The organism is Sulfuricurvum sp., from assembly GCF_028681615.1.
In the GTDB taxonomy this organism is placed as follows: domain Bacteria; phylum Campylobacterota; class Campylobacteria; order Campylobacterales; family Sulfurimonadaceae; genus Sulfuricurvum.
Map to the genome: position 1 here is coordinate 455,815 of NZ_JAQUHV010000001.1, position 57,291 is coordinate 513,105.

Here is a 57,291-nt window from a genome sequence, read left to right on the forward strand (position 1 = left end):
TTTAACACTTTGATTTGAGTATGCACCGATTTGGAACTCTTTATTGGTAAATTGACCGGAAAGAAGTTGTTGACCATTGAATGAAGTGGTACCCGCAATGTTGTCAAGCTCTTCCATCAAACGGGTAATGTCCGCTTGAAGCGCTTTACGAGAATCGGTTGTTTGACCGTCTTGTGCCGCTTGAGTCGCTTTCGTTTTAATCGTATCAAGAATTTTTGTTTGTTCATCCATCGCTTTATCAGCCGTTTGGATAATACTGATACCGTCATTTGCATTGGAAATTGCTTGCCCCAATGAGCTCGCTTGTGAACGAAGTGAATCCGCAATCGCCATACCGGATGCATCATCCGCCGCACTGTTAATACGAAGACCTGAAGAAAGTTTTGACAATGAACTGTCCAAATTACGGTTGTTCATTGAAGAAGCAGTATGCGCATTAAGCGCCGCAATATTCGTGTTAATTCTGAAACCCATGATAAATCCTTTTATCGCAAGAGCTTTTTGCTCTTAAGTTAGTTCAGCGTCCTTGCTGTTACAGACTATATCGGGACATAAACAAAAAACTTTAACGATTTTGTAAAAAATTTTGTTACACTTTCGCAACTCATCCATATATATAGGATTCACTTTTTGAAACTCATCATCGTAGAGTCTCCGGCTAAAGCCAAGACTATCAAAAACTTTCTCACTAAAGATTACGAGGTTATTGCCTCCAAAGGGCATATCCGTGACCTCCCGAAAAATCGTTTCGGCATTAAAATCGATGACGAGAAAATCGTTGCCGAATATCGGATCAGCGAAGACAGTACCGCAACGGTCAAACAGATACAGGAATTGGCCAAAAAAAGCGATACCATTTATATCGCGACCGACGAAGACCGCGAAGGAGAAGCAATCGGATGGCATATCGCCCATGCAATCGATAAAGATCCCGAATCACTGCCCCGGATCGTATTCCATGAGATTACCAAAAATGCGATCATTCATGCACTCGAAACACCGCGTACCATCGATATGGATCGTGTCAATGCCCAACAGGCACGCCGATTGCTCGATCGTATCGTAGGGTATAAACTCTCACCTCTCCTTGCTTCTAAAATCCAAAAAGGGTTGTCGGCTGGACGGGTACAATCCTCTACCCTCAAAATCGTCGTCGACCGTGAACGTGAAATCCGTGCGTTTATTCCCGAAGAATATTGGACAATCGATACACTGTTCAAAAAAGATATTGAAGCGACTCTCGTCAGTTTTGAAAATGAAAAAATCGACAAACTCACGATCAAAACCGGTGATGAAGCTGCACGTATCGTAGATTCTCTCAAAAAAGAGGCGTTTAAAGTCGGTGAAATTGAGACCAAAGAGCGTAAATCCTCTACCCCTCCTCCGTTTATGACGTCAACGCTTCAACAAACCGCCTCATCTCAACTCGGTTTTTCTCCGAAAAAGACCATGATGGTTGCCCAAGCACTTTATGAGGGGGTCAAAACTCCCGAAGGCACCAGCGGGGTCATCACCTATATGCGTACCGATTCACTCAATCTTGCGGCGGAAGCGGTGGAAGCGGCGCGTGAAGTCATCTTGAACCGTTACGGCAAAGAGTATCTGCCTGCACAAGCAAAAGTGTATACGAAAAAGTCCAAAGGGGCGCAAGAGGCGCATGAAGCGATCCGCCCTACCATGCTCGGCTTTACTCCGGAAGTTGCTGCGACTTATCTAAAACCCGATGAGATCAAACTCTATCGTCTCATTTACAACCGCTTTTTAGCATGTCAAATGAACGATGCGCGATTTGAGCAACAAAGCATTACTTTTGAAAGCCCGAAAGCGCAGTTCCGCGCAACGGGGCGTAAACTCTTGTTTGACGGTTTTTACCGTGTGACCGGAAGCGATGACAAAGACAAATTGCTCCCTTCGCTTACCACAGGAGATGCGATCGATATCCAAAGCATCACCCCAGAACAGCACTTTACCGAACCGCCGGCACGTTATTCCGAAGCAAGTCTGATTAAAAAACTCGAATCGGAGGGGATCGGCCGACCGTCGACCTACGCACCGACGATCAGTACCCTCCAGGCTCGTAACTACATCGAGATCGAAAAACGGGCCATCATCCCGACCGAGATTGCCTTTACCGTAACCGAGATGTTGGAAAACCATTTTAATGAAATCGTCGATGCATCCTTTACCGCGACAATGGAAGAGACGCTGGATGAAATCGGTGAAGACGGCAAATCGTGGCATAAAATTTTGCTCGATTTTTATTATCCGTTTATCGAAAAAATCGAAGCGGGAAAAACCAATATCGTCAGTCTTAAAATGGCTAAACCGCTTGGCCGAAACTGTCCTCAATGCGGAAGTGAACTGCTCCTGCGCTCGGGACGTTTCGGAGAGTTTATCGCCTGCAGCGGTTTTCCGAAGTGTAAATACACCGAACAAACGGAAGAGAACCAAAAAGAAAACCCTGCGACTCCTGATGAAGTGAGCGAAGAGGTGTGTGACAAATGCGGCAGTGCTATGGTCGTGAAAAACGGTCGTAACGGGAAATTCTTGGCATGCAGCGGCTATCCGAAATGCAAAAATACCAAAACGCTGAATCAAGAGACAAAATTCTCAGAAGTACCGTGTCCTGAATGCAGCGGAAAACTTCTTTGGAGACAATCCCGCCGCGGTGCATTTTGGGGGTGTGAACATTATCCGAAATGTAAATTCATCTCCAAATTCGAGCCAAGTGATAAAAAATGCCAAGTCGAAGGGTGCGGAGGTGCATTGGCGCCGCGGACGTATCGCAATAAAGAAGTGTATGAGTGTGTCAAATGTAAGGACCGTACACCAAGAGAGGAAAATGCGTGAAAATCGGGCTTTTGTCAGACACCCATACTAAAAAAGGGCGTTCGCAAAAAGCAATCGATCATCTTAAATCTCAAGGAGCTGAGTTTTTGATTCATGCCGGGGACATCGTCAAACCTGAAATCCTCGAGCAACTCAAAAATAGCGGATTACGTTATGTTGCCGTGTATGGCAACAATGACGCCGGTTTGATCGAACATCACACCAGATACAACCTTGTTCAAGAACCGCACTATTTTAAACTCGGCGGTGTCAGTTTCAAGTTAATGCATCTGCCGTTTTATATGAATGCCGATGCCGAAGTAATCATTTTCGGACATACGCACGTATTTGAATGCGATTTTAAAAATCGTACCCTCTTTCTCAATCCGGGAGAAGTATGTGCACGGGACAAGCCGTTTTCGAGCTGTGCCATGCTTGAAACAACGGACACAAACCTAACCGTTACCCATTATTCCCGTGCAGTCGGAAACGATGTATTCGAAGAACGTCACTATATTTTTGAGAGATCGTAAATCTGCTTCGTATGAGGCAATCTTCAGTGCCATAGCGGCAAGCGTACCTGAAAGGATTTTATTCCTTCAGCATTCCAAAGGAAAAATATGAAAAAAATCTTTTTATGCTCTATCTGCAATATCAACAGCGGAACCTGTAACGAAGATTGTAAGTTTTGTTCTCAAAGTGTCAAATACAAAGCGGACATCGAGCGATACAAACAAAAGCCGATAGATCAGATTTTAGAAGAGGCTCGCCGACTCGAAGGACTCGGAGCACTTGGATTTTGTCTCGTTACGGCACAAAAAGGGTTAGATGATAAAACTCTCGAATTTGTCTGCAATGTCGCATCCACACTTAAACGCGAAGTTCCCCGCCTCCGTCTTATCGCCTGCAACGGCACAGCGTCACTGGAACAGCTTCAAGAACTAAAACGATCCGGGGTGAGCGCTTATAATCATAATCTCGAGACCAGCCGTGCCTTTTACAGCCAAGTCTGCACAACCCATCCGTGGGATGAGCGATACGAAACCTGTGAAAACGTAAACCGATCCGGGCTTAAACTCATCAGCGGCGGAATCTTCGGGATGGGTGAGACACAAGAGGATCGTATCAGTATGCTAGAATCCTTAAAAGAGCTCAATCCGATCTCCGTTCCTCTCAATTTTTATCATCATAATCCGGCATTGCCGCTCAATCCCAATCCGCTCACCATCGATGAATCGTTGAATCTCATCACTCTTGCACGGAAGATCTTAGATAAAGCCGATCGGATTATGATTGCCGGAGGGCGCGAAATCACCTTCAAAGAACGCCAGCATGAAATTTTTGAAGCGGGTGCAAACAGCATCGTTATCGGGAACTATCTCACAACTGCCGGACGCGAAGCCCATACGGATCTAAAAATGCTCCAAGAGCTCGGATTTGAAATTGCGTTGTCACCTGAGGATAAGTAAGTTATAATAACACAAAAGGGAGAGGAGGTAATCCGTGTCACAGTCGGTATTATTAACCATCGCCCGTCAGTCTATTGAAGAGGTACTGCAAGCAGAGCGCTCTATAGACAGGGAAAAGCTGCTTGAAGAATATCCTGTTCTAAATCAGCCGATGGCTACTGAGATTACTCTGTATTTAAACGATAAAATACGGGGAAATTCAAAAAGTGAGTCACCGGAGCGATCCCTTCTCGATGATATTATTCACAATGCTAAAATAGCTGCTTTTCAAGATGAAAATTTCGATCCGCTTGTCACTTCCGAATACCTTCATACTGCAATAGAATTAACCTTATTTAGTGCGGAAGGGCCGCTCAGTCACAAAAGCAGCCCTATTTTGAAAGACCAATAATATAATTAGCAATCGCGAAACCGTGATTTAATCCCAAAGCAATCGAACCGCCTGATTCTTGGGTAATGTCTCCGGCGACAAAAAGTCCCGGAATATTGGTTTGATAGTTCTCATCATGGACCGGCTTACCGTCCTCTTCCTGAATTCCGCTGCCTGACAAAAATCCGCTCGGTGTTGTCCCTCCGATCGCATAAACAATCCGGTCAAACAGCTCCGACTCACCATCGCTGAAAACGACTTTCACTTTCCCGCTCTCACTCTCAAGCTCGACAATTTCGGTATTCAACATTGCCTGTAACAAGCCCTCGCTCATCGCTTTGTAAATGTCGGCTTGATTGGTCGGATTTGCACGACGAAATGTCCCCCGACGATAGCAGATTGTAACCGCATTGCGATCACACAATTCAACCGCATATTCGATTGCAGAATCACCGCCGCCGACGACCATAACCCTTTCGCCTTGCGAACATCCGTCAAGGGTATAATGCACTTGGTTTTTGATCGATGGAGGAATTTTGTAATCGGGTTTATTAGGTTTCCCCATGCGACCGATAGTAACGACTACATATTTAGCCTTTATACTTCCACCCGCGATAAATACTTCAAAACCACCTTCTGTTTTCACTATTTTTTGTACTTCGGTGTGTGTTTTAAGTTCAACCGCTTCATTGTCCAGCAACTGGTCAAAAAAGTCCAATGTAGATTCTTTCGTTCCGTCCATAAAATAGATGCTTCCGTCCAATTCTACTTTTTGTCCTTTCCAGTCTTTATCTACCCGTTTATTATCTTTGTAAAATTTACGAATCGTAGCATTATGGTTTTCATCTTTTTCCAACAACACGATATCCCGCATACCCAAAGCATAACTCTCTATCGCTGTCGCTATCCCGGCAGGACCTGCACCGATTATTGCCAACTCATAAATATGTTCCATTCGTGCTCCTAGATTTTCTATTATAAATACTCTATCACAAAGAGGGATAAAATTCGATTTATGTTATCATTGTTGTATGTACTATGTCATTCAACGTCACCAAGGTGGCCCTAAAAAACATTATCTTGCTTATACTGTTCCTAAATACATCAGTTCAGAGAACAGTCAAAATATCATTTTTGAGTTCACTCAAAACGGTGTCACGAAACGTAAATGGGCACCTAAAGAGGAAATCATACTCCTTACGGATGATAAAGAACTGTTCCAAAGTACTTTGGAGAAACTGGAAGCCTTAAAAGCTTCCCATCTTGAAAAAATTGATGCGGCGGAGGCACAATTAAATCAGGAGATTCTATCCCTTTTAAACACGATGCAGACAGCATTTCAAGCCATTAAGAAAAACAATTAAACCCTATTTAGCAACAATTCACATACATTCTTGTGCTATAATTCTCTATTCACAAATGTCTGAAGGAGACTTGTATCATGAAAAAATTAGTATTTTCCTCTTTGCTCGCTGCGACATTACTTAGTGCCAGCGACTATAACTATGAAGTTTCGCCAATGGCGGGTTATGCATTCCCTAGTGCACAGGATCTTAAAGATCATGGTGTTTATGGTGCTGAAATGCAATTTAATAATCTAGACAGTGTTATTAAACCTGAATTATCCGTTTTGTTCAGCGATGCCGATTATCAAAATGGAGCCGGTAAAACTGATATTTTCCGTTCAGCTATTAACGGCGTTTATGATTTTGATAAAAGTAACAATATTACTCCGTTTGTTAAAGCAGGTCTTGGCTATGAAACAATGAGTAATCATCAATACGATAACCACAACAGCGCGTTTGCGGATGCAGGTGCCGGTGTAAAAGTAGGCATTACCGATCAAATCGCCCTTAAACTCGAAGCGATCGAAATGTTGAAATTCAACCATTTCAACTGGGATAACAATCTTTTGTTAATGGCGGGGCTTAACTTTGCATTCGGTGAAAAAGTACAACCTGCTGCTCCTGTTCCCACTCCGGTACCGGTCCCAACTCCAAAACCTGTCGTAGCTGCTCCGGCACCGAAACCGGTTGTTGTAGCTGCTCCGATCGATAGTGATGGAGACGGTGTATTTGATCCTCAAGATAAATGTCCTGACACTCCTAAAGGATTCAAAGTAGATTCTGACGGTTGTCCGTTAAAAGCGACACTTCACTTGAACTTTGCAACCGATTCAAATAAAGTCGATGCAGAAGGAACAGCTAAAGTGGATGCATTCGCATCATTCCTAAAAGAGAGCCCTGCTTATAAAGCAAATATCGTAGGTCATACTGACAGTACCGGTTCGGATAAATACAACCAAAAACTTTCAGAAAAACGTGCAGAAGCCGTTAAAAACATGCTTATTAAAGACGGTGTAGCGTCTGAACGTTTGACATCTGAAGGTATGGGTGAAAAAATGCCGGTTGCTTCTAATAAAACCAAAGAAGGACGTGCTGAAAACCGTCGTATCGAAGTGGAACTTTGCAAATAAGCTAAGTGTTCTTTTCTCTTTCCCGCATCCGCGGGAAATACTCTTCTACTTTTTAACTTTATCCTCGAATTTTTTCATGAATTTTTCTATCTTAGGTGCGATTACCGCATAGCAGTACCCTTGTGTCGGGTGTTCCGCATAATAGTTTTGGTGGTATTCTTCAGCAGGAAAAAATACAGGAGCTGGAGAAAGTTCGGTTACAATCTGCTCACTCCACCCCTTTTGTGCTTCTGCCATCGAACCGAGTGCTTTCTCTTTTTGATCGTCATTTATGTAAAAAATGACAGAACGGTATTGTGTCCCGCGATCTGCTCCCTGAGCATTTAACGTTGTGGGATTATGTACTTCCCAAAAAATTTCTAAAATCTGTTCATAATTGATAATCTCAGGATCATACGTAATTTCAACCACTTCAGCATGTCCAGTTGCACCGCTGCATACTTGTTCATAATTAGGATTTGGACGTGCTCCACCTGCATAACCGCTGATAGCACTGCACACTCCATTTACTCGATTATAAACCGCTTCAATACACCAAAAACACCCGCCGCCCAAAAGGGCTTTTTCACTGCATCCCATACTCGCTCCTAATTTTTAGGTGATTATCCGCTTTTTCAACTGCTAAACGGCTCAGATACGAAAAGCACTTTTAAAATTTAAGAACAGCAAGAGCCCCCGCTGCAACTTTTATTTTTTTTGTTCAAACGAGCTTGAATCAAGTTATAGGCAATCAATACAAGTAAAATACCGGCTCCGATATTCTCTATCCACCCATGGGCTTCTTGATGGGAAAGCATCCCGCGTATTGCAGTCGCATCAAAAAAGAGATCGAATACTATCCCGAATCCGACACTCCCGATGATAATACTGCCTAAATATATGATTAATGCCTTAGTCCCAAGCATCGATTTCACAACCCCCATAGTCACCGTATTGGTTGCCGGTCCCGCACTCAAAAATACAAACGCGGCTCCGGGAGAAACCCCAGCTAAAATCAACGATGCGGCAATCGGTAACGAAGCGGTTGCACAGACATACATTGGAGCCGCAATCGCTACGGCAATAAGATACCCTAACCATCTGCTGTCCGTAAAATAATGACTCAAATTCCCAGGAATCATCATCGAGATAAAGGCACCGATAATTAATCCCCATAACAACGGGGATGCGATCCCTCCCAACAATGAGACAAACCCGTAATGTAGCGCACGTTTAAGAGAAAAAGAGCGTACACGATTGACTTCAGGTGCGGGATTATTGATACGAATCGTTTGCTGGGCTTTCGGATTGAGTGAAAATTTTGCGACGGGAGATACGTGTTGTTTAATCAGCACATTAGCCAAACTGCCCGCAATAATGGCAATAATACTGGAAGTAATGACCCTATAGAACGTAAACGCCCAGCCGAACATTCCATAGGTTGCCAAAATCGAATCAACCCCCGTAATCGGCGTTGAAATCAAAAAGGATAATACCGCACCCTCGGATGCACCTTTTCGCTTTAGCTCGGCAGCAAAGGGAATAACACTGCACGAGCACAATGGAAGCGGTATTCCAAAGAGTGTCCCTTTAAACACAGATTTCCAACCTCGCGTTCCCAGCTGCTTGGTTATTAAATCCTCAGGAACCAGCTCGTGCAATATTCCGGCAATCAATACACCGACAACAATAAAGATTCCCATCGATGCACACAAATTCCAAAACGACGATGCTAATGCCTCCACCCTCTTATCCTTTTTAAAATTAATAATTATTATCGAATTATGACTCTTAATCCTTTCTATCTCATAAAAAGCTTGAATTACCCTCTTTTGCTCTTTTACTATTAATTTTTGCGTTACCGTTGAGTAACTTTAGAACTGTACGATTCTAAATATATTTACAAAAGGAGACCCAAATGGAAAAAATGACCCCATTAGAAAAAATGTTAGTCAAAAAACTTCGTCAATCCAAACGCGCCAGCTGGATGGTAGACTAAATCACATTTTGCCGCTCGAGGCAATCACTCTTCAAAATCTTTCACTCTTCTTATTAACTCTTTTTAACGTTATAATTGGCTTTACATTCGTTTATAGTTCTTTTGCCCTTCGTTAACATCGCTGCGTCATACTGCCGGATGTACCCTCGTGATGAGGCAGTATCTGTAACCAAGGAGTATCCTATGATTCGATTCGTCATCCTCCCAATATTGAGTTGTGCCTTTCTTGCGGCATCCACACCGACACCTATTGATATGGCATCTGATTTGAATCTGTCCGCCAATCAGATCAAACAACTGCAGCAAATCGATACGACTGTTGAACAGGTAAAACGTCATTCTTATGCAAAAAAGATCGAAGTTCTTAATCCGGAACAGCGCAAGCTTTTTTTTGCACGATACAAAACAATCTGTACCAATGACTAAAAAAGGGGAATAATGCTTCAAGCATTAATGGTCGAAGACGACCCGGACATTACGACACTGCTCGTTAACTATTTGAAAAACTACGGTATCGCCGTAAATGCCGTCTCTACGCCTATGGCAGGGCTTAATCTGTTAGATACGGATCATTTTGATCTCATTATTTTGGATTTAACTCTGCCGCAAATGGATGGATTGGAATTGTGCAAAGCGATCCGTCTCAAAACGGACATTCCCATTCTGATTTCAAGTGCCAGAAGTGATATCAACGATAAAATTATCGGGCTCGAATACGGTGCAGACGACTACCTTCCAAAACCGTATGAACCGCGTGAACTTATTGCACGGATTAAAAGCGTATTACGCCGTTATCGACCGACTCTGGAGAAAAAAAACAAGCTTTTTATTTTGAATGAGCATGAACAAACCATTACCTTTAACGGTGTTCCGCTGTCCCTTACTCGAGCTGAATACGAACTGTTATCCCTCTTTATTCTCCATCCCAATCAAACGCTTAGCCGTGATTTCCTCTCAAACAATTCTGAAGCGATTTCATGGGAAAGCTCTGCTCGCACTATTGATGTGATCATCAGTCGTTTACGACAAAAAATAGAAAAAGACCCAAAAAATCCCCGCTTCATCCACTCCGTACGAGGCAGCGGGTATCGTTTTTCCGGATAATCAATGATACACAGTATTTTTCTCCGCATTACCCTTTTTTTTCTTGTTACCTTTATCGGGATGGGAGTGGGATTTTATACTATTCACCAACGGCTTACCCAAGAATACAATCACGCTATCGAACTGGAAGCAAAAAACCTTTTGCTGGTTTTACGTAAAAGTATTTTTCTAGATCCTCCCATGCGAAAAGATTTTTTAGAAGCACAAGGGTATCATGTCGCTCAGCCGCATCCGGATCTTACCAAAACACTTCAAAACGCCCTTACAACCATTCCTGAAGACTACCCTGAACCCATAAAAGACTCACTCAAAGAAGGTCGAATACAAATTTTAAAAGATACCAATAATCTCTATATCTATCTAACCAAAGCAACGCCGCCATTACTGATCATTAAAACCGATGCAGCCAAACAACCGCTTTGGCCGGAGGCACTGTTTATTTCACTCATCCTTGCTTTATTGTTATTGTATTGGCTCATTATCAAGACTCTGTTCCCGCTTAAGATGTTGATTCATTCCATTACCACGTATGGGAAAGAGGGAATTTATACACCGATTAAAAGTACCAATAAAGATGAGATTTCTCTTGTGGCCAATGCACTGGATGGGGCAATGCATAAAAATCAGATACTGCTTGAGGCACGCAGACTCTTTTTACGCAACATTATGCATGAGCTTAAAACACCGATTACCGTCGGAAAATTATCGCTCCCTTTTCTCAAAAAAGGGGAAGAAAAATCGATTTTAGAACGGGCATTCAATCGTATGGAACATCTGATCGCGGAATTGGTAAGAGTCGAACAAATCACTTCAGGAGCCCTTTCACCCCATTTAAAAGAGTGTGATCCAAAAGAGTTGGTCCATAAAGCCAAAGAGCTATTGTTCCTCAATGATGAAACCATAGAAGCCACCTATGACGGAAATTCTATTTATGCCGATTGCGATGTTTTTGTAACCGTATTTAAAAATTTGATCGATAATGCGGTTAAATACAGCAATGAGGGAAAAGTTCGCATTCTCCAGAACAACACCCGTATTTTCTTTTATAATAAAGGTGAACCTTGGCCTTCGGAATGTACCTTAAAATCGATCAGTGAACCGTTCTTTCATCACAATGAAAATCCAAATAGTTTTGGACTTGGTCTCTATATTGTCAAATCCATTCTTGATGCCCATAATTTTACTCTCGATTACCGGTACGAATCAGGATATCACTGCTTTATCCTAGAGTGCCGGAACCCGCTTTTAATGAACGATTGAGTCGGATCTCAAAACACGCCCCCAGGTTCGAATTATAAACGCTGAGTTTTCCTAAAAAGTGTTTTTCAATAATTGTTTTAGCCATATAAAGCCCGATTCCTGTCCCTTGCGACTCAAATTTCGTTGTAAAATAGGGATCGAAAATTTTATCTATAATCTTATTCGGTATGCCCCCGCCTGTATCCTCTACACTAATCGTGCAATATTTCTCATCATTCTGGCAGCGAATATAAATAACCCTTTTATCTCCCCGATGCTGTTCAATCGCTTCACGGGCATTATTGATGAGATTGATAAGTACCTGTTTTAACTCGTTCGGATACACGAGAACTTCTGTATCAGGGTCAATGTCTCTCTCAATAGTAATTTTTTTACGGACTAATAATGGCCCAAGCAATGCTTCAACATCACTAATCAACGTGTTGATATTGACCGAGATTTGGTCTCTGTCATGTTTGAAAAAATTACGGAAATCATCGATAGTCTGAGACATATATTCGATTTGTGCCTCGGCGATCTCAATCACTTTTGCTGCCTCTTGGGATCCTCCTATAGAACAGCTAAGATTCAATCGCGTCATGGAGAGACCCAAAATATTCAGAGGCTGCCGCCACTGGTGTGCAATGGATTCAAGCATCGAACCGATTTCAGCCATTTTAGCTTGCTGCATTAACAGTTTTTCCTGCTTACGATTTTTTTCAACCGCCTTTTCAATCTCCTCTTGAAGCCGCTGATTGAAGGTTTCCAACTCATCGGTCCGTTGACGTACCAGTACATCAAGGCGACGGTTTTTATACGCGATCACAATAAACAAGACCCCCATAAAACCGGCAATCCCCCAAACCAGACTGTAATTGATCGGTTCATTTTTCTCCATTACGAGCCAGCTGCCATGAATCGCCTGATATTCTGACTGGGTAATAGAAGCCAATACTTTGTCTGAAATAGAAGCCAACATCCCCCAGTCATTGCGAAAAGCAAAAGCAAGTTCATATCGGTACGGTGTTTCTCCGACTACCTTTAGACGCTTAAGATTATAATGTTCTATCAAATAACTGACAGTACCAAGCCCTTCAACACATGCGTAGGCTTCACCTGAAGCCACTTTTTTGAGTGCCTCCAATGAACTATCCGCCAACACCGGTATGATTTTCGGATAGTACTTTCGTAAAATTTCTTCACTCGCATACGATCGTACTACCGCTACTTTTTTTCCGTTTAGATCATTTAAATCATTCACATATCCGACACCTGAATCCGCTACGATAACCATCGACTGTTTTAAATACGAACGGCTAAATACGAGATTTTCCTGTCGCTTTTCGGTAATAGCGGCACAGGAGAGCATATCAAGGTCTTTATTTTGGACGGCACGTAATGAGTCGCTCCAGAGTCTACGGCTGTAATCAACCTCAAAATGAATTCCCAATCGCTTTTCAAGTAAACTCAAATAAGAGGCGCTGATCCCTATATGCCTCCCTTTTTCATCGATTGATTCTACCGGAGGCCAATTTTGATCAACCCCGACACGCACTACCGGATGGGCTTTCAGCCACGCTTTCTCTTTTGCGGTTAAATTCAGCGTACTGTGTTTGTAGATTAACGGATCAAAAGAAGGGATGGACGGAACCACACCCATCAGACGATATCCCTGTGCAATCATTTCCAGACGTATCGGTTCGATCGAACCGAACGCGGTATTCGGACGAAATGCGAGCTCTTTAAGGACTCTTCCTTCGTAGATCAATGCATCAAGCGATTTATGTTGAGGATTATAGTTACGGTAAATCAGCTCAGCAGTCTCTTCGATATGATCAAATGCCCAAAGCCATCCTCGCATTGAAGCATCATAAAAAGCTTCTGCCCTTTGCGGATGTTCGAGTGTTTCTTTTTTAGTGGTGAATAAAATATCGCTGTAAAAATCAAATCCGTAATCTTTAGGGTGGATGGCATGGGTCTCTATCCCGGCTTTTTGGAGGATATAAGGCTCATTTGAGAGATATGCGACCATGGCATCGGTATCACGGCGTGCCAACGACATTGGGTCATACGAATGTTTTTGCACATACAGATCTGTCGTACGCAAACCGACACTGCGGAGCATTGCCTGCATTTCCGCACCCTCCACCGTATCGCCCGTCAACATGACACGCTTATTTTTCAGATCTTGCGCTTTGGTTATATTGGAATCTTTTCGGGTGAGCAACATCATAGGAGAAGATTGAAATACTGCCGCCATCAATACCAGCGGGGCACCGTTGATGTAATCCACAATCAACGATGAACGCCCCACCCCGTATTGCGCTTTCCCTTTCATCACTGCATCAAAAGGATCTTGTCGATTTTGCGCATCCAAAATGGTAACGTCCAACCCGGCGTCCGAGTAATACCCATTTTCTTTGGCCACATAATATCCCGCAAACTGAAATTGGTTCAGCCAGGACAGTTGTAATGTCACCGATTCTCTCGACCATGCGACACTCATAAAAAAGAGTAATAAAAGTAGCAGCTTTTTCATGGCTAAGAGTGTATCCAAAGAATTATATTTTCATACTTAGAAGCAATTATGCTCCATTTAGATAAAATCGCGACACTATTTATTACGCAAGGTCTCTGTTATGTCGGTCAAACAAACGCTTCTAGAAACACTCACCCACCGTCCTCTCATCATCGACGGTGCGATGGGAACCCAGCTTCAAGAGCGTACCGACAAAATTCCCGAGAGTGCATGGGAAGGGCTGGAGGGGTGTAACGAACTTCTCAACGTTACCTGCCCCGAAGTTATGAGCGATATTTTTCATGCTTACCTCACCGCCGGAGCCGACCTCATCACGACCAATACCTTCGGCGCTTTTAGCTGGGTACTTGATGAATACGGGATCGGCCATCGCGCCTACGAGCTCTCTCGCGCCGGTGCCGCTGTATGTAAAGCCGAATGCGATAAGTTTTCGACCCCGCAACATCCCCGTTTTGTCCTCGGTTCCATCGGACCGGGAACGAAGCTCCCCTCTCTCGGGCATATCCATTATGACGAGATGTACGCGGGGTATTTAGAGTGCTGTCTGGGTCTTATCGACGGCGGATGCGATATTTTCCTCCTCGAAACCTGTCAAGACCCGCTTCAAATCAAAGCGGCACTCCATGCCTGCGAAGCCGCGAATAAAGAGCGCGGTACTTCATTGCCTATCATGGTCTCCGTGACTATCGAACTAGCCGGAAGTATGCTTATCGGAACCGATGCGCAAACGATTGCAACGATTTTGGAGCCGTTTGACATTATCAGTCTGGGATTCAACTGCGGTACTGGACCGGAACAGTACGGCAAACATGTCAGAACCCTCTCAGAGGTATGGGGAAAACCGATATCGGTTCATGCCAATGCGGGACTCCCTCAAAACAGAGGCGGCTATTCATACTATCCGATGGGACCCGATGAGTTTGCCCAGCTGCAATGTGACTTTTTAAATTACGACGGTGTCAGCTTCCTCGGCGGATGCTGCGGAACCACTCCTCAGCATATTCGCGCACTCGTCAATAAAGTCTCTACGATTGCCCCTAAAAAACCCAGCGGAACAACACCTCCTTCTATCGCATCGCTGTTCAATACGGTTGAGCTTATCCAAACCCCTGCCCCGCTGCTCATCGGAGAGCGTTCCAACTCGACAGGCTCCAAAGCGTTTCGCGAACTGATCATTGCAAGCGACTACGAGGGGACACTCAGTGTCGGTCAGGCACAAGTACGCGACGGTGCCCATTGTCTGGACGTCAACGTCGAGTTTGCCGGACGTGACGGTGCGGTGGATATGGCACACGTCATGAGACTCTACAACCAAAAAATCCCTATCCCTCTCATGCCCGATGCGACACGGGTCAACACGATGGAAGAAGCGCTCAAATGCATCGGCGGCAAGCCGATCATCAACTCGGTCAATCTCGAAGACGGGGAAGATCGTCTGGATGCGATCTGTTCCCTCGCCAAAAAATTCGGAACCGCACTCGTGTGTCTCGTCATCGATGAAAAAGGGATGGCAAAAACGACGGAAGATAAAATGCGCATTGCGGACCGTATCTACGATCTGTGTGTCAACCGCCACGGTATTGATCCACGCAATCTGATGTTTGATATGCTCACGTTTACAGTAGGAAGCGGAGACGTGGAATACCGTGATGCTGCCATCCAAACGCTCGAAGCGATCCGTCAGCTCCATACCAAATATCCCAACGTCGGCTCAACGCTTGGATTATCCAATATCTCTTTCGGACTCAGTATGAATGCCCGAGTCTATCTGAACAGTGTCTTTTTACACCACTGTATCGAAGCGGGTATGACGTCTGTCATCATCAATGTCAAACACATCGTACCGCTCTCTAAAATGTCTGAAGAAGATCGCTCCATTTGTGAAGAACTGCTCTTCTCTCCTGATGATCAGTCGCTCTTTAAATTTATCGAACATTTCAGTGACAAGACCATTGATAACTCTAAAAACGATGAAGAATACGAGGCTATGAGCGATGAAGAAAAAATCGCCAAACTCCTCATCGACGGTGATAAAGAGAGAATGATCCCTCTGGTAGAAAAAGCGCGTCACGTGATCAATCCCGATAGAATCGTCAATGAAATCCTCATTGATGCGATGAAAATCGTCGGTGAGCTTTTCGGATCGGGGAAAATGCAGCTGCCGTTCGTGTTGCAGAGCGCCGAGACGATGAAGACAACTGTCGATTATCTCAACCCTTATCTCTCCAAACAGGAAAAAGATACCGACACCACCCTTGTGATCGGAACCGTTAAGGGAGATGTCCATGACGTCGGCAAAAATCTCGTCGATATCATCCTCTCCAATAACGGTTTCAAAGTAATCAATGTCGGGATTAAAACGGAGCTTGAAGAGTATCTCGACGTTATGAGAACCAAAGAAATCCACGCTATCGGGATGTCAGGATTGCTGGTTAAATCGACCCAAGTCATGAAAGACAATTTGGAAACGATGGCCAGCATGGGGATCACGACTCCGGTACTGCTTGGTGGAGCTGCACTTACCCGCAGCTTTGTGGATGATTTTTGCCGACCGATCTACAAAGGGGCGATCTTTTACTGCCGAGACGCCTTCGACGGGGTTATCGCGATGAGCCGCATCGAAAAATACAATGCCGATCCGAGTGTCGGACTCGATACACGACTCGGCGGAGACATGGTGGAACGTGCGACCAAAGAAGTAATCGACATAGTGATTCCTCCGTTTGAAGAGATAAAAATGCCAAGCGAGGTCAGAATCCCGACCCCTCCGTTTTGGGGACGTCGCGTATTACGCAAAGAACAGCTCGATTTTGACATGGTATGCGAATGGGTCAATAAACGCAGTCTTTTCAAAATGCATTGGGGATACAAACGTGCAGGAATGCCGGTAGATGAGTACAAAAAACTGCTTGAAACCAAAGTCTATCCAGCGTATGAGCGGATCAAAAATGAAATCGTAAAACGCGGATTGTTTGACCCTACCGTGATTTACGGATACTATCCCGTCCGAAGCAGCGATCAGGAACTCCTCATTTTTGACGAGAGCTACGGATGGAATATCGATGAAAATGCCAATCGCCAACCGCTTGATGAAGTGATCGGGAATGCCAAATATGTCTTTGAATTTCCGCGCCAGCGTAAAGCCCCGCATCGCGCTCTGAGCGATTTTTTTGCCCATACACGTGATGATGTGCTTCCGCTAAGCTGCGTCAGTGTCGGAGATAAATTCAGTGAGTATGAAAAAGAGCTCTACGCCAATAATGAGTATTTGGAATATAACATGGTGCACGGTTTCGGGGTAGAACTTGCCGAAGCCTTAGCCGAAGTGGCGCACAAGCAAATCCGGCTCGATCTGAATATTGCAAGCGATGATGAAGGATTTAGTTTGCGTGATGTTCGCCTAAACCGCTACGCAGGAGCACGGTACAGCTTCGGGTATCCGGCATGTCCGGATCTCGAACCGAGCCGTATCATCTTTGATCTGTTGAGTCCGGAAGAGTTCGGTATTACCCTCTCCGAGACCTATCAAATTCACCCGGAACAAAGTACGACGGCTCTGGTCGTCCATCACAAAGAGGCAACGTACTACAATATTTGATTGTAGTATTTTAATGATACGTGCTGTACCATATCGTATTAACCGCAATTCATTAAATGGGATTAAAAATCAACGGATGTTACAGACTCAAACCATTTACGAAGAGACTAAGCGGCTTTCCGTCTTATTTGTAGAAGACGATGACCCCATTCGTCAGCGAACGGCAGAAATCTTAGAAGATTATTTTTACCGTGTCGATACGGGAATTGATGGAATCGATGCCCTCGAAAAATTCAACCATTATTTCGTTTCGAAACAAAAATACTACGATTTAGTCATTTCTGATATCCAAATGCCGAGAATGAATGGAGTTGAACTAACGGCTGAACTCTACGCCATACGCCCCGATCAACCGATCATCATTCTCTCGGCGCATACGGAAGCCGAATATCTCATTACCCTGCTCAATTATGGAGTTGCCCAGTTTATCACCAAACCGATTCAATACCAAGAGATGCTCGATACCCTCCATAAAGTATGCAAAAAAATCAATACGGCCATAACCGTCATACCGGAAAATAGACATATCATCGCTTTAGATGAAGATACCTGCTGGGACAACGAGAAAAAAAAGTTAATCTGCCGCGGAAGCGATGCTTCCCTAACCAAATATGAAATTCATTTAATGACATTACTGACTTCAAAGTTTGAGCAGGTGTGCAGCAGCGATGATATTCTCCATCATTTCTATCTCAATAATATCGATGTCAGTTCAGATAATCTTCGCGGAATGATGATGCGTCTTCGAAAAAAACTCCCGGAAAACACCCTCTCCAGCATCTATGGCTTGGGATATCGTCTCTCTTACTCACATGCTAAACCTCTCTAAGCAAAGACGCGATAAAATCTATTTCGTATTCATCCCATAAAGGACAAGTGTGAAATCACTCATTATCATTCTGGCATTTGTGCTGAGCGCATGGAGTTCAGAATCGGTAGCTTTTATTAAAAATATACACAATGATGCACGTGTAAAAAGAGACGATGCGGTTCACACGGCAAAAATCGGGGAATATCTTTTTAGCGGGGATACGATTCATACCGGAAAAAACAGCTCTATAGGACTCTCTTTCAACGACGGAACACGAATCGCTATCGGTCCTGAGAGTGAATTCATTATTAACGATTATCTCTTTCAACCCACCAAAAAAGATTTTAAATTCAATGTGACCCTACCCAAGGGGACAATGGTATTTGAATCAGGGAAAATCGGGAAATTAGCTCCTGAAAAAGTAAATATCAAAGTTCCGCAGGGAATTATCGGTATTCGCGGTACGAAATTTATTGTGGATGCCGAATAATTATGGAACCGTTCTTCTTATGGAGTGCTATTCTATTATCGCTCCCTTTTATAACCTCGACACCCAAAACGACAGTGATTTTACTCGATAACGAATCTGCACACAATGCCGTTGCCGTTTCTAGCGATGCAGGAAATGTGATTGTGGATCAACCCTATTTTTATACGGTACTGACCGCCTCGGACAAACAGCCCTCTCCAGTTACAAAAGGTGATCCGGATGCAATACGTCAGAAATACGCAGAGCAACTGAATTGTCTTCCAAGCAAACCGGTTTCACTCCTGTTTTATTTCGAGTCCGGAACCTCTGAACTGACCGAATCATCAAAAAATCAGATCAATGAGCTCATCGACCTGATCGCGTCACGAGAACCTGCAGCGGTAGACATTATCGGACATTCCGATCGTGCAGGCGAAGCCGAACAAAATCATCAATTGGCATTGGAACGTGCCAAAACAGTCGAAAAATATCTGCAAGAACACAATGTAACTTTGGTACGAAGTTCTGTCACATCGTACGGAGAAAATGATCCGCTAATCCCAACCGAAGACGGTGTAGCGGAACCTCAGAATCGCCGTGTAGAAGTCATAGTACGCTAATATATGAGACGCCGACTTTTCATTTCCGGCTTGTTTATCCTTACGACTCTCTTTTATCTTCTATGGTGGCTTTCTCCTCTGCTCACCTATATGGATTACAAATTTTATGACCGTCTAAGCCATACTTTTCCTTCCGCTCACTCTCCTGAGCATACCGTTATCGTCGAAATTGACGACAAGAGTTTGAAAGCATTGGGTCAATGGCCGTGGCCTCGTATTATTACGGCTAAACTTATTGAGAAGATAGCCGATGCCAACCCTTCCGCTATCGTACTGGATATGGTTTTTTCAGAACCGGATCGCACCTCTCCCTCGACTCTGCGGTCCTTTTATAAAACGGTTTTAGATCTCAATATGTCGATCAGCGGGTTACCCGAATCTTTGCAAGACAATGATGCTGTTTTGTCCGATGTAATCGCCCGTTCCCCGATCATTTTACCGGTTTTTTCGAATACCGACACCCAAAGCAGTGTCTGTATATTGCCCAATAGCGTAACCTACACACCCACTCTTCAGAAGATCGATCTGTACGATTTGGATCCCTTGGTCTGTAATTTACCCTATTTCCAACAACGTTCCCGCGGCATCGGACATATTCATGCGGCGGCCGATGAAGACGGCATCCTAAGACGGTTGTCTCTTGTTATGCGCCATCAGGATCTATGGATTCCGACATTGGGAATAGCGGCAATCGCATCCGTTAAACCCGGAGTTCATTTCACTCCGACTTCATCGCTTTTTGGAACGATGCAGCTGAGCATCAATAGTCAAAACTTTTTGGTTGATCGCCATGCGGAAGCACTCCTCGCTTTTTACCCGCACGATTCTTATGAAAAGATTTCAGCCTATGATATCCTCAACGCTACAGTAAAACCTGATCGACTCAAAGGAAAATATGTTTTGATCGGCTCTACCGCAAACGGGCTGGACAGTACCTATACAATGAGTGACGGATCAATCCGTTCCGGGGTGTTTATCCATGCAACCGCCATCGAAAACATTCTAAACGGCGATTTGGCCGTTCAACCCTCCCTCTATCGAGTGATTCATATCTTAGTTTCTTTTATTGTCGCTCTGGCGTTGCTGATACAAATGATTCGAAAACGCTATATGAGTGTTGTATGGATCTTTTTGGCCACATTGTCGATTGCCGCAGCATTTACCGCTCTGTCATGGCACTATCACCTTTACCCGTCCATCGGATATTTTATCGTCCCATTGAGTGCATACTTGTTTATCTTGGCTATGTTCATGTTTTTCATCGATTATCGCGATAAAAAAATATTCATTGAAGAGATACAGCGTGCCGAGCGTCAAAAGAAACAACTCGAAAGCGCCTTAAATCAGAGTGAACTGGAAATCGAATACCAAAAAGCAATGGTATTGCAACAGTCCAAACTGGCTGCCATGGGGGAGATGATTGACAATATCGCCCATCAATGGCGTCAACCGCTCAATTTGCTCGGCACCATTGTTCAGCATGCAGAGTTTGCTTTTGCAAAAGGGAAAGTGGATGGAGCCTATATGCATCAAATGAGTACGGAATCCATGGAGCAAATTCTCTTTATGTCGCAAACCATAGAAGATTTTCGCAACTTTGTCAAACCGGATCGCAAAAGTATCCCGTTTGATCTCAATCTTCCTATCCAAGAAGCTCTTCAACTTTTAAATGGGATGCTAAAATCCAACGGGATAACGGTCAATGCAGAGTACTCCGACACGGAGTTGATGGTAATGGGTTCACCAAGCGAATTCAAACAAGTGATCATTAATCTCTTGCAAAATGCCAAAGACGCTCTAATGGAAAACAATCGAATGAACCCTCAGCTTCACATCAATGTATCGGCAAAAGGCGAAAATGCGATTGTGACAATTCTGGATAACGGAGGCGGGATTCCGTCCGCTGTCATCGAACGTATTTTTGAACCGTATTTTACGACTAAACAAGAAAACGGTGGAAGCGGCATCGGTTTATATATATCCAACGCGATTATTCGGACGAAGATGGGAGGGGAAATCAGTGTGATTAACGTAGAAGATGGTGCACTCTTTGCTATTCTTCTTCCACTGATCTCCTAACAAAACCGCATTGCACTACTTTTTTTCCCACACTTTGTCTATCCATTCCCCCATTTTCGCTTCATACCCACTGTTTTTAAATTCGACGAATTTGAGTGGTTTCGAGAGATATTTTTGATCCACCCATCCGCCGAAGTCGTGCGGATATAGATACCCTTTGTGCTGTTGGCGCAAATGTTCGGGGATATTAAGAATAACACCGTTTTTGACGGCTTGCTGCGCCGCATTTATGGCGTTATATGCCGTATTGGATTTAGGTGAGGCACACAGGAAAATGACCGCTTGCGCAAGGATAATCCGGGATTCCGGATAACCGATCATTTTAACGCTCGTCATCGCCGAAGTGCAGAGGGTAAGTGCCTGAGGGTTCGCATTCCCGACATCTTCGCTTGCCAAAATCACAAGACGGCGCGCGATAAATTCCGGCGGTTCTCCCCCTTCGATCAAACGGGCGAGATAATAGATCGCCGCATCGGGATCGCTTCCCCGGATACTCTTGATGAGCGCAGAAGCGAGATCGTAATGCACCCCCGCTTCCGAGCTACCCAATGACTGCGCAGCAGGACGGAGCGATTTGAGCAGTTCCAACGTTATCGGTTTGTTCAGCGCGGTTGATACTTCGAGAAGTTTGAGCATTGCACGCGCATCTCCCCCCGAACCGGCTATCAGATATTCACGTGCATCCTCTTGCATTTCCACCTTGGTGCGCACTAACAAATCGGCTAACGCTTCATGCGTAATCGTGTGAAGTTCAAACAACAGCGAGCGCGATCGCATAGCGGCTGTAAGGGAGAAATAGGGGTTTTCCGTTGATGCACCGATCACTAACACACTGTTTTTTTCCATAACCGGCAGTAACACCTCCTGCTGATTTTTTGCAAGGCGGTGAACCTCATCGATAAAAATCAGAGGCTTTGTCAGTGAATTTTCGTATTGGTCAAAAATCTTGCGGAGCTGTTCAATTTTGAGAGAAGTTGCATTAAACTCATAAAAGGGAAGACCCATTACATCGGCGATAATCCGTGCCAGTGTCGTTTTACCGCAACCGGGAGGACCGTAAAAAAAAGAGTGGGTGAGAGTTCCCCCTTCGCACAATGAACGCAAAGGGGCATCGGGCGAACAGAGGTGAGGCTGCCCTACCACATCGTCAAATTTTTTTGGACGAAGCAGATAGGTAAAGTCCGCCACTTTTAGCCTGCAATTACTTTGATAATGACTTCGCGCGCTTGACGGGGACCGTCAAATTCGCCGAAGAAAACACCTTGCCATTTCCCGAACATCGGACGACCCTCAAATACCGGGATAGTGACCGACGCACCCATGCGGGAAGATTTGAGATGTGCCGCAGCATTGTCCCCGACGTGAGAATATTTCGCATCACTCGGAATGACAGTAGAGAGTGCCGTTAACAAATCCCGGCGAAGGTTTTGATCGGCATTTTCAAATAAAAAAACGCTTCCCGTCGTATGAGGGGTGAAAACGATACAGATCCCCTCTTTGATCCCTGATTTGATTACGGCTTCTTTTACTTCCGCACTGATGTCCATGAGCTGTGTTTTATGACTGGTCGGGAATTTAAGTGTTTTCATTTTTTGTTACCTCTTTCAAAATTTTTCTCAGGTTTGTATTTATTCGTACCGAAAGGTTCATTGGACGGCTTCGGCTTGACCTTTGCCTTGTCTTTTACGAATGTCTTTTTCGCCGGTTTGGCATCTGATTTTTCGAACACTTTCGGAGCTTTTTTTTCATTTTTTTGTTTAATTTTTTCCGCTTTTTCTACGGCATCCAAAAATTCTCTCAACGATGTGTATTCGCTTCTCTCCAAAAAGCGTACTTTTCCGGTCGGAAGATTATTGAGTTCGATTCCTCCGAAACTGAGCCGTTTCAAGTCCACGACTTCCGCACCGAAATGGGCGAAAAAACGGCGCAGTTCACGATTCTGTCCTTCGCCGATAGCGACTTTGAGAATGGAGTAGTCGCCTTGGTCTTTTTGTACCTGATAGGCATAGAACGGCGCGAAACTCATAGGACCCGCATCCGCATGCTCGTGCGCTCCGGCACTCGCATCTTCAAGTTCCAGCCCTTCACCCATGGCGATCTTCATCCCCTCGGTAACGGGACCTTTGATCTTGATTTTATAGACCCGTTCCATTTTGGAGGTCATCAGTGCCGTCGCCACCCGTGATGCGTCGGTCAGCAGAAGCAGCCCCTCGGACGCAAAGTCGAGACGACCGACAGGGATGTAATGACGATATTGTTTCGCGAGTGAATCGTAAATCGTTTTACGCCCCTGCGGATCTTTTTTTGTCACCAGTTCGCCGCGCGGTTTGTTATAAACGATAACCGTAAACTGATCGTTCGGAACAATCTTGTTCCCGCTGATCATGACATTGGCGGTACGTTCATCGACCTGCGTAGCCGGATTGGTTTCGATTTCACCGTCAATCCGCACGTATCCGTCTAAAATCGCCTGGTCGGCTTCGCGGCGTGAATAGGTCGAATAGTGGGCGATAAATTTGTTAAGTCGCATCATGAGATACCTGCTTCCACGAGTGTATGAAGATGCAATGCACCTTGGATTACGCCGTTAGTGTCGGTCACTACCAGCAACTGGATTTTTTTGTTTTCGATCAGTACCAATGCATCACTGGCAAGCATAGTCGAGTCATCGATGACGAGAGGGTTTTTCGTCGCATATTCTTTCGCGGATGCATCTAATGAGAATGTCTCACTCATCAGCGCCCTGCGAATATCACCGTCACTGAGCAGCCCGGAGAGTTTCCCTTCGCCGTTTGTGAGCATTACCGTCCCCAAACGCCCTTCGCTGAGTTTTAAAATCGCCTCTTTGAGCGGGGTATTTTCATTGACGATCGGAAGATCCGACGTACGCATCAAATCGGACACTTTGACAAACAGACGTTTCCCCAGCGCACCGCCGGGATGAAACGAGGCAAAATCTTCTTTTTGGAAATTACGCGCCTTCATCAAACACACCGCCAACGCATCCCCCATAGCGAGAGTCAACGTGGTTGAGCTGGTAGGTGCGATATCGAGCGGACACGCTTCATGCTCAACATTAATATTGATCACTTCATCGCTGTATCGTCCAAGCGTCGAAGCGGCATTTCGGGTCATCCCGATCAAAGGGATGTCAAAACGCTTGATATGCGGCAGGATGGAGCTCAACTCCGGACTCTCACCGCTGTAGCTAATCGCCAAAACCGCATCTTCTTTACCGATCATCCCAAGATCGCCGTGCAATGCTTCGGTAGGATGAAGAAAAAAGCTCGGTGTTCCGGTCGAGGCAAACGTCGCAGCGATTTTAGCCCCGATAAGTCCTGATTTTCCGACTCCGGTGATGACAAGTTTCCCCTTACACTCTAAGATTATTTTGACGGCACGCTCAATTTCAGCTCCGAGCTTTTCAGCGCCTTCACGGAGAGCTTGTGCTTCAATTTCAAGTGTGTTTTTGGCTATTGCGATATAATCGTTGTTCATAAAGATAATTATAGCCGAAATAGGCTTTATTTTCCCGTCATTGCGGGAATAACTATCCAAAAAGGTACTTTTAGAATGCAAAATATTTTTGTTGAAGTAACCTCGCTAGACAAACGGTGCATAGAAACATTTGCCCTTAGCGAAGAGGTGATGATGGAACATGCCGCAAATACCATTGCACAATTGATTCGCTCTCGCTTTACCCCTCATTCCTCTCTCCTCATCGTCTGCGGCAGCGGCAATAACGGTGCGGACGGATTGGCTTTGGCACGGCTGCTTGAGGGAGAATACCGTGTTACGGTACATCTTCCCCTCGGTGCAAGTTCACCGCTCGCACACCTTCAGCGTGAGCGTATCGAATCGCTAGGGATGAAACACTCTTCCGTAGAAGGTGATTATGACATTATCGTCGATGCACTTTTCGGCAGCGGGCTCAATCGCCCGCTCGGTCCGAGTGCGGTTGAGATTATTGAACAGATGAATAGTATGAGCGGAGCAAAAATCGCCTGCGATGTCCCCAGCGGACTCTATCCCGACGGTACATTCGGAAATAGTGTTTTTGATGCCGATATCACCGTCACGATGGGAGGGCTCAAACGTTCATTATTTAGCGATTCCGCCAAAGAGATCACGGGAGAAATACTCGTTGCCAACTTGGGAGTTCCTCGCCATTTCTATGAGACTGAATCCTCATGGAAACTGCTCGAAACTACAGATTTAAACCTGCCCCATCGAACCCATGCTTCAACCCACAAGGGGAGTTACGGCCATTTAAGTGTTGTCTGCGGAGAAAAAATAGGCGCTTCGGTCATTGCCGCTTCTGCAGCTTTGCGTTTCGGCACAGGACTCGTCAGTATCATCAGCAATGAAAATGTCACTATTCCGCATGAATTGATGCAAAGCCATTCGCTCCCTTCTGGGACTACCGCTATTGCTTTGGGAATGGGTCTTGGAGAAGAATTTTGCGACGATGAGTTGTCTCAGCTCTTGGACAATACCCATCCGATGATTTTGGATGCCGATATTTTTTACCATCCGATATTTCCAGACCTTTTAAAACGCCCGAATATCGTCCTCACTCCGCATCCAAAAGAGTTCACCCAAATTTTACGTCTTACCGGCATAGCCGACATCGATGTGAATACACTTCAAAACGACCGGTTCGGCTATGTTGAGCAATTTTGTGCGGTTTATCCTAACACCGTGTTAGTTCTAAAAGGTTCTAACGTTATCATCGGCGCAGGCGAAGTGTTTTACATCAACCCGCACGGTACGGTCGCATTAGCCAAGGGAGGAAGCGGCGATGTGCTCAGCGGACTGATCGGCGCATTGCTGGCCCAGGGCTATTCACCGCTCGATGCCGCAATACAGGGGTCTTTGGCACACACGATTGCAGCAAAGCATTTTGAAAAAAACAATTATGCCCTCACCCCATTTGATTTAATAGAAAGAATTTGTATTTTATGAAAAGAATTGTAGCCCTCTTTAGCGGCGAGGGGACCAACCTCGCCAATCTGATCGAAAAGATCCATCATAAACACGCACTCATAACGTGCGCCATTACCAATAACCCAAACGCAGGGGGAATTGCCAAAGCCAGAGCGGCTGGAATCCCGGTCGAAATTTGTGACCATACAGAATACGAAAATCGTGAGGAGTATGATGCCGCATTAGTTGAAATGATTCGTGAGTATGACCCTGATTTAGTCGTTTTATGCGGTTTTATGCGGATTCTTACCCCGGTATTTACCTCACAAATTCGTTCTATCAATCTTCACCCCTCCCTCCTCCCCGCCTTCAAAGGCGCCCGTGCGATCGAGCGGAGTTTTGAAAGCGATGAAAAAATATGCGGCGTCAGTGTTCACTGGGTCACCGATGAGTTAGACGGCGGTGAAATCATTGTTCAACGCTCGTTTACCAAAAGCGCGGATGAGACGCTGGAGAGTTTCACAGCAAAAATTCGTTCCATCGAACACGAAATTTTACCTCTGGGGATTATGAGTCTTCTCAAAGATTCCTAACAGAATCCTTATGTTATAAACCCCACATTAATCTCCAAAGGAGCCAATTTTATGCACACTTTACAAATCGGAAAATATACTCTCGGAAGCCGTCTTATCGTCGGAAGCGGCAAATACGACTCCTTTGAAACAACCAAAGCGGCAACCTTGGCTTCGGGCTCGGAGCTGATTACCGTTGCGGTACGTCGTCTCAATATCACCAATCCGAACGAACCTAACTTGCGTGATACGTTTGCCGGAACCAAAGTGAAGTTTCTACCCAATTCTGCCGGATGTACCACTGCCGAAGAGGCAATTACCCTGTTTCGCCTCACCCGCGAAGCGACAGGGATCGACTTAATCAAACTCGAAGTAATCGGGGATACCCAAAAAACGCTCTATCCCGATGTATTGGAAACTATCAAAGCATGTGAAGTATTAGCAAAAGACGGCTTTACGATCATGGCGTACACCAGCGATGATCCGATTATGGCGCGCCGTCTCGAAGATGCGGGTGCTCATGCGATCATGCCGCTTGCCGCACCGATCGGTTCTGGGCTCGGAGTCCAAAACCGTTATAACATCGTGTTTGTACGCGAAGCGGTTAAAGTGCCGATTATCGTCGATGCAGGAATCGGATGTGCCAGTGATGCGGCAGTTGCAATGGAGCTCGGAGCAGACGGCGTTTTGACCAATACGGCGATTGCCCAAGCGCAAAATCCGATGATGATGGCGGAAGCAATGAAGAATGCGGTAATTGCAGGGCGTTTGAGCTATTTAGCGGGACGTATTCCGAAACGCCCGTATGCCACTGCGAGTTCTCCCGTAGACGGAATGATCCAGTTTTAATACTCTAATACTTTTCTTTTTCATAAGAAAAGTATCAAAAGAAAATCGCCCTCACCCCAGAACGCTGGCGGTACGCTTTGCCCTTCGGCACGCGACCTTGCTCTTGGTGTGGTGTGAGGGCAAAATTATTTCTATAAAAAAATCCCCGTGATCCATTACATAGAGCCGTTCCGAAGGCAGTAGTGCCGAGAGGAACGAGCGTTCTTGGATCACAGTATGATCTTTTGGTACTTTTCTGACTAAACAGAAAAGTACATATATATCAAACTTCTATATAATCCAAATCTTTATGAAACGTATCGTGCGTTAACACCAATGCGATAATCGCCAGAGTAAACGAAACCGCTCCAACAATCGCCCCCGCATATAACACCCCGACACTCCCTTTCAATAGTATAAATGAAGAGGTGATCGGGACTACCGCACCACGAACAAAATTAGGGACGGTCGTTGCAACTGTAGCGCGTATGTTTGTTCCGAACTGCTCCGCCGCCATCGTGATGAAGAGGGCCCAATAGCCGCAGAAAATACCCAGGGCAAATACCACAATATAAAATTGTTCGGCACTTGCACCTTGAAGCGTATAGTAATAGAGGACGCTTGCGAGAGAGAAAGCCATAAAAAGTGAAAACGCTTTTTTACGGCTTTTCATGATTTGAGAGAGATAACCGCTCCCTAAATCACCGATTGCCAAACCGATATAACAGTACATTAACGCTTTCCCTGCAGTGACATCTCCTGTGATTGCCAACGCTTTGGCAAACTCCGGTGAAAACATCACCAAAATACCGACTACGTACCACAGTGGTATACCGATGGCTATGGCCTTGATGTATTTGGTAAATAATCTTTTGTGGGTAAAGAGGGCAAAAAAATCGCCCCGCTTGACATCATCACTGACATGATGTTTAAACATTCCCGATTCTGTGACTTTGAAACGCAGCACGAGAAGCATAAAGCCTAAAACTGCCCCGAAGATATAGGCATTGCGCCATGCGAAATGTTCCGCGACCAAATCTGCCGCAACAACACCTAAAACACCGAAACTGGCAATTGTCATGATCCCGTAGCCACGGAGATGTTTCGGAAGAATTTCCGCCACGAGAGTAACACCTGCCCCCAACTCGCCCGCCAAACCGATACCGGCGATAAAACGCAGAGCCGCATACTGTTCGACATTGGTGACAAATGCATTGAGCAAATTGGCCAGAGAATAGAGGATAATCGAGGCAAACAATACCGATAGCCGCCCCCTTTTATCTCCCAATATTCCCCACAAAATACCTCCGATGAGCATCCCACCCATTTGCATGTTGAGGATAATCGAACCCCAAGAGGTGACGGCGTCTCCGCTAAGACCGAGTTCTTGGAGGCTTGCAACACGTACAACTCCAAACAAAATCAGATCGTAAATATCGACGAAATACCCCATCGCGATAACGATGACGGGGAGAATTAAAACTTGCCGTACAATAGAAAGTCGAGAGTCAGTCATTAAATCCCTTTAAATCGTAATAACGCCCATAAGATTGAGCATAACAAAAATTAGTGCGACAGGCGCAACATAGCGGATATTAAATCTCCATACGGGATAAAACCATCCCATATGTGTTTTGAGCACCGAGGCAACACGTTCTTTTTCCATAACATGACCTACGAAAATCGCCATAATCAATCCCGCAAACGGCAGCAATACCGCTGAAGTGATGTAATCCGCCCAATCAAAGAAGTTTTTACCATCCCATGTCAGAAGCGTAGAAGTCGAATCGATTTCCGACATAATCGCAACGATCCCGAAAACATAAAAGAAAAGTCCCATCGATACTGCCGCTTTAAATCGGCTCATATCCCAACGGTCGATTAGATACTGCACCATCGGTTCAACAAGCGAAACTGCCGAAGTCAATCCTGCAAAAGCAAGCGCAAGGAAAAATAGGATCGAAAGGATATTTCCTACCCCACCCATCGCATGAAAAACGGTAGGAAGCGAAATAAAGACGAGGCCGGGACCTTTTGCAGGCTCAGCACCATACTGAAATAAAAAGGTAAAGAGAAACAGACCTGCCGCAAGCGCAATCAACGTATCAGCAGCAATAACGAACAACGCTGAACGGACGATATTGCTCTCCTTGGGAAGTGACGCTGAATAAATCATAATTGCACCCATACCGAGAGAAAGGGTAAAAAATGCATGCCCAACCGCTACTGCAAACGCTTCCGAAGTAAGCTTGCTCCAATCGGGGACAAACATATAGGAAACCGCTTTGCTAAAACTCTCCATATTCATCGCATAAATAAGCATCCCTCCGATAATAAGCATCAATGCCGGCATTAAAATCAGGTTGAATTTTTCAATCCCCCCCTTAATCCCACGGATCAAAACACCTGTCGTAATCAAAAATGCAATCGTATGAAAGAAAACCTGTCCGATCATATCTTGCTTTAAAAACTGGTTGTAAAGGCTCTCCGCTTCCGGAACAGTAGCCGGCAAAGTTCCAAAACTCAAAATAATATAGTGAAAAATCCATCCGATAACGACAGAGTAATAAAACATCACCAATGTTCCGGAAAGTCCCATGAAACCGGCATATTTCCATTTCTCTTTATGTCGCGGAGCCAACTCTTCAAACGCGCCGACACCGTCACGACGGCCTAGATATCCGATCATCATCTCCGCAATCATGACCGAAAATCCGACAAACATCACTGTAAGAAGGTAAACGAGAACAAATGCCCCACCCCCATATACGCCGGTAATATAAGGAAATTTCCAAATATTTCCCAACCCTACAGCTGAACCTGCCGCCGCCATTAAAAATCCCCATCGGCTAAAATGTGCTATTTTCATTCTCTTCCTTCAACTGTTTATCTGCGAATCTATTAGCAAAATCGGTTCCTTTTAGACAAAGAACTATGAGGATTATAGCAAAATTGCAAAAGCTATTGACATCCGAGCAATTTTAAATTATAATTTCGCCTCACTAATTTAGCTCACTCGAGTAAAGTTAGATGAAGGTCGGGGCGTAGCTCAGTCTGGTTAGAGTACTTGGTTTGGGACCAAGGGGCCGGAGGTTCGAGTCCTCTCGCCCCGACCATGTTTTTTTTCTTTTTTGTATCATTTCAAACAGATTCTTTATTACAGATGGTGGGTGTAGCTCAGTCGGTTAGAGCATCAGGTTGTGGTTCTGAGGGTCGTGGGTTCGATCCCCATCACCCACCCCATTTGTTTCTGGTTTGAAACACCTTTGATACACGATGTTTTAGAAGGCGATTGTGCGTTCGTAGCTCAACTGGATAGAGTAACGGACTTCGGATCCGTAGGTTATAGGTTCGAACCCTATCGGGCGCACCATATATACTCATGCGTCCTTAGCTCAGCTGGATAGAGCAATGCCCTTCTAAGGCATCGGTCAGAGGTTCGAATCCTCTAGGGCGTACCACCTTAGACTTTTTATGTGCGGATGTGGTGAAATTGGTAGACACGCCAGACTTAGGATCTGGTGCCTAACGGTGTGAAGGTTCAAGTCCTTTCATCCGCACCATCAATCGATAAACCCCTATTTTTATGGGCATCGGTAGACTTTCTTTAACAATAAATCAACTAACTTTTCTACTTAATATTTACTCGGGTTACGGTTTGGGTTACGGTTTTCCCTAATAATTCATAATAAATCAGCGTAAAATCTCTTTTTATCTCGTTACCTTTTGAAACGCGTCTCATCTATTTCCATATTTATTTCGATGTATTATTAAGTTATACTAGACGCATGGAAATTTTCATTTTATTTTTTTTATTGTCTCTTGGGGCTTGGATTTTATTCAAGAATAAAAAAGCACCTATTGAAGTTACGAATATACAAAGAAGTACGTCCACTAATAAGCTCAATAGTCAAAACTATGCTGCTTATAAAGAGTTCCAAGATGTAATCATTGGCTACATGGCTTCACCAACACTAAATGATTCATATTTTTCTCTTGAGTCCTTAAACAACTATACAAAAATTTATCATACGCCCGATGAAGTGCCCCTGCAACCTACTGAATGCGTTGTCCCAGTCACAAAACTTTATGATCCTTTAAAAAAGTCATTTTTGCCATATTCCCTTTTAGGTGTCAAGGGTAATAGCAATGGGAAATTTTCTAGTGAAGTTTTTTATCAATTTTTAATTTCACTGTACACCTATGTTTGGATTGATAAGGAATATGGAGATACTAAGTGGAAAATGGAAATGCTAGATTCTTTCTACAAATCATCACCTGAATATTCATCAATAAAACAGCATATTTTTGGCAACAAACCAATATCAAAAGTTTGGGCGAAATGGGAGCTTTCTAAAATTAGCGGAATTGGAGATAAAACAGCCGATCTTCTTATTGAAAACAAAGTTTATTGTCTTGGTGATCTTATCGAATGTTCTGACCAAAAGCTCAAAGATTTTGGATGTAACAAGTGCATCAAAATCAAGAAAGAAATGCTTGAAAATGGAGTTAGAGGCTGAAATATACCCTTTTATAAGGCTTCTATGTTACATTTTACTTTAATGACTTTATCCCCATTGATCGCATCATCTCTTTATAATCCTTCTTGGATACAAAAACGTGATTATCGATCATTTTAAAAATAGAGTTCACCATATTCATGTCAGTAACAAATCTCATCTTATCATTAATACTCATTGGATAGACAACATCATCAAGCCAAAATCTAAGATTATAAAGTATTTCAGCTTGAAGCCGTAAAAGTGAAACATCACTCACCCCTATCTCTATTTTGGTTTTGGATAGGTTGAGAGGCTTAAACGGCTTGATTTTGGGTAACTCTTGGATAAATTCCAGTTTATTCAATCTCATTGAGTTTGACCGTTATCGCTTCTTTTTTACCCGTGTATTCGCACGTAGCGACCAAGCCCGTATCAATGAAAGAGGTTTGTTTCTCTATCCGTTCTAGTTGACTTATAATATCATTCCGCACCGTTGCAAGGTCTTTTAATGTTGCCCCAGTGAAGTCAAAATTCTCTATTGCATCATCGATCTTTTTTAAATGCTTCAAGAGCTGCTCATATTTTGCCTTGACTGTAAATTGATATGTTTCTTTGAGAGTTGCCAGTGATTGGAATTTCATATCATTCAACTCATCTTGGAACAATCGCCCCCACTGTATTAGGGTAGGCTTCGAGGTCTTTAACTCTATAACTATTTTGTCAAAGCTCAAACCACTCGCACGTAACTGTAAAAACTTCTTTTGTTTTTCGTTCATTTTCTCCTCTTTTTGCCGTTTTTTCTTGTACAAACTCACACCCCCTATAAATCCCGATGGAGACGGAGTTTCAAGGATGTTTTACTGAGCCGTTTTTCTTATACACTTAACGCGCGTGAGACTTACGGATATAAGCGTCTGCTTTGAGCATAGCCGATTCGATCATCTCCGACGGTTTGAGAGCTTCGCCATTGCGCCAGTATTGCCCTTTAAATGAATACTCAACACGGGTTAATGGATAACCCAACTTATTTGCTTCTTGCTTATCGTATGCCCTTACTTGGACGTACTGAGGCTTTGGAGGCTGATAGTAAACGGTTGTTTTTTTAAATACTGCTGTACCTTGCCTTTTGCATAGTGACCTATGATCTCTCGTATTGGAATAATCGCACCACTTTAACCCGACTAAATCGATACAACGATCAAAGCGGGATAACTTGATAGGCTCATCCCATACGCTCACAAATTCATCCAGTATCGCGCGTCTTTGGATTGCTCCATCATTCAAGGCGAGTTCTGTTTTCTCATACTGCTGTAATCCATGAAAATGAAGCTCTAAGCCTTTTCCGTTTCCGTACCTAATCATAGGTATGGACTGCCCCCTTTTGTGATGCAAGAGAGCTACAAACACCGCCGACTTTGGTAATGAACGCATCATTAACCGCCTCCATTCTCGTTTCTGTTCTGCTGAAGGTCTGATCGGTGAACATTTCATGATTTCAAGCTGACCGCCTAAAATCTCCTCGATCTTCTTTGCTGTGTATAAATCTGCGTCGCCAGTCGATACTTGCAAGACGACGCTATCAATAGCCGTCACCCGTTGCATATTTAGCGCGGCGGGGGTATAATGTCGGTATCAGATTTCCTGCATCACTCCTGCCGCTATCCTATGGTTAGTCGGCATATCCTAAAAACTTCATAGCCTTTTCTCGATCATTGATTGATCTTAATTTGACCGTTGCCTCTCCAAGTTCCGCCCATCTATCTTTCAAAATTCCTTTATTTACTAAATCACACATATACTGATTAGCATTAGAAATGTAATTAAAATCTGTCGCAGTTTTTTCACCATGATTGAATATGGTTTCTAAGATATGGTACTTATGAGATTTACGTTTACTCATTCCACACCGCCTTCTATGCGTTGAAGCTCACTATAAACCTCAGCCAGTACCTCGTTAGTGGGAATGTTCCCGCCAAATAGGTTAGCAACTGCTTTTAGCACCAAGTAATCAAAACACTCTTGACCGCTAAAGTTATTAGCGTGATCGATTTCATCTATAAAGGTCTGTAGCTCTGTTCTCATGCAGCAACCTTATGACTGTCAATCCATGCATTCAATTCGTCACGGTCGAAATAAACCCGCTTCCCTATTTTAATAAATGGGATGGATCTGTCAAAAATCATCTTTCGTAAAAATGAAACTAATAGTCCAGTGTGTTCGGACGCCTCTTGGATGGTTTGTAAACGTTTTGTCATTTGTGAGCCTTTACGACTCGGTACCGCGTCTTATTATGATTACTTAAGTATTGATATTATGCGTCAGAAGCAATGGGCTTAGGGGTACTTTTTTTTGCACCCTAACGGGGGTTAATTATCCAGCTTTATTTGCTGAATATCTCACATGAAGTTCTACGGCTGTCTGGTATTGAAACTCCATTTTGAGGAAATTATTTATTTCTATACCTTCTTTATATTTATGATCGTATTGGAAATATCGTTCCAGTAGTTCATTAACTACATTCAAAATCTTTTTAGTAGGTCTAATCTTATCCGTTAATTCTACGCTCAAATATGATGCAAGAAATAGAAAATTATCGTATATTCTATTTTTAGTAAGTTGCTTTAATTTCTCATATTTAGTGATCTTAGCTACAAACGATTGCAATGCCTTTGCTGATTGTTCATCGCCCATATTCTTTGCAAGGTCTATTAGGTCGCTTGCGTTGTTGATATGTGTATTAAGAAGTTTGCTTTTTTTCTTACCATTCCACTTTTCCATCGGTACAACGCGCGTGTTGTAATAGTGAAATAATAAATCAGTGTATTCTATAACGGGTAATAGATTAACCAGCATCTCATCATCTATGCAGGACGTTCGGCATTGTAACGCCCGTTTCAGTGCATCGGCTCTAAGGTTAGATTGATACAACCCTTCATCGTTCCATTCGGCTACAGAATCGGGAATATTATCTCGACATATAAACCCTTTGGGGAATGAGGCTTGAAACTGATCTATAATTTCATTGTATCCCATAATTACCCCTCCACTTCTGCATCTATTACAACGGTAGCCTCTACACTCATAAACTGATTAAGCACCGTTTCGACTACATGGGATTTTGTTGCAAGATTGATATTCGAATAACGTGCCGTTGTTGATTGATCGGAATGTCCTAATGCTTGACCGATTGAATGGAGACTTAACCCAGCGTTGGCGGCGGCGTATCCAATGAGGTGACGTGTGTCATGTATCCGCATCTTTTCTATTCCAGCGGTTTTGAGTAATTCCGCCCACTCATGGCGCGGGTTGGATCGCTTTACTGCTCCCCGTGTTGGTGTGAACACTAAGCCCTCTTTTTGTATTCCCATAAGCTCCAGCGCATTAAGTAAAATCAGCATTAACGGATAAGTCTCATTTCGTCGTGCCTTGTTTGTCTCTGATGGAATCTCATAATAACCCGCTTCGATATGTATCCACTCCCAGCGCAGTGATAGGACTTCATTCAATCGTCGCCCAGTAATTAAAAAGGAGAATAGCGCCCTATAAGTGGGATCGGTGTGAGTGATGATAGCTGTAATGAGTTTACGCGCTTTGTCGGATTCGATCTCGAAATATTGCTTATTATCATATCTTGGAACGCTCAATTTTTTAGCAGGGTTTTTGACAATATAATCATGCTCGATTGCATACTCAAACATCGGACGGCAATAATCGACGACGGTATCCGCTGTCCTCGTTGCTTTGCCTAATTCTAAAATAGTGTTGATAATCTTCTGCAAGTGGGCGGCAGTGATTTTCTTGATTTCAGTTTGTCCGATAACGGGACTAATCCATTTTTCGACAAAATAGCGGATCTCTTTTAAATACTTAGGACTGCTTTTGTGTGTTTTGCTTTCCAGATACTCATCGAATAATTTATCAAACGTAATCTTTCGGACGGCTTGGAGTGTACCGTCTTTAAACGCGGTCGCCGTCTGCTCTAGTCCATTCGCTTTGAGTTCGTCAAGTGTTTTGCGTAGCGTTCGTGATCGGTCGGTTATGGTAACGGTTCGACGTGATGAACTTTTGCCATTATGCACCCGTATCACCACTTTAAACGGCTTATCTTTTGGAAGTCGTTTTGATAGCTCTTCGACGGTGATCTCTTTTACTTCATCGAATAGATTGCTTTCATCTTTGAATAGCATCCCTTTGTAATCTGTAATCTTGATCGCGTTGTCTGTCGTTGCCATTGTCGCCGTCATTGTTTGAGCTTATTAATATAAGGGTTACGGTTTGGGTTACGGTTTTCCCTAATAATTCATAATAAATGGTAGCTAACTATAACTTAAGTAATCCCGTAAAATAGGGGTTAGTAGTAAATGATAATAGATTAAGATAACGCTATTCGCCAGACTTAGGATCTGGTGCCGCAAGGTGTGAAGGTTCAAGTCCTTTCATCCGCACCATCACTTTTTAAATGCCTATTTCAGGCACTTCTTCATGAAACTTCTTCTATTGTGACCAAATTTATCTCTTACCCCATGGCTTCATCAAACTGATTTACTTTTTCCATCGCTTCTGCAATGATCGGTTCCAGCCTCGCATAATCAATATTGTATTTTTTCAAGAAATGTTCAATCCCCTCATTATCAGCCATCTCAACCGCACGGACTGTTGTAAGCAATTCCCCGTAAAAACCATCTCCTTCAAACAATGCTCTCTCAATTTCAGGAGCTACGTTAAGCCGTTTGAGGATATCTCTATGAGGAATATGAAAGAGTAAGTGTATCAATGAAAGCATTCCTACAAAATAGGCCGTAGCCATCTGTTGTTTGCTAGGAGACGGTGTCATCAAAGCTAAAAGCTTGGTCATAAGCTCTGTCCGGTTTACAACCATAAGGAGCAGAGGTATCGTATTTTCATCCGATTCCTGTGCCTCTGAAAACATCAAGAGCATTATCCAGTGCGAAAGCGGTTCCCGTCCCATAAGGGTCAAGACATGGCGGATAGATGAGACGGGATTTCGGAGAGAAAAAACCGCTGAATTGATAAAACGGATCAACTTGAGACTGACCATGTGATTAAGTTCAAACGCTTTTACCAACTCATCGATGGAAACATCTCTCTGCAGCATGTTCCACAGGTTGATTACAGACTCTTGATCAATAGAAAACGAAGGGTTTTCAAGCACTCTGGGTTTGGATATAAAATATCCCTGAAAATAACTAAACCCTTTTGCCACACATTCCGCGTGGATCGCATGCGATTCAATTTTCGATCCGATTACGATTAACCCCTGATTTTGAAGCTTTTCGACATCATCGCGCTTGATCCGTCCGCTTCTTGGAATATCAATTTTAAGATACTCTAAATAAGGGAAAATAGGGGCAAATTTCTCAATATTTTCCGGAGTATATGCAAAATCATTCAAGGCGAACCGATATCCTTGCCCAGAGAGCTTTGCCAGATGTTTACAAAGAGGAGGGTCAATCGCAATGTCTTCCATGAGAGCATAAACAATCCTCTCTTTCGGGAGCAGATCAAGCAGTTCATGGAACACAAATCGATAGTCGGCACGGATAAATCCAATCCGTTTCCCCAATATCCGATCAACTCCGAATGAACTTTGAATGTCGTTAATCAACGTTGCGGTTGCCTGAGGCGTATTATTTTGCCCTGAATAAAAAAGATCATATGCAAAAAGAGCCCCTCTCTCATTCACAATAGGTTGACGCCCGATATAGCTATTTCCCATAACCCTTAATTCCCTTCGACTAATACAGCGGACGGTTCGTAAAAATAGTACCCTTGTGAGGCATCGATACCAATCTCTTTGACTCGTTTAAATATCTCTTCATTGGCAACAAACTCAGCAACCACGTCAATCCCCATTTCATGCGCAAAATCACAAATATGCTTAACGAAAATCTGCGCATTTCGATCATGCGGCAGATTTTTGATCAAGGAAGCGTCAATTTTAAGCGTGTCAATGTTCAGTTTGAGCAAATGATCAAAATTCGAATATCCCGAACCGAAATCATCGATAGCAAAATGACATCCGATCGCTTTAAAACGATCCACAAACGCACTCACGGAAGCATAGTTTTCAATCCCTTCGCTTTCCAATATTTCAAAAATCATCAATTGCCCTACTCCGTTATCGCTAATGACTTGTTCCAGGTAATCGGCTAATTCAGGGTTTACAAGGTCTTGGGTCGAAAGGTTCAGACTCACAGGCAGTTTAGACGTTTTAAAAACTTCCACAACTTGTTCAATCATAATTTTTGTCAATTCGGGATAGAGCTTCGTTTTTTTTGCAATGTCTAAAAAGAGATAAGGAGAGCTTACACTTCCATCTGCCTCAATCAGACGCATCAGGGCTTCGTATTTGATAATCGCACCGCTGTGATTATCGACAATCGGTTGAAAATAGGGAACTATGCGCGCTTCTTCAATGGCCTCTTTAATCCGCTTATACCAAGCAATGTTGTTCTCTTGCTCATGCTTGGATTCGGACGAAAAGATTTCCAGACTGTGCCGCTGCCGTTTTGCCAGTTTCAGTGCCGCAGTCGCATGTTCCAAAACTCTGTCGCTCAACCTAGCAACTCCGACGGTAATCGTAAGGACTATCTCAATTCCCTCAATCACGAACGATTCTTTTTGCGTCGCAACAATCAACTCTTCTAAAAAAGTTATAAACAAGTTAAGCTCACTGCAGTGGGAAGCAACCAATGCATACTCGTCACTTCCCATTTTATAAAGAGCAATATTTTTCTGTGAAGCTATCTTTAGGCGAAGCCAGTGCCCGTATCCGCCTAAAATAGCATCTCCGATTGCAACCCCGTATACTTCGTTAATATCACCGAATCGGTCAATATTGATAATGGCAAGGGCACAGACATCCTCTCCACGTAACGCTTCAACCAAAGTAAATCGATTAGGCAAATCGGTAATTTGATCAGTTGTTAGATGGTATCTGAGCTGTTCGCGCTGACCAAACGAATGCATTGCAAACCCGATATCTCCTGCTAATTCCTCAAGCATACTTATCTCTTTGGGCTCAAATCCCTCTGAACGTTTCGCATATAGAGTCATCACGCCTAACGGTGAAGAATCCATAGCGCTGACCAGCGGAAGTGAAATGACCGATCCGTATCGCCCTTTTTCTGCAATAAAACGCCATGCTCCCCATGAACTTTCATGCTCCAAATGCTCGATAACGACCGTTTTGTTCTCTCTGATCGCCCGAATACTCGGATCCCCTTCATCAATTTTCATCCCTTCAAACGTGGTTGTCATTTTTGGATACAAATATCCCGTAGAATCGTTCGAATACGCTTTAAGTATCAGTGCATCTTTCTCTTTCAGTGCAATGTGACATAACTCATATCCCGGATGTTCGGCCAAACGCTGACACGAGTCTTCTAACAACTCATCAATATTTTTAGCGGTAATCAATAGTTGATTAATATCGGCAACCGTACGAAGTATTCCATCCAGATAGCGTGATTCGTTCAGAGCATCTTGAAGATGGTTTTGCTGGGTTTGCATTGAATGAAAAGTATCAAACAATGTCTGATCAAGGATGGAGAGTTCTTCGATCAAATATTTTTCCTGTGCTCCGTCTTGATTTTGTGCACGCCGTGTTATCCGCTCAAGCGGTCCAATTACGAGCCAACGAACACCGCTTAACACACTTAAAGCAACTACTCCCAAAATGAGAAAGAGGATTGTTCCGTATAACATTGCCATATGATTGAGCCGTTCAAAAATAAATCCTCTGTCTAAATCGATCAGTAATACGGCTGTCTTTTTTTCTGCCCCTGAGTAATAGTTCAGTTCGCTTGAATAATGGAGCTGCTCATCCTCTACCAACTCTTTTGAAATAGTTGATAACGGAACATACCCCTCATCGATCAATTTTCCGGTTAACGAACGTGAAGAAGAGACAGCAATACTGTTACCGTCCATTGACAAGGAAAGTACCCCAAATGCGCCGTCGATTGCACATGCTTGATCCAATAGAGTTTGGATAGTTTCCAAACGATTTTGCTGGAGCGATTTTTGGATATCTTCTTCCAGACGAAAAATATTTTGATTTATATTTTCAGAAATATAGTTCAGCGTTCCAATCCGTTCAACATAATAAAAACTGCCCGATAAAGTCCCGATAATCAGAAAAAAACCGATTAGGCTTAAAAAAGCAAACCGTTGTATTTTCATGGTAACAACCTATCGGTTTTGACATGCTGCGTATTCAGATGGGTAATGATTTCTTTAGGCACTTTTGCATACATCCACTTTATCTGCTTCGTACTGGACATAAACTCTTCGTAACTCTGCCCCTCCAAATATCCTTTGATCGTCTCATAATATTCTCTCGGATTGCTATTGAAATGCTCCACCGACAAGGCAAATAGCTCTCGTAAATGGGCAAACTCTTTTGCTCGTCCCAGGACTACCTGTTCATTTACAAAAAGAGCATCAACAACGAAGAAATTTTCCATACTTCGAGTCGATGCGATAGGCTTAAAGCCTTTTTTGATTAACTCTGAAAGATACGGCTCATATGAGATGATTATGATAGGTTTTTTGCCAAATTCTGTCGTAGTAATACTTTTCTGGGAGGCATCCATTTTGCGGAACTTACTGCTATCCAACCCGTACTCAGAAATGAATGCTTCAAAAAAATCATCTTGCAACGATCCTTGTTCTATATATACATCGACACTCTCTTTAGAAAAACGGATTTCTTCTATCGAGTGGTTTGAGACGATTGCATCCGCGCCGAAAGAGCGATCGATCAAAAAAACCGGTTTGATAGTATTGGCATGTTTGAAATGCAGTAATTCATATTGGGTTGCGGTAAAACCTTGTGTAAATCCCCGTTCATACAGACGGGCATTATCACTCAAATCAACCAGCCAAATGAAACGAAACGGGGTATTCTCCAACCACCCTTTTTCCTGAGCGTATATAAACGGGGTAAATCCAACCCACGGATTGGTTGATATTTGAATTTTCGAAGATTCAGTCGAACGGTTCACGTAAAAATATATGATGGCTGCGGCACTCATCAAAAGAACCAAGACAAAACCCAATACGCGCACTTTTTTCACTCCTATCTCTTTTCAATATCAACATAAGTAAATAATAATACACTATTTCTTTATAAATGTTCTAAAGCATTTTTTCATCTTGCATGAGAAAGAAAAAATTACGTTTCATTCCCTTAATGCTACAATTGCATTTATCTAGTATTTTTGGAGTCTCATGCGTCTTTTGATCAGTTTATTTCTCGGATTTATATCTTTGTGGGGGATAGACGGGTACAACGGTAAAAGTATTATTATTACCCTCCCTTCGCCTGCGGGAGTCGTTTCCATGAATGAACTGAACGTCAGCGTTTTATCCCATCCACTCGATCCGACCAAAGGGATCGTCTTTCTTCCGATTGATTATTATACGCCTAGCGGTGACATCAATCTTACCTGGATTTCCCCGGGAAAAATCACTCCTCTAACGTTAAACGTCCAAAGTGCCCCATATCCTATTGAAACACTTAGCGTTGATCCTGCGCTCGTATCTCCTCCTCCGGAGGCGTTGGAGAGAATTGCCCGTGAACGTGCGGAAGCGATGGCGATTTACGGGCACTTTACCCCGATACGGTATTGGAACAAACCTTTTATCAAACCGATCGAGTCGATCATTACCAGTGAGTACGGTTCTGCTCGCACTTATAACGGAAGCCTCAAAAGCTATCACGGCGGAGTCGATTTTAGAGCCAAAACCCCTACACCTATTCTGGCCTCAAACGATGGTATCGTTGTCCTTACAGAGGAACGCTATTACTCCGGAGGGACGATTATCATCGATCACGGGGAAGGGCTGTACACCTGCTACTTCCATCTCAGCCGATTTGATGTCAACGTGGGTGATTACGTCAAACAAGGACAGCCTATTGCACTGAGCGGTGCTTCCGGCCGTATTACAGGGCCTCATCTTCATTTTGGGATTATGGTACACGGGATCCAAGCCGATCCTTTGGATTTACTCGCACAAATCGATCAATTATTTCAAACGGCTAAGATATCTCAATGAAACGGGCGTTCATCATCAGTGCGCTCCTTACAGCCCAATTAAGTGCCTTTTCGACCACTAACATCCAATATCTCTACGGAAATTTTGAAGGTCCTACCTTCCTCGATACCCAAAGCGGAAACAAGCAGACAGTAACCATAGAGCATTATCGGACATTTGAGTATGGGGATTTGTTTACTTTCGCCGATTACGTACACGCCCCGAAAGGGCTCCGTTTTACCGATAAAAAGAATGATCTCTACGGTGAATTTTCCCCCCGCTTAAGCCTCAATAAAATTGCGGATATTGCACCTTCCGAGGGGCTTGTAAAAGAGTGGTATACCGCATTTCAGTACAACGGTTCCAGTACCTATCATGCATGGCTTTACGGAATCGGGAGCGACTTAAACATTCCGGGGTTCAGCGTATTTGGACTCAATCTCTACCGAAAGATCCAAGATGTGGGAATCGATACCTATCAGCTCTCGGCAAACTACTATGTTCCTTTGGGTGAACGTTGGCATTTTGAAGGATTTTCCGACTGGACGACACGAGATTTTTTAAGCCAAAACCAGCTGTTGTTTGATCTTGCGCCGAACATTGGAATATCAAAAGGGAAATTAGAAATCGGAACGGAGTGGCATTACTACCATGAAAACAGTTATCATAGCGATAACGATGTCTTTCAGGCAATGATTAAATATGTGTGGTAAATTAGTCTTTTTTCATTGCGGCCCATACAAAACCGCCTAAACCGACACCGACAACGAGCACTAAAAACACGATTTGAATCCAGTCCATTCCGGTCATATCACTTCCTTCAATTCTTTTTCTTTGAGCTGTCCGCATGCCGCACTGATATCCAGACCTTTGGAATCGCGAATGGTACAAAGTACCCCGTGTTTGATCAGATACTCTTGAAACGCCACCATATCGGCACGGGTCGGACGCTGATAATCAGACCCCTCATACGGGTTAAAATAGATCAGATTCACTTTGGCTTTGATGCCGTGTAACAGTTTGACCAGTTTTTTTGCCGATCCAAGATCGTCATTTTTATTTTTGATAACCAAATATTCAAACATTACCCGTTTACGGGTATCGATCGGAAACCGTTTTACCGCATCAATGATGGAGGCGATATTATACGCTTTATTCATCGGTATCAATTCACTGCGCAGCTCATCATCAACCGCATGAAGCGAAATAGCGATGTGAACGCCCAAATCCATCGCACCGAGCTTATCGATTTTCGTACTCAACCCGCTTGTGGAAACCGTTTGCCGTTTCCCCGAAATCGATAATCCCTCTTCGTCTTTGAGAATAGTAATGGCTTTGGCCAGATTCTCGAGATTATCGAGCGGTTCCCCCATCCCCATATAGACGATGTTGAGACGGCGGTGTGCGGCGAGGTTGTTGTCCATTTTGACTGCCAGCACCTGCGCTACGATTTCCCCCGCACTCAGATCACGGGTAAATCCCCCTTTTGCCGTCAAACAGAATGAACACCCCACTTTACACCCGACCTGCGTCGAAACACAGACGGTATATCGTGCTTCGTGTTCGATATTTCCTTCTTCGTCGATGCTCTCGTCCTTCATCTTGAGCCATACCGTCTCGACGGTCTTACCGTCACTCAGTTCGAAAAGATATTTGATCGTCCCATCGGTGGAACACTCTTTACGAGCAATTTTGAGGGGCATAATTTCATATTGGTTTGCCAGCTCTTCGCGCATCGCTTTGGGGAGATTCGCCATCGACTCAAAACTCGTCGCATACTGATGATAGATCCAGCCCCAAATCTGTTTGGCACGAAAGGAAGGTTTCACCACGCTAGCGAGTTCAGCTTTGGTGTAATCCAAAATACATAATTTAGGCACGAATCATCCCTTTGTTTACCAGATGTTCACGAAGCAATACTTTTGCAAACCCATGGTTAGCGATAAAGTCACGATGGGCATTCGCGTCACAATAATTCGTAACACAAAAAACGCCTCCCGCCGGAATACCAAAGACTTGTGCTACACGCATAACACTAAAAAACTCCATGTTTTCGAGTCCCATACCAAGTGCTCTCATTTTTACCATAGCATTTTCGCTGGTAGTAATGTAATTCGAGGAGTTGACGATAACATCCTTGATCTGCTCCGTTTGTGCCGATACGACATTGTCGATCGGAGTATAGGCACTTTTATCTAAAAACCCTAACTCGATGTTAGCCGCTGTTTTAGACTCGATAATCTCATGGATTTTGTGTTCGCCATAACTTCCGGCACTTCCAACAAAAAGGATAAATTCGGGTTTATGAACCAAACAGTGACGAGTCAAATTGATCGCACTGTCAATCAAACCTACACCGATAGGGATAGCAAAATCAAACGTCTCGTTATTACCGGCACAGAGAATCATCACACACCTTATTGTTAATTAAATCGAAGAATACTACTTTTAGATTTAGACCTTGATTTGATTTACAAGTTGATTCTTTGAAATAGTGAAAATGGGTTCCTTGCACTTCTTTACTTTTTGGATAAATCAAATACATATCTTTGCATTCCTCGTATTTTGTGCCGTATGCGTAAAGCTGATACATATCACTTTGCGTGACACCATTGTTTGTTTTCTCTTCGTCTAAAATTTTCCATTTGGTATCGGCAATGATCATCTGCCCATTGTGATGAATAACGATATCGGGTTTGAGTCTAAATTTCCCCGAACCGTTTTCATACGCCAAATGGTGTGTTTTATCCTGAGTAGTGATATGCTCATACTGTCGGCGCAAATATGCCGCTACATAGCTTTCAAATAGTAAATTCATATCAAACAAAAGTGCGAACGAAAGATCATCTCCTTTGTAAGGGCTAAAGCTGTTATTCTCCAAAAATGTTTTGCACCAAATCAAGACTTGCTCATAATCTCTCATCTGTCGATTGAGTTTTACTTTAGAGAAATCTATTTCAAAATCCACCGACGGTGAAATCGAATCGAATACAAACAAAAATTCTCGAATTCGTTGCTGATTACGGTTAGAGGAAGAGCGTTTATAAAGATATTGCAACGAGGTTTTGATCAGCCTATTTTCAATACGATCACTGCTAAACTCTGCATACTCGACAAAAAAACGCTCTTTATGAATAAAGTTATATTTGATATGCTCTCCCATTTTGAGCTTCCCTTTGAGAAAAGAGAGATTCTCTTCGCGGGCAATGTAATCGCTTTTGATTCCACGCTGAACGATTTTGGCAAGCTCATCCAAAAACATCGTAATAAATATCTCAAACAAAGGCATTTTAGCACTCTGCAAATGTGCCGAATTAAAACTTTTAAAAGGGGAGTTTCGGACCGTCCGAAGCATTTTAAACAAAATCTCTTTTGCTTGTTTCGGATCGTCGTTTTGAGCGATTTTAGGGAGAATTTCGATGGTCGTGCCGTCTTTGGTTTGGATCACTCCCACAAAATTTTGTGCTTGCAATACTTTGCCAAAACCTTTTTTGGTAGTAAGTTTGAAATATTCAACGGTCGGTTCGTTTTCGAGCACGAATTTTTCAATCGCTTCAAAATTTTGACGTGTGATAAAATGAGGTCTTTGCTCATCTTTACACTGTAAAAATTCGTACTCTTTGATAATCATGATTGCAGTTTTGTGTAATCAAAACTCTCTTTGATCGAATAGATGAATTTTTCATCTTCGAGATAGTCATCGGGTTTATAATCAAAAATATCCGATTTTACTTCTCTTTTTTCGATAAAGCCATCACCCAATACCATTAAAATCTTTTCCCAATCGTCGTAAAAATATTCCTGCAAAAGAGGGAAAATTTTGTTACGCATCACATCGTCTAAATCTGCTTTGCTTTTAACGTCGATAAAATAGGCATGCCCAATCGTGTGATCCCGATCATAGAGATATTCGACACGCTGATTAATTGTTGAGAGAATTTTTTTGAGATCAATCCCCTCAATCATTTTGTCATTTAGCGTTTCCAAATCGGGCATCATCTCTTCAAAATGAAACCGTCGGCGTAACGCCGTATCCATGAGCGCAATACTACGATCTGCCGTGTTCATAGTTCCCATGATATAGAGGTTTTGAGGAACACCAAACTCTTCATTACTATAAGGGAGTTGGAGCTTGATCGCTTCATCTGCACCGATACGCTTACTCGGTTCAATCAAAGTAATAAGTTCTCCGAAGATTTTAGAAATATTACCGCGATTAATTTCGTCGATAATAAGAATGTAGTTTCGTTTTTCTTGATCAAGATTGAACAAATTATTTTCTACAGAAATCTCTTTCCAATCGGTATAACCGTTTGATTGTCTTCCGAGAATCACCGAAGATGCTGCACTCATACTTTGGAAAATATAATCCTCTTCCATAATATAAAACTCTGCTTCTTCTTTTAGTTTGGCATGTTCTAAAAGTTTGTTTTTCAGTGCAACATAGTTGTAATTTTCAAATGATGCGGCTTGACCTTTACGGATTTTTGAGCCTTTTAATACTCTGTAGGTGTTAGCATCTTCTTCGATCATTTCAGCTTGGATATTCAATGTTTTAGCATGAAGGAAAAATTTTCTTTTACTTGAAATGGGATTACTGCTTTTGGTGTAATTTTCCAATGATGTTTTAGACATTCTTTTAAAAATTCCATCTTTAACAGCGTAAATCATCTCTTCGCCGTCTTCATTTCCCTCTTCTCCGACGGGTATAGCTCTGATTCCTTCGACAAACTCTTCATACCCGTAGCTTTGATGAAATGTGACAAACTCTATTTGTCCCGATTTGCGGTACTCCTCAAATTTGGCTTTTGCCTCTTTTCGCTCACTTGGAACATTTCCATCGATAATTGCTAACGCTTTGTTAATTGTGTTATAGGTTTTTCCTGTGCCGGGAGGACCATAGAGAATTTGATTTAGAGAAAAAACAGTTTTCTGTTGATTTTTTTGTTGTAAAAATTCAATATATTTCTTGATTGCAGCACTTGGTTGTCTGTTATAAGTCTGTTCATTAAATTCAAAAAGATCACCATTACGAAGAAGTCGATGATATAGAGTACTCAACCAATCAATATCTGTAGTCTGAAAAATTGATACAAATGAATCACCTTTCTCACCTAACTCTCTTAATTTATTAGGTAATAAATTATTCATTGATGATCTAATATAGTCATCTATAGAAGATTTATTTTTGACTGTAGTAGCGGCCCATTCTCTAAATTTTTTTTGTAATTCTTCCTGATTAGTCACTATTCACCACCATTTTGTCAAGTCATAATACTAAATATTAAGATTCTGATTGTTGATATGTTTCATCCAATATCGTCATCGTCACACTTAACAATCCATCAATCTCATTCGCACAAATCTCGAAAATCGTTTCAGCATCGAGGTCAAAATAGTGATGGGACAAAATATCTCGTATCCCTTTGACCTGTTTCCACGGAATTTCTGGGTATTTTTCCAAAAGCTGGTAATCGGTGAGCTTATCGACGTTTTTAAAACCCTCCCCGATAGCAATGAGACGCATCGAGATGCTGTCGAGTTTTTCAAGTCCATGTTCATCTTTTAGAAAATCATCCGCCGTTTGGATGCTTTTAAATCGTTGTTGGATGAGTTTTAACGAGGTGATAATATCTTCGAGGGTAGAACGGAGGATCAAAAGTCGATCATTGTGCATAAATCACATCTCGCTTGATCATCTCTAAAAAGAGAGGTTTCATGTGTTTGTGTTCACGGACAATGTCCACTTTTTTGTGCAGATCATTTTCAATCTGCTCTTTGATCGCGACCATATCGAACAATGAGGGCTTCATTTTGACAAAAATATCGATGTCACTGTTCTCTTTGGCTTCGTCACGTGCGTAACTTCCAAACAGTCCGATTTGTTCGACATTATATTTGGTTTTGAACTCTTGAAAATGTTGTAAAAGGTAGTCTAAAATATCTGACTTTTTAATGTTTGTCGTCATAATATCCTCCTTTTTCCCATAACTTTTATTAGCTCAATTATAACACATTGAAAACTTAGAGCCGTACCGGAATCCCGTTAGCCGATAGATAACGTTTCAGATCCATAATATCGATCTCTTTGTAGTGGAAGATACTCGCCGCCAGGGCCGCATCGGCACCGTGCTCGAACGCCTCTTTGATGTGTTCCATCGTCCCGGCTCCTCCGCTGGCTATGACCGGTACATTGACGGTGCGGCTGATTTGTTCGGTGATAGAGAGATCAAATCCGGCTTTCGTACCGTCGGCGTCCATCGAGGTAAGCAGAATTTCACCTGCTCCGCGGTCGACTACCTCTTTGGCCCATTCGAGCGCATTGATCCCCGTATCGACACGTCCGCCGTTGAGATAGACGTTGTATTGGTCGCCCGTCTTTTTAACATCGATCGCGACAACGATGCACTGGGAACCGAACCGTTTGGCCCCTTCGTTGATAAATTCAGGACGTTTGATCGCTGCAGAATTGACGCTCACTTTATCGCAGCCCACGGCAAGGAGTTTATAAATATCATCGAGCACACGGATCCCGCCGCCGACAGTGAGGGGGATAAAGACCTCTTTCGCTACCTGCTCGACGATATGAACGATCGTATCCCGCTCTTCATGGGATGCGGTTATATCCAAAAAAGTAATCTCATCTGCACCCTCTTCATTGTAGCGTTTTGCCACTTCAACAGGGTCTCCCGCATCTTTAAGTCCAACGAAATTAACACCCTTTACGACTCGTCCGTCTTTTACATCCAAACAGGGGATTATCCGTTTTGCAAAATAGTTATTGTCCATTTAAAACCTTGCATGTAATCATTGTGAAAGTATATCCCCCATTACCAAAAGTAACGATAAAGGAAATAAGTTGTCTAACTTCATTCAAAAAGCTTATAAACGTTTTGTTTTGTGGTTTAATTGGGGATTAACACTTTATCAGGTACAATCAGGCCAATGCAAAAAGACCGTGCCGCAATTGCCAAAAAGAAATTTGGACAGAACTTTTTAAAAGATGAAGCTGTTTTAGCACAAATCATCCAATCGATGCCCGATACGCCTCATCGTATCGCAGAAATCGGGCCTGGATTAGGTGATTTAACTAAGTATTTAGTTGATGTCAAAAGTGTTACCGCTTTTGAGGTCGATACCGACTTGTGCAAGCATTTGACGCACCAATTTGCCGATGCTATCGCTACCAACGCCCTTACCCTCCGTTGCGGAGATGTGTTAGAGCATTGGAAGAGTGAGCTTTTGGATGAACCGTACGATTTAGTGGCCAATTTGCCTTACTATATCGCGACAAATATCATCCTCAAAGCCCTCGCCGATCCGGCGTGCCGAAACTTGCTTGTCATGATACAGCGTGAAGTGGCGGAGAAATTCTCTGCCGCACCCGGAGAGAGAGCTTTTGGAGCGCTCAGCGTAATTACGCAGAGTGTCGGAGAGGCGGAGATCGTTTTACACGTTCCTCCCACCGCATTCGATCCTGCTCCCAAAGTCGATTCGTGCGTACTGCTCATTTCTAAACGTACGAATCGTAATGATGAAGGGTTTGAAGAATTTTTACGAACGGCCTTTACACAGCCACGTAAAACCCTCCACAAAAATCTAACCGCACGCTATGATGGCGATCTTCTCGTTCGAGCCTTTCAAGAGCTTGAGCTAGAACGTTCCATCCGACCTCATCAGCTTGACACCTCTGACTTTCACCGGCTCTACGCCCTTATAAAATAACCTTTCTCAGGGCATTTTAGAGCATCTATAACATACTAAAATATATTGCGCTTTTTAACAAAGCGTCCAGAAGGAAAATTTATGTCCGATGAACAAACAACCGAACCCCAAGCACAACCTCAGGGAGAAACCGGTCAACGCCGAAACAACCGAAGACCGTTTCGAAGCCGAAATAACAACCGCCCGGAGGGTACTGAAGGTAACGTAAGTACCGAGCCACGCCAAGACAATCGCCCTCCGCGTACCGACAACAGACCTCCGCGTCAAGATAACCGTCCTCCACGTACCGACAATCGACCACCACGTACCGATAACCGTCCTCCGCGTCAAGACAACCGCCCTCCGCGCACTGAGGGAGTTGAAGGCAATGCAGCCGATGCTGAACCAAATCGCGGCGGACGTGACCGAGGCCGAGGCGGCCGTCGCGGAGCCCCAAGTGCACCGATTGACAGCAATTTGCGCGATTTCGTCGTTAAAAATCAGGATGCGCACAAAAATCGTCTAAATCCCCATTTTAAACTCAATCTTGAGAACAACGATAAAGTCCGTATCACCCCATTGGGCGGTCTTGGAGAAATCGGTGGAAATATCACGGTTATCGAAACCGAAAATGAAGCCATTGTTATCGATATCGGGATGAGTTTCCCGGATGAAGAGATGCACGGTGTCGATATCCTCGTTCCGGATTTCAGCTATTTGAGAGAAATTCGTAAAAAAATCGTAGCCGTTATCATTACTCACGCCCACGAAGACCACATCGGTGGGGTCCCTTATCTATTCAAAGAGATGCAATTCCCGATTTACGGAACACCTTTGCCTCTTGCCATGATCGGCAACAAATTCGACGAGCACCACATGCGTGATTTCCGTCGTTATTTCAACCCGATCGTTAAACGCCAAGTCTATCGCATCGGAAATGATTTTGATATCGAATGGATGCATATGACCCACTCGATTATCGACTCATCATCATTGGCAATCACAACCAAAGCGGGAACCATTATCCATACGGGTGACTTCAAAATCGACTTTACTCCTATCGATGGGTACACAGCCGATATTCACCGCCTTGCGCACTATGGGGAAAAAGGGGTTTTGTGTCTATTAAGCGACTCAACCAACTCGTACAATAAAGAGTGGACACCAAGTGAACTTACCGTTGCTCCCGGATTTGACCGTATCTTCTCGAAAGCAGAAGGTCGTATCATCATGTCAACCTTCAGCTCGAATATTCACCGTGTATACCAAGCAATCCAATACGGGCTCAAGTATAACCGTAAAGTATGTGTAATCGGCCGTTCAATGGAACGTAACCTTGAAGTATGTATGCAATACGATTACATCAAACTTCCTAAAAACATCTTCATCGATGCCGAAGAGGCCAATCGAATGAACGATAAAGATGTCTTGATCGTCACCACCGGAAGCCAAGGTGAACCAAGCTCAGCCCTTTTCCGTATGGCAATCGGAGAACACCGTCACATCAAGATCAAACCGACCGATATGATCGTCCTCTCCGCGCGTGCGATTCCGGGGAATGAAGGATCGATTTCAGGAATGCTCAACTACCTGCAACGTGCCGGCGCACGTGTTGCTAACGACCGAGATATTCACGTATCGGGGCATGCAAGCCTTGAAGAGCAGAAATTGATGCTTCGCCTTACTAACCCGAAATTCTTTCTCCCGATCCATGGTGAATATAACCATATTATGAGACACCGTGAAACGGCTATAGCTTGTGGAGTACCAGAGCGTAATATTCTCCTAATGAGTGATGGTGACTGTATCGAAGTCAACACAAAAATGATGCGTAAAACCAAAACGGTTAAAACGGGTAAAACATACATCGACAACCAAAACAACCACCAGATCGAAGATGATATCGTTATCGATCGTCAAAAAATGGCATCTGAGGGGATGGTTATGCTGGTTGCACAAGTCAGCGCCTCTGAATCACGACTCCTCTCTAAACCTCTTGTTACCAGCTTCGGTATCGTCGCTGACCGTCATGACAAGGCGTTTGCCCAAGAGATGGAAGATGTATTAGAGCACTTCTTGATCAACCTCAAACCGGGGCTCATCGAGAACCCTAAAGCCTTGGAAAATGATCTACGTCAAGTAGTACGTAAACATATCTATCGCAAAATGAAAAAATATCCTCTTATCGTTCCTCACGTATTTATAATGTAATTGACGCTTTAGCGTCTTTTACACCTTACTTAGTTATACTCTCTCACAATTACTTTCATAAATGCTAAATGAATGTAACCCTATTAATTAGGAATAATAAATGTCAATTACAAAAATCAATAGTAAAGAAAATATCTTCGGTGACAATATCGCCTTTGTAGAAGAATGGGATTTTTCACACGCTAACACTTCGGAAGAGAATCGTATTTTAGCAATCACACAGGTAGCATCGATTTGTTATCAATCTCCAAAAGCGTTAGGCAGTGAAACCCTGTATAATCGGCTGATGGCAGAGTCCATGGGACTCCCTTCAAGCTCATTCGAGTTTGTACCTGTTTTACTTAATTTTAAAAATCCGATGCATTCAGAATTGCTCCAAAAAGAGTATAGCAATGTAAAAAAATTTGGAGAACTTGTTGAAGACGGCAAGTATTTACTGACAAACTATCGTGCCATTGTTTATGATTTTGAAAATGATAAAGACGGGTATAGCTTTGATATACGACAAATTTACAATACTTTGGACGATGCAGAAATTATCCGCAAAAACTTTCATGTATTTCTATACAAAGTCGATTTGCCGACACGATCTCAGATGGTTCGTCATCGCATAAACTGGCAAGAACTGTCACGAAGATATGTCTCCGGCAAACGGGTCCCGTTTGATTTTTACATTAGTGAGAAAATGGTTCCGATTACAACAGGCGACTATGACACACAAAAAATTATCGATCTATGCGTAGAGCACTATATGAACGCGATTGATGCCGGGGTCAAACCTCAGGAAGCACGAAGAATCATCCCTCAAGCCGCTTATACACAAATCTGGGGAGCATTTATGCCTACCCAGCTTGCAAATTATTTCAAATTACGTCTTGATGAACATGCGCAATGGGAAATTAGAAAAACAGCGGAAGCAATGAAAGAATTAATCCAAAACCCACTTAAACAGGAACACACATTATGAAAAAAACTCTCTTCTTCGGCATTACTGCCGCTATCGTAGTACTCAGCGGATGCGCTGAAAAACAAATTGCCGTTAACGGACTCATCTGTCCGGCAGGGACAACCCAAGATCGTATGAAAGCCGATTTCGAAGAGTGCCGTTATTATGATCTCAAAGCCGCCGGAGAAGCATCTAAAGCTCCGATAACCGTTGAATGCAAAACGTGTTTAGAGAAAAAAGGGTATAAAATCGAACAGTAAATCGTTCTTTGAACGGTTTATAAGTGTAATAAAGTAGGAATTTGATTAGAAGATTGAAGGTTTCAGGGATAAATCCCTGAAATGTTTAGAATTTACAGTGCTGCTTTAGCTTGAGTGGTGAGGGCAGTAAATGCCGCTGCATCGTTCATTGCCATGTCAGCAAGGATTTTGCGATCAAGTTCGATGTTGGCACGTTTAAGGCCGTTCATGAATACTGAATAGCTCATTCCGTTTAGGCGGCATGCCGCATTGATACGGATAATCCACAATTTACGGAATTCACGTTTTTTCTGTTTACGGTCACGGAACGCGTATACGAGTGAGCGCTCGAGTTGCTCTTTCGCTTTACGGAAATGTTTGTGGCGTGCACTGTAGAAACCACGTGCGAGTTTCAATACTTTTTTATGACGTCTGCGTCTTACGACACCAGTTTTTACTCTTGGCATTTTTTTCCTTTCTTGACCCGGTTCATTTCAATTTTAATGACGGGGTGCCGCTTTGCGGACTTGCCCAGCGTTATGCTGGAGGGTTAAAAAGTAGATTATTAGTCTACGATCATCTTTTTGATAGCTTTAACGTCTACGTTAGCAACCACTTTTGGTGCATTTTGCTTACGTCGAGTCCCAGCATCTTGTTTTGTCAAAATATGGCTGCGGAATGCGCTACCACGTTTGATTGTGCCGTTTTTCTTCACTTTGAAGCGTTTTACCGCCCCTTTTACCGATTTCATTTTTGGCATCGACTTGATCCTTTCGCAAAAATTCTCTAAACGAGACGCGGATTATACCATAAAAAAGCTTTTTATTCATTGATTGACATATTAGAGGAGAGAGGCGTTCGTGCTGAGTATGTCGAACCATGAGCGCTGCCCTTCGACAAGCTCAGGGCGAACGGAGATAAATTACTTCTTATCGTCTTTTTTCGGATGAATCATCATATTGCAATAACGCCCTTCCATAGCTGGCGCTTTATACATAGTCCCGATATCTTCAACCATAGGCCAAACACGTTGTAATACCGCTACAGCCGATTCAGGGTGTGCCATCTCACGACCGCGCAAGAATACACGGAAATGGACATGTTTACCTTCTTCGAGGAATTCACGTGCATGTTTTACTTTATAGCCGACATCGTTATCCGCGATTTTAACCGAAAGTTTGATCTCTTTGACTTCAACTTTGGTTTGCTTTTTGCGGGCTTCTTTTTTCTTTTTCTCTTCTTGGTAATGAAACTTACCGTAGTCCATGATTTTTGCGACAGGGGGTTTCGCATCCGGAGAGATGAGAACTAAATCTAGTCCCAGTTCGTTTGCTTTGTTCATCGCCTCATTGATTGAGATGATACCTAATGCTTCACCGCCGTCTACAACACAGCGTACTTCAGGGACCCTGATCTCTTCGTTCATCAGGACTCGGTCTTGTTTTTTAATCAAAAATGTACCTCATTAATTTTTTGTTTAACCAAGGAGAGGAAATCCTCTTCGCTTAGATTATATTGTTCACGTTTGCGTCGATCACGCACCGCAATACTTTTGTTAGTAACCTCTTCATCGCCTAAAACGATAATCATAGGCACACGTCCTTTTTCCGCTGTACGGATACGTTTATTGAGACTTTCATTTTTATCGAAAATCTCAAAATCGGCGCCCAAATCGATCAATTTATCGGCCAATTCACGTGCGTACGCTTCGTGTGCAGGGGCGATCGGAACGATAGCCACCTGCGTCGGAGCGATGAACATCGGGAATTCCCCAGCGTAATGCTCCGTCAATATACCAACAAATCGCTCAAACGAACCTAAAATTGCCCGGTGAATCATTACCGGCTGAATTTTAGCGTTCTCTTCACCGTTGTATTCGAGTTCGAAACGTGCCGGTAAATTGAAATCGAGCTGGATTGTACCGCATTGCCACTCACGTCCGATAGCATCGGTGATTTTGATATCGATTTTAGGGCCATAAAACGCTCCGCCCCCCTCATCGATCTCATACGCGAGATTATTTTTATCCATCGCCGTTTTCAAAGCGTTGGTCGAAATTTCCCATACCGCATCATCACCGACCGCTTTTTCAGGTTTTGTCGAAATCATCATTTTATAATTAAACTCAAACGTTTTCATGATTTTGTCAACAAAATCGACGACTTCGATAATCTGCTGTTCAATCTGATCCGCCGTACAGAAAATGTGTGCATCGTCTTGGGTAAACTCACGAACACGGAATAATCCATGAAGCGCTCCCGTCATCTCATGACGGTGCACAACACCGTACTCGAAATATTTGAGCGGAAGGTCACGGTATGAATGCAAGTCGTGTTCATACACCTTGATGTGACCGACACAGTTCATCGGTTTAACCCCAAATTCCAGCTCATCGATATTGGTGAAATACATATTCTCACCGTAGTTTTGATAGTGGCCTGATACTTTCCACAAATCACTTCGGAGCATTTCCGGACCGCGAACCGGCTCATATCCGCGTTTGCGGTGCGCTTTGAAGAGGAGCTGTTCCAATCGCGAGCGCATACGTGCACCGGCCGGAAGCCAGATCGGGAAACCCGCACCCACCTCTTCACGGAACGTAAAGAGTTTCATCTCCGCACCGATTTTACGGTGGTCCCGTTTTTCCGCTTCCGCCATTTGATCAAGATAGGCTTTAAGCGACTCTTTATCGGCGAATGCGATTCCGTAGATACGGGTAAGCATTTCATTTTTACTGTCACCGCCGAGATACGCACCCGAGATTTTGGTCAATTTAAAATGGCGAATCAATCCTACGCTTGGCAAATGCGGTCCACGGCAGAGATCTTCAAACGCGCCTTGCTTATAGATCGTTACCGTATCGCTCGGAATGCGGTCCATAACCGCTTGTTTAAGATGATCGTTTGCAAATTTTGCCCGCGCTTCTTCTTTGGTGATTTCATAACGCTCAATCTTCTCTTTGCCTTTGGCAATCTCAAGCATTTTTTTCTCAATCGTTTTAAGATCTTCTTCACTAATGTGTTCGTTGACTTTAAAATCGTAGTAAAAGCCCTCTTTTACCGTAGGCCCGACGAAAAATTTCGCATCGGTGTAAAGTGCTTTGATCGCTTTAGCCATCAAATGAGCACAGGAATGTCGAATCACTTCGAGAGACTCGGGCGAATTATCGTAGACGATCTCTTCACCCGTAATTCCAAGTGCCCCAGCGGTTTGTAAATCGATTATTTGATCGTTATGTTTGATCGCAATAATATCCATAGGGGTGCCTCGTATGAGAAAATATCGCGGATTATACGTGATTGTTGATTGGTTTACGATTAAAAAATAAAAGTGATGCTATCTTTGAGAAAAATAATTCGGAAATATACTTTTATTTTATATCCGTTACATTGACCTTTTGCAGAAATTCATTTACTTGAACTATTGCATGTACATCGTGAAGAGTCATTGCTTTAAAATCCCCTGGCTTATCTATATTAGGTATAGATTCTTCCCATCTAATCCAAGTAATTATCCCATATTCTCCATGCGGGATATTGTTAAAAAGAAAATTTCCATTAATTTCACATACCGTTTCTGCTAATTTTTTATCTAATATTGCTTTAAAACGATCAGATTCCAATTCTTTAACTGCCAGAAGTGCTTTATGGTATTGGGTCATACTTCCAGTGTGAGTCACATTTAGATCAGGATATTTTTCTAACAAATTTTGGTAATCTA

Annotated in this window: 58 protein-coding genes and 5 tRNA genes (2 of these 63 cut by a window edge); 29 read left to right on the forward strand and 34 right to left on the reverse strand. The window is 43.3% G+C overall.

Going from position 1 to position 57,291, the window contains the following annotated elements; all coding sequences use genetic code 11:
• On the reverse strand, positions 1 to 474 hold the beginning of the coding sequence (locus tag PHE37_RS02400) for a flagellin B (RefSeq protein WP_300008156.1). Its footprint begins 1,005 nt before the window's first position; only the first 474 of its 1,479 coding nucleotides appear in the window; its start codon is at positions 472 to 474; its stop codon lies off the left edge, out of view.
• Between the two features lie 156 nt (positions 475 to 630).
• On the opposite strand from PHE37_RS02400, the gene topA reads away from it, so the two are divergent.
• From topA to PHE37_RS02420, 4 genes are all read left to right on the forward strand, one after another.
• The gene (topA, locus tag PHE37_RS02405) at positions 631 to 2,850 is read left to right on the forward strand and encodes a type I DNA topoisomerase (protein ID WP_299994562.1); all 2,220 of its coding nucleotides are present in this window, start codon (positions 631 to 633) and stop codon (positions 2,848 to 2,850) included.
• The gene (locus PHE37_RS02410) at positions 2,847 to 3,362 is read left to right on the forward strand and encodes a metallophosphoesterase (protein WP_299994560.1); all 516 of its coding nucleotides are present in this window, start codon (positions 2,847 to 2,849) and stop codon (positions 3,360 to 3,362) included. Before topA ends, PHE37_RS02410 begins: the two co-directional genes overlap by 4 nt.
• A gap of 87 nt (positions 3,363 to 3,449) precedes the next feature.
• Positions 3,450 to 4,298, forward strand: a complete 849-nt coding sequence (locus PHE37_RS02415) for a biotin synthase (protein ID WP_299994558.1) — start codon at positions 3,450 to 3,452, stop codon at positions 4,296 to 4,298.
• 34 nt (positions 4,299 to 4,332) lie between these two features.
• Positions 4,333 to 4,689 (forward strand): AMMECR1 domain-containing protein, encoded by a 357-nt coding sequence (locus PHE37_RS02420; RefSeq protein ID WP_299994555.1) that lies wholly within the window; start codon positions 4,333 to 4,335, stop codon positions 4,687 to 4,689.
• Here PHE37_RS02420 and PHE37_RS02425 read toward each other — a convergent pair.
• Positions 4,670 to 5,623 (reverse strand): NAD(P)-binding domain-containing protein, encoded by a 954-nt coding sequence (locus PHE37_RS02425; protein ID WP_299994553.1) that lies wholly within the window; start codon positions 5,621 to 5,623, stop codon positions 4,670 to 4,672. The two genes, PHE37_RS02420 and PHE37_RS02425, sit on opposite strands and share 20 nt — an antisense overlap.
• Positions 5,624 to 5,699: 76 nt before the next feature.
• On the opposite strand from PHE37_RS02425, the gene PHE37_RS02430 reads away from it, so the two are divergent.
• Both PHE37_RS02430 and PHE37_RS02435 read left to right on the forward strand, forming a co-directional pair.
• Positions 5,700 to 6,032 (forward strand): hypothetical protein, encoded by a 333-nt coding sequence (locus PHE37_RS02430; protein WP_299994551.1) that lies wholly within the window; start codon positions 5,700 to 5,702, stop codon positions 6,030 to 6,032.
• Between the two features lie 77 nt (positions 6,033 to 6,109).
• A complete protein-coding gene (locus PHE37_RS02435) occupies positions 6,110 to 7,144 on the forward strand; it encodes an OmpA family protein (RefSeq protein WP_299994549.1) in 1,035 nt (344 codons plus the stop codon).
• A 45-nt stretch (positions 7,145 to 7,189) separates the two neighbouring features.
• Here the strand turns inward: PHE37_RS02435 and msrA are convergent, their stop codons facing one another.
• Together msrA and PHE37_RS02445 are read right to left on the reverse strand one after the other, a co-directional pair.
• Complete coding sequence (gene msrA / locus PHE37_RS02440; protein WP_299994547.1) at positions 7,190 to 7,723, reverse strand: peptide-methionine (S)-S-oxide reductase MsrA; 534 nt, start codon at positions 7,721 to 7,723, stop codon at positions 7,190 to 7,192.
• 77 nt (positions 7,724 to 7,800) lie between these two features.
• On the reverse strand, positions 7,801 to 8,868 hold the full coding sequence (locus tag PHE37_RS02445) for an SO_0444 family Cu/Zn efflux transporter (RefSeq protein ID WP_299994545.1): 1,068 nt from the start codon (positions 8,866 to 8,868) through the stop codon (positions 7,801 to 7,803).
• Positions 8,869 to 9,305: 437 nt separating this feature from the next.
• Between PHE37_RS02445 and PHE37_RS02450 the strand changes: the two genes are divergently transcribed.
• From PHE37_RS02450 to PHE37_RS02460, 3 genes are read left to right on the forward strand one after another with little or no spacing between them, the layout of a single operon-like run.
• Positions 9,306 to 9,548, forward strand: coding sequence for a hypothetical protein (locus PHE37_RS02450; protein ID WP_299994543.1), 243 nt, complete (start codon positions 9,306 to 9,308; stop codon positions 9,546 to 9,548).
• Between the two features lie 12 nt (positions 9,549 to 9,560).
• Positions 9,561 to 10,226: a response regulator transcription factor gene (locus PHE37_RS02455; RefSeq protein ID WP_299994541.1), complete on the forward strand. Its 666-nt coding sequence runs from the start codon at positions 9,561 to 9,563 to the stop codon at positions 10,224 to 10,226.
• A gap of 3 nt (positions 10,227 to 10,229) precedes the next feature.
• Positions 10,230 to 11,486 (forward strand): ArsS family sensor histidine kinase, encoded by a 1,257-nt coding sequence (locus tag PHE37_RS02460; RefSeq protein WP_299994539.1) that lies wholly within the window; start codon positions 10,230 to 10,232, stop codon positions 11,484 to 11,486.
• Here PHE37_RS02460 and PHE37_RS02465 read toward each other — a convergent pair.
• A complete protein-coding gene (locus PHE37_RS02465) occupies positions 11,446 to 14,004 on the reverse strand; it encodes an ABC transporter substrate-binding protein (protein ID WP_300008158.1) in 2,559 nt (852 codons plus the stop codon). The genes PHE37_RS02460 and PHE37_RS02465 overlap by 41 nt on opposite strands.
• A 100-nt stretch (positions 14,005 to 14,104) precedes the next feature.
• Between PHE37_RS02465 and metH the strand changes: the two genes are divergently transcribed.
• The 5 genes from metH to PHE37_RS02490 are packed head-to-tail and all read left to right on the forward strand — an operon-like array spanning position 14,105 to position 21,581.
• The gene (gene metH, locus PHE37_RS02470; protein WP_299995323.1) at positions 14,105 to 17,602 is read left to right on the forward strand and encodes a methionine synthase; all 3,498 of its coding nucleotides are present in this window, start codon (positions 14,105 to 14,107) and stop codon (positions 17,600 to 17,602) included.
• A 13-nt stretch (positions 17,603 to 17,615) separates the two neighbouring features.
• Positions 17,616 to 18,431 carry a response regulator transcription factor gene (locus tag PHE37_RS02475; protein ID WP_300008160.1) on the forward strand — a complete coding sequence of 272 codons (816 nt, stop codon included), beginning with the start codon at positions 17,616 to 17,618 and terminating at the stop codon, positions 18,429 to 18,431.
• A gap of 49 nt (positions 18,432 to 18,480) precedes the next feature.
• A complete protein-coding gene (locus PHE37_RS02480; RefSeq protein WP_299995320.1) occupies positions 18,481 to 18,903 on the forward strand; it encodes a FecR family protein in 423 nt (140 codons plus the stop codon).
• A 2-nt stretch (positions 18,904 to 18,905) separates the two neighbouring features.
• Positions 18,906 to 19,502, forward strand: a complete 597-nt coding sequence (locus PHE37_RS02485) for an OmpA family protein (RefSeq protein ID WP_299995318.1) — start codon at positions 18,906 to 18,908, stop codon at positions 19,500 to 19,502.
• A 3-nt stretch (positions 19,503 to 19,505) separates the two neighbouring features.
• Positions 19,506 to 21,581 carry a CHASE2 domain-containing protein gene (locus PHE37_RS02490; protein WP_299995316.1) on the forward strand — a complete coding sequence of 692 codons (2,076 nt, stop codon included), beginning with the start codon at positions 19,506 to 19,508 and terminating at the stop codon, positions 21,579 to 21,581.
• A gap of 15 nt (positions 21,582 to 21,596) precedes the next feature.
• Here PHE37_RS02490 and PHE37_RS02495 read toward each other — a convergent pair whose 3' ends face one another.
• From PHE37_RS02495 to PHE37_RS02510, 4 genes are read right to left on the reverse strand one after another with little or no spacing between them, the layout of a single operon-like run.
• The gene (locus PHE37_RS02495; protein WP_300008162.1) at positions 21,597 to 22,769 is read right to left on the reverse strand and encodes a replication-associated recombination protein A; all 1,173 of its coding nucleotides are present in this window, start codon (positions 22,767 to 22,769) and stop codon (positions 21,597 to 21,599) included.
• Positions 22,770 to 22,771: 2 nt separating this feature from the next.
• Positions 22,772 to 23,170 carry a secondary thiamine-phosphate synthase enzyme YjbQ gene (locus PHE37_RS02500; RefSeq protein WP_299995312.1) on the reverse strand — a complete coding sequence of 133 codons (399 nt, stop codon included), beginning with the start codon at positions 23,168 to 23,170 and terminating at the stop codon, positions 22,772 to 22,774.
• Entirely contained in the window at positions 23,167 to 24,114 is a 948-nt protein-coding gene (locus PHE37_RS02505) for a pseudouridine synthase (RefSeq protein WP_299995310.1), read from the reverse strand. The genes PHE37_RS02500 and PHE37_RS02505 overlap by 4 nt, the downstream gene beginning before the upstream one ends.
• The gene (locus tag PHE37_RS02510) at positions 24,111 to 25,079 is read right to left on the reverse strand and encodes a KpsF/GutQ family sugar-phosphate isomerase (RefSeq protein WP_299995327.1); all 969 of its coding nucleotides are present in this window, start codon (positions 25,077 to 25,079) and stop codon (positions 24,111 to 24,113) included. Before PHE37_RS02510 ends, PHE37_RS02505 begins: the two co-directional genes overlap by 4 nt.
• Before the next feature lie 75 nt (positions 25,080 to 25,154).
• Here PHE37_RS02510 and PHE37_RS02515 point away from each other — a divergent pair, with 75 nt between their 5' ends.
• Genes PHE37_RS02515 through PHE37_RS02525 form a run of 3 tightly spaced genes read left to right on the forward strand, consistent with a single transcriptional unit; the run spans position 25,155 to position 27,928 of the window.
• Entirely contained in the window at positions 25,155 to 26,546 is a 1,392-nt protein-coding gene (locus PHE37_RS02515; RefSeq protein ID WP_299995309.1) for an NAD(P)H-hydrate dehydratase, read from the forward strand.
• A complete protein-coding gene (purN, locus tag PHE37_RS02520) occupies positions 26,543 to 27,100 on the forward strand; it encodes a phosphoribosylglycinamide formyltransferase (protein WP_299995307.1) in 558 nt (185 codons plus the stop codon). Before PHE37_RS02515 ends, purN begins: the two co-directional genes overlap by 4 nt.
• Positions 27,101 to 27,151: 51 nt before the next feature.
• On the forward strand, positions 27,152 to 27,928 hold the full coding sequence (locus tag PHE37_RS02525) for a thiazole synthase (RefSeq protein ID WP_299995306.1): 777 nt from the start codon (positions 27,152 to 27,154) through the stop codon (positions 27,926 to 27,928).
• 262 nt (positions 27,929 to 28,190) lie between these two features.
• On the opposite strand, the gene PHE37_RS02530 is transcribed toward PHE37_RS02525, so the two are convergent.
• Positions 28,191 to 29,423 carry an MFS transporter gene (locus tag PHE37_RS02530; RefSeq protein ID WP_299995304.1) on the reverse strand — a complete coding sequence of 411 codons (1,233 nt, stop codon included), beginning with the start codon at positions 29,421 to 29,423 and terminating at the stop codon, positions 28,191 to 28,193.
• A gap of 9 nt (positions 29,424 to 29,432) precedes the next feature.
• Entirely contained in the window at positions 29,433 to 30,776 is a 1,344-nt protein-coding gene (locus PHE37_RS02535; protein WP_299995302.1) for a sodium-dependent transporter, read from the reverse strand.
• 169 nt (positions 30,777 to 30,945) lie between these two features.
• Between PHE37_RS02535 and PHE37_RS02540 the strand changes: the two genes are divergently transcribed.
• The 6 genes from PHE37_RS02540 to PHE37_RS02565 all read left to right on the forward strand — a co-directional run bounded on the left by PHE37_RS02540 (position 30,946) and on the right by PHE37_RS02565 (position 32,427).
• Positions 30,946 to 31,023, forward strand: a tRNA-Pro gene (locus PHE37_RS02540).
• Positions 31,024 to 31,073: 50 nt separating this feature from the next.
• A tRNA-His gene (locus tag PHE37_RS02545) sits at positions 31,074 to 31,150 on the forward strand.
• A 53-nt stretch (positions 31,151 to 31,203) separates the two neighbouring features.
• A tRNA-Arg gene (locus PHE37_RS02550) sits at positions 31,204 to 31,280 on the forward strand.
• Between the two features lie 11 nt (positions 31,281 to 31,291).
• A tRNA-Arg gene (locus PHE37_RS02555) sits at positions 31,292 to 31,368 on the forward strand.
• Positions 31,369 to 31,385: 17 nt separating this feature from the next.
• Positions 31,386 to 31,470 (forward strand) — tRNA-Leu (locus PHE37_RS02560).
• A 225-nt stretch (positions 31,471 to 31,695) separates the two neighbouring features.
• Positions 31,696 to 32,427 (forward strand): hypothetical protein, encoded by a 732-nt coding sequence (locus PHE37_RS02565; RefSeq protein WP_299995300.1) that lies wholly within the window; start codon positions 31,696 to 31,698, stop codon positions 32,425 to 32,427.
• A gap of 34 nt (positions 32,428 to 32,461) precedes the next feature.
• Here the strand turns inward: PHE37_RS02565 and PHE37_RS02570 are convergent, their stop codons facing one another.
• The 11 genes from PHE37_RS02570 to PHE37_RS02620 form a co-directional block, all read right to left on the reverse strand.
• The gene (locus PHE37_RS02570; RefSeq protein WP_299995298.1) at positions 32,462 to 32,779 is read right to left on the reverse strand and encodes a hypothetical protein; all 318 of its coding nucleotides are present in this window, start codon (positions 32,777 to 32,779) and stop codon (positions 32,462 to 32,464) included.
• The gene (locus PHE37_RS02575; RefSeq protein ID WP_299995296.1) at positions 32,766 to 33,185 is read right to left on the reverse strand and encodes a hypothetical protein; all 420 of its coding nucleotides are present in this window, start codon (positions 33,183 to 33,185) and stop codon (positions 32,766 to 32,768) included. The genes PHE37_RS02570 and PHE37_RS02575 overlap by 14 nt, the downstream gene beginning before the upstream one ends.
• Before the next feature lie 106 nt (positions 33,186 to 33,291).
• Positions 33,292 to 33,843, reverse strand: a complete 552-nt coding sequence (locus PHE37_RS02580; protein ID WP_299995294.1) for a hypothetical protein — start codon at positions 33,841 to 33,843, stop codon at positions 33,292 to 33,294.
• Positions 33,844 to 34,078: 235 nt separating this feature from the next.
• On the reverse strand, positions 34,079 to 34,309 hold the full coding sequence (locus PHE37_RS02585; RefSeq protein WP_299995292.1) for a hypothetical protein: 231 nt from the start codon (positions 34,307 to 34,309) through the stop codon (positions 34,079 to 34,081).
• Positions 34,306 to 34,491, reverse strand: coding sequence for a hypothetical protein (locus PHE37_RS02590; protein WP_299995290.1), 186 nt, complete (start codon positions 34,489 to 34,491; stop codon positions 34,306 to 34,308). The genes PHE37_RS02585 and PHE37_RS02590 overlap by 4 nt, the downstream gene beginning before the upstream one ends.
• Positions 34,488 to 34,664, reverse strand: a complete 177-nt coding sequence (locus PHE37_RS02595; protein WP_299995289.1) for a helix-turn-helix domain-containing protein — start codon at positions 34,662 to 34,664, stop codon at positions 34,488 to 34,490. The genes PHE37_RS02590 and PHE37_RS02595 overlap by 4 nt, the downstream gene beginning before the upstream one ends.
• 115 nt (positions 34,665 to 34,779) lie before the next feature.
• Positions 34,780 to 35,442, reverse strand: a complete 663-nt coding sequence (locus PHE37_RS02600; RefSeq protein ID WP_299995287.1) for a hypothetical protein — start codon at positions 35,440 to 35,442, stop codon at positions 34,780 to 34,782.
• A gap of 2 nt (positions 35,443 to 35,444) precedes the next feature.
• Entirely contained in the window at positions 35,445 to 36,641 is a 1,197-nt protein-coding gene (locus tag PHE37_RS02605; protein ID WP_300008164.1) for a site-specific integrase, read from the reverse strand.
• A gap of 284 nt (positions 36,642 to 36,925) precedes the next feature.
• Positions 36,926 to 38,146: an HDOD domain-containing protein gene (locus tag PHE37_RS02610; RefSeq protein WP_299997573.1), complete on the reverse strand. Its 1,221-nt coding sequence runs from the start codon at positions 38,144 to 38,146 to the stop codon at positions 36,926 to 36,928.
• Between the two features lie 5 nt (positions 38,147 to 38,151).
• The gene (locus PHE37_RS02615) at positions 38,152 to 40,614 is read right to left on the reverse strand and encodes a GGDEF domain-containing protein (RefSeq protein WP_299997576.1); all 2,463 of its coding nucleotides are present in this window, start codon (positions 40,612 to 40,614) and stop codon (positions 38,152 to 38,154) included.
• A complete protein-coding gene (locus PHE37_RS02620) occupies positions 40,611 to 41,510 on the reverse strand; it encodes a hypothetical protein (RefSeq protein WP_299997579.1) in 900 nt (299 codons plus the stop codon). The genes PHE37_RS02615 and PHE37_RS02620 overlap by 4 nt, the downstream gene beginning before the upstream one ends.
• 154 nt (positions 41,511 to 41,664) lie before the next feature.
• On the opposite strand from PHE37_RS02620, the gene PHE37_RS02625 reads away from it, so the two are divergent.
• Together PHE37_RS02625 and PHE37_RS02630 are read left to right on the forward strand one after the other, a co-directional pair.
• Positions 41,665 to 42,492 carry a M23 family metallopeptidase gene (locus PHE37_RS02625; protein ID WP_299997583.1) on the forward strand — a complete coding sequence of 276 codons (828 nt, stop codon included), beginning with the start codon at positions 41,665 to 41,667 and terminating at the stop codon, positions 42,490 to 42,492.
• Entirely contained in the window at positions 42,489 to 43,184 is a 696-nt protein-coding gene (locus tag PHE37_RS02630) for an outer membrane protein OmpK (protein ID WP_300008166.1), read from the forward strand. The genes PHE37_RS02625 and PHE37_RS02630 overlap by 4 nt, the downstream gene beginning before the upstream one ends.
• 93 nt (positions 43,185 to 43,277) lie before the next feature.
• On the opposite strand, the gene rlmN is transcribed toward PHE37_RS02630, so the two are convergent.
• The 7 genes from rlmN to hisF all read right to left on the reverse strand — a co-directional run bounded on the left by rlmN (position 43,278) and on the right by hisF (position 49,260).
• Positions 43,278 to 44,351: a 23S rRNA (adenine(2503)-C(2))-methyltransferase RlmN gene (rlmN, locus tag PHE37_RS02635; RefSeq protein WP_299997429.1), complete on the reverse strand. Its 1,074-nt coding sequence runs from the start codon at positions 44,349 to 44,351 to the stop codon at positions 43,278 to 43,280.
• Entirely contained in the window at positions 44,344 to 44,880 is a 537-nt protein-coding gene (locus tag PHE37_RS02640; RefSeq protein ID WP_299997426.1) for a purine-nucleoside phosphorylase, read from the reverse strand. Before PHE37_RS02640 ends, rlmN begins: the two co-directional genes overlap by 8 nt.
• The gene (locus tag PHE37_RS02645; RefSeq protein ID WP_299997423.1) at positions 44,861 to 46,102 is read right to left on the reverse strand and encodes an McrC family protein; all 1,242 of its coding nucleotides are present in this window, start codon (positions 46,100 to 46,102) and stop codon (positions 44,861 to 44,863) included. Before PHE37_RS02645 ends, PHE37_RS02640 begins: the two co-directional genes overlap by 20 nt.
• Positions 46,099 to 47,622, reverse strand: a complete 1,524-nt coding sequence (locus PHE37_RS02650; RefSeq protein WP_299997420.1) for a DUF4357 domain-containing protein — start codon at positions 47,620 to 47,622, stop codon at positions 46,099 to 46,101. The genes PHE37_RS02645 and PHE37_RS02650 overlap by 4 nt, the downstream gene beginning before the upstream one ends.
• 133 nt (positions 47,623 to 47,755) lie before the next feature.
• Positions 47,756 to 48,148, reverse strand: a complete 393-nt coding sequence (locus tag PHE37_RS02655) for a HepT-like ribonuclease domain-containing protein (RefSeq protein WP_299997417.1) — start codon at positions 48,146 to 48,148, stop codon at positions 47,756 to 47,758.
• Positions 48,138 to 48,440 carry a nucleotidyltransferase domain-containing protein gene (locus tag PHE37_RS02660; protein ID WP_299997415.1) on the reverse strand — a complete coding sequence of 101 codons (303 nt, stop codon included), beginning with the start codon at positions 48,438 to 48,440 and terminating at the stop codon, positions 48,138 to 48,140. The genes PHE37_RS02655 and PHE37_RS02660 overlap by 11 nt, the downstream gene beginning before the upstream one ends.
• 55 nt (positions 48,441 to 48,495) lie before the next feature.
• Positions 48,496 to 49,260 carry an imidazole glycerol phosphate synthase subunit HisF gene (gene hisF, locus PHE37_RS02665; protein ID WP_299997413.1) on the reverse strand — a complete coding sequence of 255 codons (765 nt, stop codon included), beginning with the start codon at positions 49,258 to 49,260 and terminating at the stop codon, positions 48,496 to 48,498.
• A gap of 156 nt (positions 49,261 to 49,416) precedes the next feature.
• Here hisF and rsmA point away from each other — a divergent pair, with 156 nt between their 5' ends.
• From rsmA to PHE37_RS02685, 4 genes are all read left to right on the forward strand, one after another.
• Complete coding sequence (gene rsmA, locus PHE37_RS02670) at positions 49,417 to 50,196, forward strand: 16S rRNA (adenine(1518)-N(6)/adenine(1519)-N(6))-dimethyltransferase RsmA (protein ID WP_300008168.1); 780 nt, start codon at positions 49,417 to 49,419, stop codon at positions 50,194 to 50,196.
• Positions 50,197 to 50,277: 81 nt separating this feature from the next.
• Positions 50,278 to 52,386, forward strand: a complete 2,109-nt coding sequence (locus PHE37_RS02675) for an RNase J family beta-CASP ribonuclease (protein ID WP_300008170.1) — start codon at positions 50,278 to 50,280, stop codon at positions 52,384 to 52,386.
• Between the two features lie 100 nt (positions 52,387 to 52,486).
• Positions 52,487 to 53,353 carry an FAD-dependent thymidylate synthase gene (locus PHE37_RS02680; protein ID WP_299996947.1) on the forward strand — a complete coding sequence of 289 codons (867 nt, stop codon included), beginning with the start codon at positions 52,487 to 52,489 and terminating at the stop codon, positions 53,351 to 53,353.
• Complete coding sequence (locus PHE37_RS02685) at positions 53,350 to 53,592, forward strand: hypothetical protein (protein WP_299996950.1); 243 nt, start codon at positions 53,350 to 53,352, stop codon at positions 53,590 to 53,592. The genes PHE37_RS02680 and PHE37_RS02685 overlap by 4 nt, the downstream gene beginning before the upstream one ends.
• Positions 53,593 to 53,684: 92 nt before the next feature.
• Here the strand turns inward: PHE37_RS02685 and rplT are convergent, their stop codons facing one another.
• The 5 genes from rplT to PHE37_RS02710 all read right to left on the reverse strand — a co-directional run.
• Positions 53,685 to 54,038 (reverse strand): 50S ribosomal protein L20, encoded by a 354-nt coding sequence (rplT, locus tag PHE37_RS02690; RefSeq protein WP_013458975.1) that lies wholly within the window; start codon positions 54,036 to 54,038, stop codon positions 53,685 to 53,687.
• A gap of 98 nt (positions 54,039 to 54,136) precedes the next feature.
• Complete coding sequence (gene rpmI / locus PHE37_RS02695; RefSeq protein ID WP_299996953.1) at positions 54,137 to 54,331, reverse strand: 50S ribosomal protein L35; 195 nt, start codon at positions 54,329 to 54,331, stop codon at positions 54,137 to 54,139.
• A gap of 162 nt (positions 54,332 to 54,493) precedes the next feature.
• Complete coding sequence (gene infC / locus PHE37_RS02700; protein ID WP_299996973.1) at positions 54,494 to 55,021, reverse strand: translation initiation factor IF-3; 528 nt, start codon at positions 55,019 to 55,021, stop codon at positions 54,494 to 54,496.
• Positions 55,021 to 56,829: a threonine--tRNA ligase gene (thrS, locus tag PHE37_RS02705; protein WP_299996955.1), complete on the reverse strand. Its 1,809-nt coding sequence runs from the start codon at positions 56,827 to 56,829 to the stop codon at positions 55,021 to 55,023. Before thrS ends, infC begins: the two co-directional genes overlap by 1 nt.
• A 112-nt stretch (positions 56,830 to 56,941) precedes the next feature.
• A protein-coding gene (locus PHE37_RS02710) for a hypothetical protein (protein ID WP_299996957.1) crosses the window boundary here: on the reverse strand, positions 56,942 to 57,291 show its 3' portion. It continues 295 nt past the right edge of the window; 350 of the gene's 645 nt are visible here — the last part of the coding sequence; its start codon lies off the right edge, out of view; its stop codon occupies positions 56,942 to 56,944.

What these genes read in the sequence shown, in the direction of transcription:
- PHE37_RS02415 (WP_299994558.1), top strand. Translation starts at nt 3,450, where the DNA reads ATGAAAAAAATCTTTTTATGCTCTATCTGCAATATCAACAGCGGAACC.
- PHE37_RS02425 (WP_299994553.1), bottom strand. Translation starts at nt 5,623, where the DNA reads ATGGAACATATTTATGAGTTGGCAATAATCGGTGCAGGTCCTGCCGGG.
- PHE37_RS02430 (WP_299994551.1), top strand. Translation starts at nt 5,700, where the DNA reads ATGTACTATGTCATTCAACGTCACCAAGGTGGCCCTAAAAAACATTAT.
- PHE37_RS02435 (WP_299994549.1), top strand. Translation starts at nt 6,110, where the DNA reads ATGAAAAAATTAGTATTTTCCTCTTTGCTCGCTGCGACATTACTTAGT.
- msrA (WP_299994547.1), bottom strand. Translation starts at nt 7,723, where the DNA reads ATGGGATGCAGTGAAAAAGCCCTTTTGGGCGGCGGGTGTTTTTGGTGT.
- PHE37_RS02450 (WP_299994543.1), top strand. Translation starts at nt 9,306, where the DNA reads ATGATTCGATTCGTCATCCTCCCAATATTGAGTTGTGCCTTTCTTGCG.
- PHE37_RS02455 (WP_299994541.1), top strand. Translation starts at nt 9,561, where the DNA reads ATGCTTCAAGCATTAATGGTCGAAGACGACCCGGACATTACGACACTG.
- PHE37_RS02460 (WP_299994539.1), top strand. Translation starts at nt 10,230, where the DNA reads ATGATACACAGTATTTTTCTCCGCATTACCCTTTTTTTTCTTGTTACC.
- PHE37_RS02465 (WP_300008158.1), bottom strand. Translation starts at nt 14,004, where the DNA reads ATGAAAAAGCTGCTACTTTTATTACTCTTTTTTATGAGTGTCGCATGG.
- metH (WP_299995323.1), top strand. Translation starts at nt 14,105, where the DNA reads ATGTCGGTCAAACAAACGCTTCTAGAAACACTCACCCACCGTCCTCTC.
- PHE37_RS02475 (WP_300008160.1), top strand. Translation starts at nt 17,616, where the DNA reads ATGATACGTGCTGTACCATATCGTATTAACCGCAATTCATTAAATGGG.
- PHE37_RS02485 (WP_299995318.1), top strand. Translation starts at nt 18,906, where the DNA reads ATGGAACCGTTCTTCTTATGGAGTGCTATTCTATTATCGCTCCCTTTT.
- PHE37_RS02490 (WP_299995316.1), top strand. Translation starts at nt 19,506, where the DNA reads ATGAGACGCCGACTTTTCATTTCCGGCTTGTTTATCCTTACGACTCTC.
- PHE37_RS02500 (WP_299995312.1), bottom strand. Translation starts at nt 23,170, where the DNA reads ATGAAAACACTTAAATTCCCGACCAGTCATAAAACACAGCTCATGGAC.
- PHE37_RS02505 (WP_299995310.1), bottom strand. Translation starts at nt 24,114, where the DNA reads ATGATGCGACTTAACAAATTTATCGCCCACTATTCGACCTATTCACGC.
- PHE37_RS02510 (WP_299995327.1), bottom strand. Translation starts at nt 25,079, where the DNA reads ATGAACAACGATTATATCGCAATAGCCAAAAACACACTTGAAATTGAA.
- PHE37_RS02515 (WP_299995309.1), top strand. Translation starts at nt 25,155, where the DNA reads ATGCAAAATATTTTTGTTGAAGTAACCTCGCTAGACAAACGGTGCATA.
- purN (WP_299995307.1), top strand. Translation starts at nt 26,543, where the DNA reads ATGAAAAGAATTGTAGCCCTCTTTAGCGGCGAGGGGACCAACCTCGCC.
- PHE37_RS02525 (WP_299995306.1), top strand. Translation starts at nt 27,152, where the DNA reads ATGCACACTTTACAAATCGGAAAATATACTCTCGGAAGCCGTCTTATC.
- PHE37_RS02530 (WP_299995304.1), bottom strand. Translation starts at nt 29,423, where the DNA reads ATGACTGACTCTCGACTTTCTATTGTACGGCAAGTTTTAATTCTCCCC.
- PHE37_RS02535 (WP_299995302.1), bottom strand. Translation starts at nt 30,776, where the DNA reads ATGAAAATAGCACATTTTAGCCGATGGGGATTTTTAATGGCGGCGGCA.
- PHE37_RS02565 (WP_299995300.1), top strand. Translation starts at nt 31,696, where the DNA reads ATGGAAATTTTCATTTTATTTTTTTTATTGTCTCTTGGGGCTTGGATT.
- PHE37_RS02570 (WP_299995298.1), bottom strand. Translation starts at nt 32,779, where the DNA reads ATGAGATTGAATAAACTGGAATTTATCCAAGAGTTACCCAAAATCAAG.
- PHE37_RS02575 (WP_299995296.1), bottom strand. Translation starts at nt 33,185, where the DNA reads ATGAACGAAAAACAAAAGAAGTTTTTACAGTTACGTGCGAGTGGTTTG.
- PHE37_RS02580 (WP_299995294.1), bottom strand. Translation starts at nt 33,843, where the DNA reads ATGATGCGTTCATTACCAAAGTCGGCGGTGTTTGTAGCTCTCTTGCAT.
- PHE37_RS02585 (WP_299995292.1), bottom strand. Translation starts at nt 34,309, where the DNA reads ATGAGTAAACGTAAATCTCATAAGTACCATATCTTAGAAACCATATTC.
- PHE37_RS02590 (WP_299995290.1), bottom strand. Translation starts at nt 34,491, where the DNA reads ATGAGAACAGAGCTACAGACCTTTATAGATGAAATCGATCACGCTAAT.
- PHE37_RS02595 (WP_299995289.1), bottom strand. Translation starts at nt 34,664, where the DNA reads ATGACAAAACGTTTACAAACCATCCAAGAGGCGTCCGAACACACTGGA.
- PHE37_RS02600 (WP_299995287.1), bottom strand. Translation starts at nt 35,442, where the DNA reads ATGGGATACAATGAAATTATAGATCAGTTTCAAGCCTCATTCCCCAAA.
- PHE37_RS02605 (WP_300008164.1), bottom strand. Translation starts at nt 36,641, where the DNA reads ATGGCAACGACAGACAACGCGATCAAGATTACAGATTACAAAGGGATG.
- PHE37_RS02610 (WP_299997573.1), bottom strand. Translation starts at nt 38,146, where the DNA reads ATGGGAAATAGCTATATCGGGCGTCAACCTATTGTGAATGAGAGAGGG.
- PHE37_RS02615 (WP_299997576.1), bottom strand. Translation starts at nt 40,614, where the DNA reads ATGAAAATACAACGGTTTGCTTTTTTAAGCCTAATCGGTTTTTTTCTG.
- PHE37_RS02625 (WP_299997583.1), top strand. Translation starts at nt 41,665, where the DNA reads ATGCGTCTTTTGATCAGTTTATTTCTCGGATTTATATCTTTGTGGGGG.
- PHE37_RS02630 (WP_300008166.1), top strand. Translation starts at nt 42,489, where the DNA reads ATGAAACGGGCGTTCATCATCAGTGCGCTCCTTACAGCCCAATTAAGT.
- PHE37_RS02640 (WP_299997426.1), bottom strand. Translation starts at nt 44,880, where the DNA reads ATGATTCTCTGTGCCGGTAATAACGAGACGTTTGATTTTGCTATCCCT.
- PHE37_RS02645 (WP_299997423.1), bottom strand. Translation starts at nt 46,102, where the DNA reads ATGATTATCAAAGAGTACGAATTTTTACAGTGTAAAGATGAGCAAAGA.
- PHE37_RS02650 (WP_299997420.1), bottom strand. Translation starts at nt 47,622, where the DNA reads ATGAATAATTTATTACCTAATAAATTAAGAGAGTTAGGTGAGAAAGGT.
- PHE37_RS02655 (WP_299997417.1), bottom strand. Translation starts at nt 48,148, where the DNA reads ATGCACAATGATCGACTTTTGATCCTCCGTTCTACCCTCGAAGATATT.
- PHE37_RS02660 (WP_299997415.1), bottom strand. Translation starts at nt 48,440, where the DNA reads ATGACGACAAACATTAAAAAGTCAGATATTTTAGACTACCTTTTACAA.
- hisF (WP_299997413.1), bottom strand. Translation starts at nt 49,260, where the DNA reads ATGGACAATAACTATTTTGCAAAACGGATAATCCCCTGTTTGGATGTA.
- rsmA (WP_300008168.1), top strand. Translation starts at nt 49,417, where the DNA reads ATGCAAAAAGACCGTGCCGCAATTGCCAAAAAGAAATTTGGACAGAAC.
- PHE37_RS02675 (WP_300008170.1), top strand. Translation starts at nt 50,278, where the DNA reads ATGTCCGATGAACAAACAACCGAACCCCAAGCACAACCTCAGGGAGAA.
- PHE37_RS02680 (WP_299996947.1), top strand. Translation starts at nt 52,487, where the DNA reads ATGTCAATTACAAAAATCAATAGTAAAGAAAATATCTTCGGTGACAAT.
- PHE37_RS02685 (WP_299996950.1), top strand. Translation starts at nt 53,350, where the DNA reads ATGAAAAAAACTCTCTTCTTCGGCATTACTGCCGCTATCGTAGTACTC.
- rplT (WP_013458975.1), bottom strand. Translation starts at nt 54,038, where the DNA reads ATGCCAAGAGTAAAAACTGGTGTCGTAAGACGCAGACGTCATAAAAAA.
- rpmI (WP_299996953.1), bottom strand. Translation starts at nt 54,331, where the DNA reads ATGCCAAAAATGAAATCGGTAAAAGGGGCGGTAAAACGCTTCAAAGTG.
- thrS (WP_299996955.1), bottom strand. Translation starts at nt 56,829, where the DNA reads ATGGATATTATTGCGATCAAACATAACGATCAAATAATCGATTTACAA.